The organism is Sphingobacterium sp. IITKGP-BTPF85, from assembly GCF_001006065.1.
Classification (GTDB): domain Bacteria; phylum Bacteroidota; class Bacteroidia; order Sphingobacteriales; family Sphingobacteriaceae; genus Sphingobacterium; species Sphingobacterium anhuiense.
In genome coordinates, this window is sequence record NZ_ASZT02000012.1 from 1 (window position 1) to 57,671 (window position 57,671).

General features: G+C 39.0%; 59 protein-coding genes and 3 pseudogenes (1 of these 62 running past the window's edge). 28 read left to right on the forward strand and 34 right to left on the reverse strand.

The window, feature by feature from the left end; translation table 11 throughout:
* The 4 genes from L950_RS03945 to L950_RS03960 all read right to left on the reverse strand — a co-directional run.
* Positions 1-481 (reverse strand): protein-tyrosine-phosphatase (locus tag L950_RS03945; RefSeq protein WP_031289486.1); only part of this gene is annotated, 481 nt, incomplete at its 3' end.
* A 13-nt stretch (positions 482-494) separates the two neighbouring features.
* Positions 495-944 (reverse strand): DUF6428 family protein, encoded by a 450-nt coding sequence (locus L950_RS03950; protein ID WP_021192053.1) that lies wholly within the window; start codon positions 942-944, stop codon positions 495-497.
* 92 nt (positions 945-1,036) lie between these two features.
* Entirely contained in the window at positions 1,037-1,363 is a 327-nt protein-coding gene (locus tag L950_RS03955) for an ArsR/SmtB family transcription factor (RefSeq protein WP_021192054.1), read from the reverse strand.
* Positions 1,364-1,806: 443 nt separating this feature from the next.
* Entirely contained in the window at positions 1,807-3,177 is a 1,371-nt protein-coding gene (locus L950_RS03960) for a M60 family metallopeptidase (RefSeq protein ID WP_084825358.1), read from the reverse strand.
* Positions 3,178-4,273: 1,096 nt separating this feature from the next.
* On the opposite strand from L950_RS03960, the gene L950_RS03965 reads away from it, so the two are divergent.
* From L950_RS03965 to L950_RS03990, 6 genes are all read left to right on the forward strand, one after another.
* A complete protein-coding gene (locus tag L950_RS03965; protein ID WP_021192058.1) occupies positions 4,274-4,594 on the forward strand; it encodes a MazG-like protein in 321 nt (106 codons plus the stop codon).
* A gap of 111 nt (positions 4,595-4,705) precedes the next feature.
* Positions 4,706-5,074, forward strand: coding sequence for a BlaI/MecI/CopY family transcriptional regulator (locus L950_RS03970; RefSeq protein WP_021192059.1), 369 nt, complete (start codon positions 4,706-4,708; stop codon positions 5,072-5,074).
* On the forward strand, positions 5,055-5,690 hold the full coding sequence (locus tag L950_RS03975) for a hypothetical protein (protein ID WP_031289489.1): 636 nt from the start codon (positions 5,055-5,057) through the stop codon (positions 5,688-5,690). The genes L950_RS03970 and L950_RS03975 overlap by 20 nt, the downstream gene beginning before the upstream one ends.
* A complete protein-coding gene (locus L950_RS03980) occupies positions 5,687-6,190 on the forward strand; it encodes an energy transducer TonB (RefSeq protein ID WP_084825359.1) in 504 nt (167 codons plus the stop codon). The genes L950_RS03975 and L950_RS03980 overlap by 4 nt, the downstream gene beginning before the upstream one ends.
* Positions 6,191-6,290: 100 nt before the next feature.
* Complete coding sequence (locus tag L950_RS03985; RefSeq protein ID WP_084825360.1) at positions 6,291-7,172, forward strand: TonB-dependent receptor; 882 nt, start codon at positions 6,291-6,293, stop codon at positions 7,170-7,172.
* 38 nt (positions 7,173-7,210) lie between these two features.
* Positions 7,211-8,704 carry an outer membrane beta-barrel family protein gene (locus L950_RS03990; protein ID WP_084825361.1) on the forward strand — a complete coding sequence of 498 codons (1,494 nt, stop codon included), beginning with the start codon at positions 7,211-7,213 and terminating at the stop codon, positions 8,702-8,704.
* 216 nt (positions 8,705-8,920) lie between these two features.
* Here L950_RS03990 and L950_RS03995 read toward each other — a convergent pair.
* Positions 8,921-9,687, reverse strand: a pseudogene (locus L950_RS03995) (SDR family NAD(P)-dependent oxidoreductase); the annotation flags it as partial.
* 142 nt (positions 9,688-9,829) lie between these two features.
* Positions 9,830-10,738: a helix-turn-helix domain-containing protein gene (locus tag L950_RS04000; protein ID WP_021192064.1), complete on the reverse strand. Its 909-nt coding sequence runs from the start codon at positions 10,736-10,738 to the stop codon at positions 9,830-9,832.
* Between the two features lie 249 nt (positions 10,739-10,987).
* Here L950_RS04000 and L950_RS04005 point away from each other — a divergent pair, with 249 nt between their 5' ends.
* The 8 genes from L950_RS04005 to L950_RS04040 all read left to right on the forward strand — a co-directional run bounded on the left by L950_RS04005 (position 10,988) and on the right by L950_RS04040 (position 19,716).
* Complete coding sequence (locus tag L950_RS04005) at positions 10,988-11,386, forward strand: sigma-70 family RNA polymerase sigma factor (protein ID WP_021192065.1); 399 nt, start codon at positions 10,988-10,990, stop codon at positions 11,384-11,386.
* Positions 11,387-11,594: 208 nt separating this feature from the next.
* Complete coding sequence (locus L950_RS25755) at positions 11,595-12,332, forward strand: FecR family protein (RefSeq protein WP_021192066.1); 738 nt, start codon at positions 11,595-11,597, stop codon at positions 12,330-12,332.
* Positions 12,314-12,586: a DUF4974 domain-containing protein gene (locus L950_RS04015; RefSeq protein ID WP_021192067.1), complete on the forward strand. Its 273-nt coding sequence runs from the start codon at positions 12,314-12,316 to the stop codon at positions 12,584-12,586. The genes L950_RS25755 and L950_RS04015 overlap by 19 nt, the downstream gene beginning before the upstream one ends.
* Before the next feature lies 1 nt (position 12,587).
* Positions 12,588-15,176, forward strand: coding sequence for a TonB-dependent receptor (locus tag L950_RS04020; RefSeq protein ID WP_031289492.1), 2,589 nt, complete (start codon positions 12,588-12,590; stop codon positions 15,174-15,176).
* Entirely contained in the window at positions 15,173-15,625 is a 453-nt protein-coding gene (locus L950_RS04025; RefSeq protein WP_031289494.1) for a hypothetical protein, read from the forward strand. The genes L950_RS04020 and L950_RS04025 overlap by 4 nt, the downstream gene beginning before the upstream one ends.
* Positions 15,626-15,629: 4 nt before the next feature.
* The gene (locus tag L950_RS04030) at positions 15,630-16,973 is read left to right on the forward strand and encodes a DUF4876 domain-containing protein (RefSeq protein ID WP_021192068.1); all 1,344 of its coding nucleotides are present in this window, start codon (positions 15,630-15,632) and stop codon (positions 16,971-16,973) included.
* A 32-nt stretch (positions 16,974-17,005) separates the two neighbouring features.
* Positions 17,006-18,550, forward strand: a complete 1,545-nt coding sequence (locus L950_RS04035; RefSeq protein WP_021192069.1) for a DUF6850 family outer membrane beta-barrel protein — start codon at positions 17,006-17,008, stop codon at positions 18,548-18,550.
* Positions 18,551-18,588: 38 nt separating this feature from the next.
* Positions 18,589-19,716: a cytochrome-c peroxidase gene (locus L950_RS04040; RefSeq protein ID WP_231576845.1), complete on the forward strand. Its 1,128-nt coding sequence runs from the start codon at positions 18,589-18,591 to the stop codon at positions 19,714-19,716.
* A 296-nt stretch (positions 19,717-20,012) separates the two neighbouring features.
* Here L950_RS04040 and L950_RS34935 read toward each other — a convergent pair whose 3' ends face one another.
* The 10 genes from L950_RS34935 to L950_RS04075 all read right to left on the reverse strand — a co-directional run bounded on the left by L950_RS34935 (position 20,013) and on the right by L950_RS04075 (position 27,380).
* A complete protein-coding gene (locus L950_RS34935) occupies positions 20,013-20,414 on the reverse strand; it encodes a metallophosphoesterase (RefSeq protein WP_262506986.1) in 402 nt (133 codons plus the stop codon).
* Positions 20,357-20,866, reverse strand: a complete 510-nt coding sequence (locus L950_RS34940; RefSeq protein WP_052764295.1) for a metallophosphoesterase — start codon at positions 20,864-20,866, stop codon at positions 20,357-20,359. Before L950_RS34940 ends, L950_RS34935 begins: the two co-directional genes overlap by 58 nt.
* Before the next feature lie 12 nt (positions 20,867-20,878).
* Positions 20,879-21,394 (reverse strand): RagB/SusD family nutrient uptake outer membrane protein, encoded by a 516-nt coding sequence (locus L950_RS04050; protein WP_031289497.1) that lies wholly within the window; start codon positions 21,392-21,394, stop codon positions 20,879-20,881.
* Positions 21,395-21,566: 172 nt separating this feature from the next.
* Entirely contained in the window at positions 21,567-22,115 is a 549-nt protein-coding gene (locus L950_RS25770; protein ID WP_084825363.1) for a RagB/SusD family nutrient uptake outer membrane protein, read from the reverse strand.
* Entirely contained in the window at positions 22,112-22,525 is a 414-nt protein-coding gene (locus tag L950_RS25775) for a hypothetical protein (protein ID WP_021192071.1), read from the reverse strand. Before L950_RS25775 ends, L950_RS25770 begins: the two co-directional genes overlap by 4 nt.
* A 15-nt stretch (positions 22,526-22,540) precedes the next feature.
* Positions 22,541-25,435: a SusC/RagA family TonB-linked outer membrane protein gene (locus L950_RS04060; RefSeq protein WP_084825364.1), complete on the reverse strand. Its 2,895-nt coding sequence runs from the start codon at positions 25,433-25,435 to the stop codon at positions 22,541-22,543.
* Entirely contained in the window at positions 25,411-25,566 is a 156-nt protein-coding gene (locus L950_RS28390) for a hypothetical protein (RefSeq protein WP_021192073.1), read from the reverse strand. Before L950_RS28390 ends, L950_RS04060 begins: the two co-directional genes overlap by 25 nt.
* Positions 25,567-25,595: 29 nt before the next feature.
* Positions 25,596-26,342 (reverse strand): FecR family protein, encoded by a 747-nt coding sequence (locus L950_RS04065; RefSeq protein ID WP_021192074.1) that lies wholly within the window; start codon positions 26,340-26,342, stop codon positions 25,596-25,598.
* The gene (locus L950_RS04070) at positions 26,294-26,692 is read right to left on the reverse strand and encodes a hypothetical protein (RefSeq protein WP_021192075.1); all 399 of its coding nucleotides are present in this window, start codon (positions 26,690-26,692) and stop codon (positions 26,294-26,296) included. The genes L950_RS04065 and L950_RS04070 overlap by 49 nt, the downstream gene beginning before the upstream one ends.
* A gap of 163 nt (positions 26,693-26,855) precedes the next feature.
* Positions 26,856-27,380 (reverse strand): sigma-70 family RNA polymerase sigma factor, encoded by a 525-nt coding sequence (locus tag L950_RS04075; RefSeq protein WP_021192076.1) that lies wholly within the window; start codon positions 27,378-27,380, stop codon positions 26,856-26,858.
* A 341-nt stretch (positions 27,381-27,721) separates the two neighbouring features.
* Between L950_RS04075 and L950_RS25780 the strand changes: the two genes are divergently transcribed.
* The 3 genes from L950_RS25780 to L950_RS25790 all read left to right on the forward strand — a co-directional run bounded on the left by L950_RS25780 (position 27,722) and on the right by L950_RS25790 (position 29,542).
* The gene (locus L950_RS25780) at positions 27,722-28,096 is read left to right on the forward strand and encodes a hypothetical protein (RefSeq protein ID WP_021192077.1); all 375 of its coding nucleotides are present in this window, start codon (positions 27,722-27,724) and stop codon (positions 28,094-28,096) included.
* Between the two features lie 146 nt (positions 28,097-28,242).
* Positions 28,243-28,623, forward strand: a complete 381-nt coding sequence (locus L950_RS28395) for a hypothetical protein (protein ID WP_021192078.1) — start codon at positions 28,243-28,245, stop codon at positions 28,621-28,623.
* Positions 28,624-28,654: 31 nt separating this feature from the next.
* A complete protein-coding gene (locus L950_RS25790; RefSeq protein WP_021192079.1) occupies positions 28,655-29,542 on the forward strand; it encodes an AraC family transcriptional regulator in 888 nt (295 codons plus the stop codon).
* 146 nt (positions 29,543-29,688) lie between these two features.
* On the opposite strand, the gene L950_RS04095 is transcribed toward L950_RS25790, so the two are convergent.
* The 10 genes from L950_RS04095 to L950_RS28400 all read right to left on the reverse strand — a co-directional run bounded on the left by L950_RS04095 (position 29,689) and on the right by L950_RS28400 (position 37,128).
* Positions 29,689-30,180 (reverse strand): c-type cytochrome, encoded by a 492-nt coding sequence (locus L950_RS04095; protein ID WP_231576846.1) that lies wholly within the window; start codon positions 30,178-30,180, stop codon positions 29,689-29,691.
* 57 nt (positions 30,181-30,237) lie between these two features.
* Positions 30,238-31,203 carry a transporter gene (locus L950_RS04100; RefSeq protein WP_316930527.1) on the reverse strand — a complete coding sequence of 322 codons (966 nt, stop codon included), beginning with the start codon at positions 31,201-31,203 and terminating at the stop codon, positions 30,238-30,240.
* Positions 31,204-31,265: 62 nt separating this feature from the next.
* Positions 31,266-32,330, reverse strand: coding sequence for a cytochrome-c peroxidase (locus L950_RS04105; RefSeq protein WP_021192082.1), 1,065 nt, complete (start codon positions 32,328-32,330; stop codon positions 31,266-31,268).
* A gap of 3 nt (positions 32,331-32,333) precedes the next feature.
* Positions 32,334-33,215, reverse strand: a complete 882-nt coding sequence (locus tag L950_RS04110) for an MbnP family protein (RefSeq protein ID WP_021192083.1) — start codon at positions 33,213-33,215, stop codon at positions 32,334-32,336.
* On the reverse strand, positions 33,196-34,308 hold the full coding sequence (locus L950_RS04115; RefSeq protein ID WP_021192084.1) for a cytochrome-c peroxidase: 1,113 nt from the start codon (positions 34,306-34,308) through the stop codon (positions 33,196-33,198). The genes L950_RS04110 and L950_RS04115 overlap by 20 nt, the downstream gene beginning before the upstream one ends.
* 1 nt (position 34,309) lies before the next feature.
* Positions 34,310-35,176, reverse strand: a complete 867-nt coding sequence (locus L950_RS04120; RefSeq protein ID WP_021192085.1) for an MbnP family protein — start codon at positions 35,174-35,176, stop codon at positions 34,310-34,312.
* Between the two features lie 34 nt (positions 35,177-35,210).
* Positions 35,211-35,669, reverse strand: coding sequence for a FixH family protein (locus tag L950_RS04125; protein WP_021192086.1), 459 nt, complete (start codon positions 35,667-35,669; stop codon positions 35,211-35,213).
* Between the two features lie 41 nt (positions 35,670-35,710).
* Positions 35,711-36,043, reverse strand: coding sequence for a hypothetical protein (locus L950_RS04130; protein WP_021192087.1), 333 nt, complete (start codon positions 36,041-36,043; stop codon positions 35,711-35,713).
* A 24-nt stretch (positions 36,044-36,067) separates the two neighbouring features.
* On the reverse strand, positions 36,068-36,727 hold the full coding sequence (locus tag L950_RS04135; protein ID WP_031289507.1) for an SCO family protein: 660 nt from the start codon (positions 36,725-36,727) through the stop codon (positions 36,068-36,070).
* Between the two features lie 191 nt (positions 36,728-36,918).
* Positions 36,919-37,128 carry a hypothetical protein gene (locus tag L950_RS28400; RefSeq protein WP_156169513.1) on the reverse strand — a complete coding sequence of 70 codons (210 nt, stop codon included), beginning with the start codon at positions 37,126-37,128 and terminating at the stop codon, positions 36,919-36,921.
* Between the two features lie 557 nt (positions 37,129-37,685).
* Between L950_RS28400 and L950_RS04145 the strand changes: the two genes are divergently transcribed.
* On the forward strand, positions 37,686-38,396 hold the full coding sequence (locus L950_RS04145) for a type 1 glutamine amidotransferase domain-containing protein (protein WP_021192090.1): 711 nt from the start codon (positions 37,686-37,688) through the stop codon (positions 38,394-38,396).
* 481 nt (positions 38,397-38,877) lie between these two features.
* Here the strand turns inward: L950_RS04145 and L950_RS27560 are convergent, their stop codons facing one another.
* Positions 38,878-39,069, reverse strand: coding sequence for a hypothetical protein (locus tag L950_RS27560; protein WP_084825366.1), 192 nt, complete (start codon positions 39,067-39,069; stop codon positions 38,878-38,880).
* Between the two features lie 392 nt (positions 39,070-39,461).
* Here L950_RS27560 and L950_RS04150 point away from each other — a divergent pair, with 392 nt between their 5' ends.
* Together L950_RS04150 and L950_RS04155 are read left to right on the forward strand one after the other, a co-directional pair.
* On the forward strand, positions 39,462-39,911 hold the full coding sequence (locus L950_RS04150; RefSeq protein WP_156169514.1) for a hypothetical protein: 450 nt from the start codon (positions 39,462-39,464) through the stop codon (positions 39,909-39,911).
* Positions 39,912-40,263: 352 nt separating this feature from the next.
* Entirely contained in the window at positions 40,264-42,960 is a 2,697-nt protein-coding gene (locus L950_RS04155) for an alpha-L-rhamnosidase (RefSeq protein WP_231576847.1), read from the forward strand.
* A 345-nt stretch (positions 42,961-43,305) separates the two neighbouring features.
* Here the strand turns inward: L950_RS04155 and L950_RS04160 are convergent, their stop codons facing one another.
* Positions 43,306-44,361: a serine hydrolase domain-containing protein gene (locus L950_RS04160; RefSeq protein ID WP_021192093.1), complete on the reverse strand. Its 1,056-nt coding sequence runs from the start codon at positions 44,359-44,361 to the stop codon at positions 43,306-43,308.
* 190 nt (positions 44,362-44,551) lie between these two features.
* Positions 44,552-44,881 carry a DUF6122 family protein gene (locus tag L950_RS04165; RefSeq protein WP_021192094.1) on the reverse strand — a complete coding sequence of 110 codons (330 nt, stop codon included), beginning with the start codon at positions 44,879-44,881 and terminating at the stop codon, positions 44,552-44,554.
* Positions 44,882-45,019: 138 nt separating this feature from the next.
* On the opposite strand from L950_RS04165, the gene L950_RS28405 reads away from it, so the two are divergent.
* From L950_RS28405 to L950_RS28410, 4 genes are all read left to right on the forward strand, one after another.
* Positions 45,020-45,208, forward strand: coding sequence for a hypothetical protein (locus tag L950_RS28405; protein WP_156169515.1), 189 nt, complete (start codon positions 45,020-45,022; stop codon positions 45,206-45,208).
* Between the two features lie 83 nt (positions 45,209-45,291).
* Positions 45,292-45,738 carry a nuclear transport factor 2 family protein gene (locus L950_RS04170; protein ID WP_031289513.1) on the forward strand — a complete coding sequence of 149 codons (447 nt, stop codon included), beginning with the start codon at positions 45,292-45,294 and terminating at the stop codon, positions 45,736-45,738.
* 59 nt (positions 45,739-45,797) lie between these two features.
* The gene (locus L950_RS04175) at positions 45,798-47,489 is read left to right on the forward strand and encodes a serine hydrolase domain-containing protein (RefSeq protein WP_021192096.1); all 1,692 of its coding nucleotides are present in this window, start codon (positions 45,798-45,800) and stop codon (positions 47,487-47,489) included.
* Positions 47,453-47,602 carry a hypothetical protein gene (locus L950_RS28410; RefSeq protein WP_021192097.1) on the forward strand — a complete coding sequence of 50 codons (150 nt, stop codon included), beginning with the start codon at positions 47,453-47,455 and terminating at the stop codon, positions 47,600-47,602. The genes L950_RS04175 and L950_RS28410 overlap by 37 nt, the downstream gene beginning before the upstream one ends.
* A gap of 61 nt (positions 47,603-47,663) precedes the next feature.
* On the opposite strand, the gene L950_RS04180 is transcribed toward L950_RS28410, so the two are convergent.
* The 4 genes and pseudogenes from L950_RS04180 to L950_RS29415 all read right to left on the reverse strand — a co-directional run bounded on the left by L950_RS04180 (position 47,664) and on the right by L950_RS29415 (position 50,465).
* Positions 47,664-48,203: a GNAT family N-acetyltransferase gene (locus L950_RS04180; RefSeq protein ID WP_021192098.1), complete on the reverse strand. Its 540-nt coding sequence runs from the start codon at positions 48,201-48,203 to the stop codon at positions 47,664-47,666.
* Between the two features lie 111 nt (positions 48,204-48,314).
* Positions 48,315-49,162, reverse strand: a pseudogene (locus tag L950_RS37060) (sialate O-acetylesterase).
* 224 nt (positions 49,163-49,386) lie between these two features.
* Complete coding sequence (locus L950_RS04190; RefSeq protein ID WP_197086232.1) at positions 49,387-50,280, reverse strand: hypothetical protein; 894 nt, start codon at positions 50,278-50,280, stop codon at positions 49,387-49,389.
* A gap of 8 nt (positions 50,281-50,288) precedes the next feature.
* A complete protein-coding gene (locus L950_RS29415) occupies positions 50,289-50,465 on the reverse strand; it encodes a hypothetical protein (protein WP_197086233.1) in 177 nt (58 codons plus the stop codon).
* A gap of 460 nt (positions 50,466-50,925) precedes the next feature.
* On the opposite strand from L950_RS29415, the gene L950_RS04195 reads away from it, so the two are divergent.
* Together L950_RS04195 and L950_RS04200 are read left to right on the forward strand one after the other, a co-directional pair.
* On the forward strand, positions 50,926-52,230 hold the full coding sequence (locus L950_RS04195; protein ID WP_021192099.1) for a Gfo/Idh/MocA family protein: 1,305 nt from the start codon (positions 50,926-50,928) through the stop codon (positions 52,228-52,230).
* Between the two features lie 389 nt (positions 52,231-52,619).
* Positions 52,620-52,976, forward strand: coding sequence for a response regulator (locus L950_RS04200; RefSeq protein ID WP_021192100.1), 357 nt, complete (start codon positions 52,620-52,622; stop codon positions 52,974-52,976).
* Between the two features lie 364 nt (positions 52,977-53,340).
* Here the strand turns inward: L950_RS04200 and L950_RS04205 are convergent, their stop codons facing one another.
* Positions 53,341-53,946 (reverse strand): RNA polymerase sigma factor, encoded by a 606-nt coding sequence (locus L950_RS04205; RefSeq protein ID WP_021192101.1) that lies wholly within the window; start codon positions 53,944-53,946, stop codon positions 53,341-53,343.
* Between the two features lie 205 nt (positions 53,947-54,151).
* Here L950_RS04205 and L950_RS04210 point away from each other — a divergent pair, with 205 nt between their 5' ends.
* Together L950_RS04210 and L950_RS31865 are read left to right on the forward strand one after the other, a co-directional pair.
* Positions 54,152-54,985 (forward strand): FecR family protein, encoded by an 834-nt coding sequence (locus L950_RS04210; protein ID WP_021192102.1) that lies wholly within the window; start codon positions 54,152-54,154, stop codon positions 54,983-54,985.
* Between the two features lie 362 nt (positions 54,986-55,347).
* Positions 55,348-57,671 (forward strand): annotated as a pseudogene (locus L950_RS31865) (SusC/RagA family TonB-linked outer membrane protein); it runs 831 nt beyond the window's last position.

A 57,671-nucleotide genomic window follows, 5' to 3' on the forward strand; every position in this document is an offset into this window, starting at 1 on the left:
TTTCTGCTCCTGCAATAAAAGGACATCCGCCATCTGCCTGTGAACAGGTTAGAACAGCTGCAAAATTTGATTCAGGATTGAAAGGGGAGTCGTATTTTTTAGAGAATCCAATTATCGGTAGTATATTTTTATCGTATTTGAGTGCATAAACCGGGTTCGACGTATTAGAAATGATATTGACTTCAATGCCTGCATTTTCAAATGTTTCTACAATCTTAGGAAACAGTGCGGTTTCTTCAGTACCTCCCGAATAACAAGTTACGTTTGGTATTTGGTAATGTGCAGCCGCGATCTGTGCCCACACCTGAGAAAGGTGACTTCTACGTGAATTATGCGTACAGATAAAATTGATGTTGATAGCTGAGTCAGCTGTAACTTTACCCTGGATATAGTCAATCAAGGGTTGCAAAGTAGATTTGCGCCCTTGATTAATTGCTGATTTGAGTATATCCGAAATGGTATTTACTAGTTTTGTGTTCATATCGGTCTTTTGATTAACAACAGCCAGAACCTGGTGTGCAACTGTTTGCATCGACTACCTGCAAAGGGTTTGGAATGCCACATGCATCTTGTGCTAGACAGGCTGTGGTTTTGTTCGTTAAGACGAAATTCTTACCATTGAATGCTAATCCGTATTTTCCAATTGTACCACTTTGATATTCTACTTCAATCTCATGATCTCCGATATTTAGTTTTGTTTCTGAGAGTTCGATGATGTGCGCCAGTTTTCCTGGTTTCAAACGGTGTTCATAATCATCGGCATTCCATAATTGGAAATTTACAGTATTTTCGGTGCGCGTAACGCCACCGCAATCAATAAAAGTTTTATTGATCTGACCGACTTCGGTTACGTGGAAATGTTCTGCTACAAAAGTTCCATCTTCTAATTGAAATTCAACATTTTCTAATGTTGGAAGGATTTGTTTGATTTCTGATAATTTCATAGTATTTCTATTTTATTATATCGTTATATTACGATAGTTGTGTGTAAAAAAAATTAAGTTATTTTTTAAAAGGCATTAGCCTTAAGCAGTTCTTAGCAGCATTTTTGATTGTTTACGGATAGGATTATATTACCAAAATAGGCTTTTAGGATCCCGAAAGTTTTTTCATCAATGCAGTAACAGATGGATGTTCCTTCGATATTCCCTTTTATTAATCCCGCATTTTTTAGTTCTTTCAGATGCTGTGAAATTGTGGATTGCGCAAGTGGTAATTCGTCAACAATATCGCTACAGATACAGGCATTTACTTTCAATAGGTATTCGATAATGGCAATACGAGCAGGGTGACCAAGTGCTTTCGCAATGTTAGCAATATTATTTTGCTGGTCGGTAAAGTGAATCGTTTTTGTAGCGCCCATGGTTTGATGATTTTGTATATCGCAATATTACGATTAATGAATTGAATTCTAAAATTTTTTTCTCAAAAAGATTTATACATGACAAAAATACTCGTCGGGTGATATGAAGAGTATCTTGACGAAGCCAAGACGCAATGTTTTAGGAGTACGTACTGAAAAGCTTATTTTATTGTTAGCATAAACGGCAAAATTCGGCAGAATAGAAATAGTAGAATTCATTTGTGAATGGTTCTGCTAAATATGATTTGGAAGGAAATGTTGCGATTATCACTATTTTAACACAAAAAAATTATAAAGGAGGTATCGAGGGCAATATTTACGTTCGAGTTAGTAAAGATTATGAAAAAGGGACTGATGATAATTTTTTCCATCAATCCCTTTTATGCTATTACTTTTGATCTTAATGTATGGTTGTGCATCACATTAAAATATAATTTCAGCGTTTAATAAACCGATACTTCTGCCATGGCGGCATTTTGGGTGAAATCAAATGCGGATTTGAAAACAAGTTTAAAATAACGGAAGGATTGGGTTGATGGTAAGTCAATGTTTTGTGGTACACTATTTTCCTGCAGGGTAAATGTTCCTAGACTGTTCCAGTCTGCGTTGTTCTGACTCACCTGAATTTCAATTTCTCTTACTTTACGAGAACCATTTCTTTGGGTAAGCGTAAAGCCGGAAACCGTTTTGCTGGTTTTCATATCTACTGTAATAAAATAGGGATATGTTTCGGGATTGCTGGACCAGCGTGAATGCCAGAATGTATTGGCATTGCCATCAATTATATTCGCTGCCCTTCCATTTTCTGCACCGGTTTCCTGATTGGTGTAATCGATCACGAGCCACTTATTTTCCCAATTAGGATCATCGGTCTTAGTCGTAAGATCCTCAGTAGGCGTAGGTAAATTGAGATTCTGTATTTCTGTATATACTGATTCATCGACTTTAAGTCCCCATTTGCGAAAAAAACCGCTTAGATTTTTACCTGAAATTGTACATGCTTTTAACATAAAATAGCGCATCTTCTGTGCTCTTGTCGTCACATTAGGTTGCTCTATTCTGGTTTCTTTGTGCAAAGTTTGATAGAAAGTATCTCCAAATGCTAACCAGAGTTGCTGGAACATGGCTAAGCGCGCAAATACGCTGGTACTTGATGCATTAAAATCTTTTTCAGCATAAGGAATGATGAGATAGTCCATGACCTCTGTCCATACGTTATCACGGGTCAGCCTCGAGTTTTGAGCGCCCATTTTTCGTTCCGCAGCCAAAGAATAAATGTTAACGGTGGTTTCACCTAATTCTTCCCATGTCCAGGCAGACTGCTGATGCATATGTCCCAGTTCATGCCACGGACCCCAGCCGTCATTTCTAGCACCGGTTACTGTGAGTAGTGTATTCATTGTGGAGGTGTAGTAAGCAGTCCGATACCAGGTGGCAACCATGAAATAGTCTGCATTATCGGTCTCGGTCATTAATATTTTATGGATATTCTCATCATGCTGTGCCGCTGAACCGTCTATACCACTGATCGCATATTCTGCTTTGACAATTTCATCGTATGTCTGCATGAGCTGTTCTTGATTTTCCAGTCTGTGGTCTAAGGCCTTTGCGCGGGAAGCGACTAACATGGTCTCTTCGCTTTCTAATAACACATCGGGTGCTTCGGTCCAGGTATTCAGCATGACCTGCCATTGTGCATTGGTAGTTTTTCCCAACACATAATGAGGAACAGGTTTATGTCCTGCTCTAAATTCAACCCGTGCTTTACCGCTAGGTGTGCTGTTGTCATTGGCATTATACCGTATATACAACAAACCACCGTACTGATCTGCCTGAATGGTATTGAGGCCCTGTGTCAGCGGAACAACTGTCGGATTCCATTTGTCTTTATAGCGTGAATAGGTGCCTATTAATAAGGTGGGGATACCTGTTCCGTCCTCCAGCTGGTCTACATAAATGGATAATGTACCACTTGGTGCTACGTAAAACCCGGTAGCGGTAAAATCTGATGCTGGAAATGATTGCCCAAGTCTTTTAGATTCTTTGACTCCCGAGGCAGTTCATTAAAAACCTGGATGGTATCGTAGCTGATCGCTAAACTATCAACCGGGATGGTTTCGATAGGGCCTATCGTTTTTGACAGGATGAAAAGAGGGCGATGACTGCTATCAGCCTAATTTGATTGTGTTTTTTATCATAATTAAAGTTTAAAATTTATATAATTGATCTGTAAATCTATCCTGATATCTCCCCATATCTTTCTTGCATGATCTAAAAAAGGGGCGTTTCTTTTTGAAAAACGCCCCTGATCGCCACTTATACATCACCTAATTTTTCGTTTCTTTTCACCTTATTTCAAGTAGGATGTTTTACCTACTTATATGTTGATATTTAAAATCTAATTTAATAAATATTTATGGATAAGATATTTTTTATTTTGTTTTTAATATAATTACCTTGAAAAGGCTTATCAGTTCTTTGTTATATTGTATTTATCAGAAAATGTCACCCGATATGTCGCTGAACTATATTTGAGCTTATGTTTATTGAGAGTGATTAATCAAGAAAAACAAAGAATTGGAAAAGAGATAATGGAAGATTATTTTCAGTTTTTAAACCATATTGACGATGTCGCTTTGGAACAAGTACCTGAATATCTTTAAATTGATAAAATTACAGGAAAACTATTTATTTCGCATAAGCACTCGAATGATCCTATTTTAGAAAGAGACATTTCACAAAAGAAATAGGTCTAAGGTTTGGACAATATAATAATGCGTATCTTGAAGAGCAAGATACAGAAGGTTTCCACGAATGTAGAATCGTTGAAATATTTGATTTCAAATTTAAGAATGGCCAAATACGGTATGTAATGTCCGATTTTACGCAGTAGTATAAACATATATAAGCATGGAAAAAGATAATTTTGACGAAATAATTCGTCGCTCAATAACTATCAGGAAAAAATACCACGAGTTGGAGATGACCCATCATGGCAGCGAATGGACTGTGGAAGAAGATGCTTTAGCTTATTTAACTGATGCTGGGTTGGTCGGACGGGACATTATGTCGCAACAACTACGCTGGCCAAAAGTGGGATCGGAAGCTGAGCTGGAACATAAACTAGGGGAAAATATATGGTGGTTAATCGTATTGGCAGAAAGATCGGGCATTGATATTAAAGATGCTGTTCATAATTTTCTGGACAAAACAGAAACAGTATTAAAATAAGCGGATCGAAATCTCATAGTGTCATGAGATTTCGGTCTGCTGGATAATTAGTTGTCTTTTAGTTGTGATAACTAATTATTTAGCTGATATTTGAGTATAAAAGAATCAGCAATGGAAATAGTAGAATTTACCAAAGTAGAACACCAATTGATGCAGGTGCTGTGGAAATTAGAGAAAGCATTTGTTAAAGAAATCATACAGGAATTGCCTGAACCAAAACCTGCTTATAGCACCGTGTCTACGATGATCCGTATTTTGGAGACAAAAGGTGCAGTGGCTTACGAAGCTTTTGGTAAAACTCACCGTTATTATCCGTTGATTTCAAAAGAGGAGTATATGCGTTTCGAGGCCGATAAATTTTTGGACAATTACTTCTCCAATTCTATTCAGGATATGTTCTCCTTTTTTGTTAATGAAAAGAAAATTGACTTAAAGGATGCTGAACAGTTACTTAAGATGATTGATAAAATTAAAGACTAAGTCCTGTGGAAAACCAGCTCTACTTCATTTGGTCGAGTATCGCGATGACCATTTTTATATGTTTTATCAATTGGTGCTCAAACGTGAGACTTTCTTTTTATGGAATCGAATTTATTTGTTAGCAACACTTTGTTTATCGATGATGCTCCCATTGCTGAACCTTTCGGCGCTTTTTGGCTTACCACAAATGGTGCTGATGGAAATTCCTTTATCTTTTATTGCTAAAGATAAGCTGGTTTCTGTCGCGGAGATACAAATTCACCTGTTTTCTGTTTTATACTGGACTGGCGTTAGCTGCAGTGCTATATGGCTGGTCATAAAACTTGCTGTTATAAAAAATCATTTGCATTCGCAGGAGATCGGTAGAGCATTTTCATTCTGGAGAACTAAAGTTATTGATCCAGATCTATCGGATTTTGACGCAATAAATGCGCATGAAGAGGTTCATGTTAAACAGTTACATACACTGGATATCATTTTTGTCGAATTGATTGCCGTATTTTTTTGGTTCAACCCGCTCATATATTGTTATCGAAGAGTCTTAAGTTTGTTCATGAATATCTCGCGGATGAACATGCTGTCAAATATGCCGGCAGCACTAAGCAATATGCAATGACTCTTTTTCTGAAATCTTTTAAAGTTGGACCGGTGCTGACGAATACTTTTTATAATCCTTCCTTACTGGAAGCCCGGATCAGGATGCTTCAGTGCAAGAAGTCCAGCGTTAAACACTTATGGAAATACATTGGGCTTGTGCCTATGGCCGCGCTTGTTGTGGTACTATGTTCGTGGAAGATTTCAAATTTTAGTGCGATGGATTCGGACAGTAGGGTGCAGCCTGCTATTTTTCCTGGCGGGGTTGACGCTTTTAGTAGTTTGATTCAGAATTCAAAAAAGGTCTCAAATGAAAGGGGAAAAGTAGCAGTGAGTTTCATTGTCGAAGCTAATGGTGAAGTGACCCATGAAAAAGTTGAAAATGGATTAAGTCCTATAGTGGACAGCGAGGCCCTGCGTATTATTTCTTTAAGTCCGAACTGGCAACCAGCAGTCCAAAATAGTCTTCGTGTTCGATCTCTTTATCATATGAATATAAATTTTAATCCTGATAATCAGTAGTTTATATTTATTTATTACATTATTAGTTGTGATGACTAATAAATTAGTTGTATAACTAGTTTGTTAGTTGTATGTTTGGGTATACCAATTTATACCAAACATGATCGGCAATCTGATTTTTAAATCCACTCGATTTTATAGCTATTTAGGCTTACTATTATGCAGTTTGATGTCTGCTCATGCACAGGAAAGAAAGAATAATGTGTTTGGAGCTGTTGTTAATGAAAAGAATATATTTATACCTTATGCTCAGGTTAGTTTAAAAAATAGTCTTGATTCAAACACGGTAAAGACGGTATTGGCAGATAGTTTGGGAAATTTTGGTTTTGCAATCGCATCTGGTAAATATTTGATTGAAGTGAAGAGCATGGGTTATAGGTCAGCTTATACTGTAACTTTTGAAGTTACTGCGGTATCGAGTATAAACCTAGGGAGTATTGCACTCCAAATTGAACCGACACAGTTAGGTGTTGTGACGGTTGATGCAAAGCTTCCTTTTATCGAAAGGAGGGCAGATAAAGTGATCGTCAATCTGAATGGTCTTGGTTCCGGAGCTCCATTAATGGAGGTTATGAATCAGTTGCCGGGGGTTACTGTTGATGCATCAGACCTAATTAGTCTAAACGGCAAATCGGTTCAGATTTATATTGATGGTAAAGTGAGCGCACTTTCGGCAGATGCATTGTCTGGTCTGCTGAAGGGTATTTCTTCGGCAGCAATTGAAAAAGTTGAATTGATTAGTCAACCTTCTGCTAAATATGATGCGGCCGGAAATGGTGCCATCATCAACATCATCCGAAAACGTAGTTACAAAGGCGGTCTAGATGGTAATGTTTATGCAGGAGCTGGGAAAGGGACTTATGGAAAAGCGAATGGTGGTGTCAATCTCAATTATAAAGGAAAAGGTTATAATCTGCTGCTGAATCTGGATTATAATTACAATAAGTATTTTTACAACACGGACATTGCAACCAATTTTTAGATGATGCGGGGACAGTTGTTGGGGAGTCGATATCGAAAATGAAGAGCACGAGGGCTATTGCCAACTACACACCCAACTTGGGAATGGATTTTTATTTATCCAAGCGTACTACTTTATCTGCCTCTGTTAAGCCTGGTTTTCAAACATCGTGGCGGGATGGAGTAGCGCATATTGAAGAAGTGGATGTTATTGCTAAAAGTAAGTCACTTTCTGTGTTTAGCAACGACGTTGCTGTTTATGCAGGTAACTTTTCGACCGGACTGCGTCTGCAACATCAGATCGATACTGCGGGAAGGGATCTAACAATGGATCTGGATTATTATCGCTATGCAAACTATAATGATCAAAATAATAGAACAGTTTCTTTCGATCCTTTCGATGATCAGCCGAGCGTGATTGCTCAAGATCGTATCCTTCATGTATATGCTTTTAAAACGGATTATGTACAGCCTTTGGGTAAAGGGCGTCAGTTCGAGATGGGAATGAAAACGAGTTTTGTGTTTTCCGACAATAGTAATGATTTCCGGGAAGGGGCAAGCCATCAGAACGATCTATTTGATTATCAGGAAAACATTTCGGCTCTCTACTTGACATATGGTGCTACTGGTGAAAAATTTTCATACCAACTGGGTATCAGGGGTGAGTATACGTATGGACAGGGAGAGGAGCAATCTGGAAAGAACAGCTTTAATAAAAATTACTTTAATCCTTTTCCGTCGGTTCACGTTGACTATAAGCTAACTAAAAATCATAATCTTAGTCTCGGGATCAATAAAAGGATTGAACGCCCTGGTTATGAAAGTTTAAATCCACTGATCCGGATCATTAACAGTAATAACCTGCAACAAGGAAATCCTGCATTACGACCTGTACTGGCTTATAATGCTGACTTGTGGTACGGGTACAAAAATGCGTTTTACGCAGGTGTTACTTACAGTTACAGTGTAGATGATTTTACCAATATAACTGTGCCAGTGGAAGATGTTGTAGTCACAACATTACCGGGAAATGCGGATCATGCAGGTTACTTTACGCTTCAGGCGATGTATGGCAAGCAGGTATTACCGTGGTGGTACACCAGTTCTAATGCGATCTTGTCGAAGCGCCCGTTTAAAGGAGAGTTTGATGGTATTTTGCTTCAGACTGATGGCCGTTATAGCATCTCCGCCACTTCTTATAATAGTTTTTTGCTTCATAAAAACTTCTCTTTTTTATTCCTTTTTAATTATCGAGGTAAAAGTGTGGAACGAAACATCAGCAATGAAGCTTTTGCTTATTTAACAGTAGGAGTAAGGCAACAGTTTCTAAAGAAACGTGCTTCTGTGCAACTTAATGTGATGGATGTTTTTAATTCATATAAGAATAAGTTCCAACAAAATAGTGGGCCAATACAGCAGAACTGGCGTAATCATATTGAAACGCGTATGGTGAAACTGAATCTTACTTATAGTTTTGGAGGTTCGATTAAAAATACGAAGAAAGTGAATGCTGCTGAAGATGAGAAAAACCGAAGTGTGGTACGTGAAAATTAAATGGGAGATGATGTGACAAGATGCTAACGGGGTAGCGTAAGAAAAAAGACTGATGACCATTCGGACTGATCTCAAAAAGTGTCAACCATTTTTGGGACAGTTTATTGTATCCATCAGCCTCTTTTCAAAGCACTCTTGAAGGTTAGAATCTTGCTATTATATCTGCATTATTTTGAAAAATATCCTTGAAGGTTTCATTCATTCCTTAGAACATCACTACAATGCGGTTGAGAGGGTATAACTTTTCCATTGTTCAACATCATGGGTGATGAAATCCATTTTTTTGTAGACGACGTCATAGGCATCACTACCTAAGAACAAATGCACCGGTGGATTTTCTGTTTTGCTTATCGCGATTAGTACATCGGCCGCTTTTTCGGGATCATTGGGCTGATTGCCATCAATGTCATTCAAGTGTGCTTGTTCAGATTGGCGGGCTGCTTCGTAATCTGCTATGGTATGCTGCGGTGTTTTGACCGATCCTTTAGCAAGGAAATCGGTGCGAAAATATCCCGGATAGACAACCGTTGCTTTTATTCCGAAACCTTTTACTTCTTCAGCTAAACTTTCTGTTAAACCTGCAACAGCAAATTTTGTGGCACAATAAATACCCCAACCTGCAAATCCACCTGAATAACCACCTATTGAAGCGATATTAAAAATATGTCCCGATTTATTTTGACGTAAATGGGGCATTACGTTTCGAATGATATTCAAGGTGCCAAAGACATTGATGTCAAAACTGCTTCTTGATTCCCCGTCCGTTAGTTCTTCTATGGTGCCTATCTGTCCAAAGCCCGCATTGTTGACAACAACATCCAGTTGCCCAAAATGTGCGATACTTGTTGCAATTGCTTTTTTACATCCTCGTTATCGGATAAGTTTACTTCTATCGGAAGGAATAGATTCGATATAGCGCCGATTTCTTTGATTAATGGTTGCGTGTTCCGTGATGTTGCAATTACCCGAAATCCCTCTTGTAGTAATTTTTTTACTAATGATAAGCCTAAACCTTTCGAGGCTCCTGTTACTAACCATACTTTGTGTTTCCATCGTTTTGATTTTTATGATAACACAAATGTAGGGCGACGATGAGGGAAGGGATAACGAAAAGCTAACAATACCTTACGAAATTCTAACATTTCGAAATTGAGTCGGATTAATAGCTAAGTGTTTTTTGAAAAAATTATTGAAATGGGTCACCTCGGTAAAGCCTAATGCAAATGCAATTTCAGAAACGTTCCAATCGGTTTGGATTAAAAGAACTTTAGCCTCTTGGAGCAATCGTTCGGCAATGATTTGAGTTGGCGTTTTATGTGTGATTTCTTTTACTGCTCTGCTCAAATGATTGACATGTACAGCCAATTGACCTGCAAAATCTGATGCGGAACGGAAGTGAACTCTTTGTCTTGCATCTTCAATGGGAAATTGCCTTTCCAGTAATTCTAAAAATAAAATAGCAATACGATGTGAGGCATTGATTTCCTGTTTTTCAATCTTTTTTGCGGGTTGCATTTTTAAGGTCTGATGTAAAATTTCAAATACCAGGTTCCGCAATGCATCGTACTTGTGTATATAATCGGAATCGATCTCTTCGAACATACTCAGGTAAATATGTTTTATCTTTTCGCTTTGTTCGTCGCTCAGTTCAAAAATAGGGGTTCCATTGGGCTGGAAGACTTCATAATTTCTTAGGTTACCAAAATGATGAAAAAATGAAGGTGTAAATACACAGAAAAAACCGGACTGCTCGTCATCGAGAGATTCCCAATTATAGGGAATCTGAGGATTGGCAAATAGTAGTGCCTGTTTTTTTATCTCGATTTCCTTATCGGCATAATAAATTTTGTTTTTACCAATGATCAAGCTGATTTTATAATAGTCTTTTCTGATGTATGGAACTGGTTTAGCATGGCTGCCAACAAAATCATCAAGCCTGAATACATTGAAATGGCCAATCTCTTTTCGGATATTGTCAGGTACCCAATTGAGTTTGGTTTTATAAAAATCTTCGATTGATTGTGTCTTTTCCATTTTTCAAAGTTACAAAAAACAAATATATGGTAGCGTGTTCCTTTTTGTAAATTCATCCTTATGGCTATACCCAAAGCAGTAGTTTTTAAGAATTTCCGTATGCGTGATTGTTTGTGAATATCGATCGTCAAAAGGAATAAGATTTGCAATTAAATATGAATCCATTATATCCAAGACTTGAGCTGAAGGACTATGTTGTTTTTTATTTGGAATTAATCTAAACAATATAGTATCTTAGCGACCTCGAAAATGAAAACGCACTGGGTCAATATTACAAAAGGGGATAAGAAAAGTTTCTTTGTTTTCTATGATGCTATTTATAGGTCTCTGTTCCAGTATGGTATGGTTATCGGTAAAGATAGAGAAATCGTAAAGGAATCGATCCATATTCTATTTTATGAACTTTGGGAAAAGCATGAACGCCTACCGCAGGAAATCAAAGATCCTAAATTCTATGTCTTTGTTTGGTTGAAGAGGATTATATACCGGCAACTTAAATCGCAACAGTCTTCGCTGGAGAGTATACTAAATGAACCTTTTGAGGAATCTGTGGAAGATCAAAAAATAAAGGTAGAGGAAATCATCGAGAAAGAGCAGTTGCTGCATGCTGCACTGGCTAAGCTCACCAAAAACAGCGCCACTACATAGATCTGAAATTTTTTCAGAACAAGTCCTATGAAGAGATTGCAACCGAGGAAAATGCGGCCGTTCGGACCGTATATAACGTTATTTACGAAGCCATAAAGAGCCTGAAAGGTAATTTAACGCCTATTTTGATTTTTATTTTAAATTATTATAAATAAAATAGGTAAAATTCGAAGGTTTCATGCACTACTCTTAAAATGCATGAAAAACAATGGTTAACCCTATTATAGAAAAACTCATCTGTGATCCTTCTTTTATTGACTATTGTCTGGATCCGGAATCAGAAAATTTCATTTACTGGCAAAAATGGATTGCAGAAAATCCGCAATATGAACATTTGATCCTAGAAAGTAAAACGTTGATTTTACAGCTTCAGACTATGCCGTCTGAGGAAGAGATTGCAACGGAAAGATTGCGTCTGTCTCAAGCGATTGATGAATGGCATGTGAACCGCTTATTTCAGTTTCGCAAATGGTTGCCCTATGCCGCAGCATGTCTGGTTGTTTTGGGTATTTCAATCTTTTTCTACCAGCAAAGACAGGTTCCGCTGCAATCCCCAATGGCAACAGTGGAATTTTTAGAACAAAAAGTGCCTGCAGGTAAGTTCATGAACATGCAGTTGATGGATGGAACAAAAGTACGATTAGGCCCTACTTCGACATTAAATTATCCTCAGAGATTTACTGAAGGCGAAAGGAAGGTTGCACTAAAAGGTGAAGCTTTCTTTGATGTTGCACATAATGCCGACCAACCATTTATTATCCAGGCTGGTGAATTTGATGTGAAAGTGCTAGGAACTTCATTTAATGTTCATGCTTTTGAAGAAGACAAATTAGCGAAGATTGCCTTATTTACAGGAAAGGTCGAAATCTCCAATGAGAGCATGCATCTGGTGATCGTGCCCGGACAGGCATTTGTTTATAACAAAGCTTGGGAACTTATACAATAGAACCTTTTGATCGAACCAAAGAACGCGAAACAATGGAAGGAATTCTACACTTTAAGCACGCAGGTTATTCGGAAATTGGTTCACAGCTGGCTCGTAAATATGGTGTTGTTTTTCAACCTGATGCAACTATAGAGCTTGATTTTTCTGGATCGATTGCACATGAAAGCTTGGCACAGGTGCTGGAAAAATTAACTTTAACTACCTCATATCACTTCTCTCTTGAATCTAACACCTTAATCGTCCGTAAAAAATAATATGAAAAACAATAATAAGCCCAGCGCAATCTGGGTTCGTTCTTTATTTCTTGGTGTCGCACTGACCTGTCAAGGATTTTCAGTGACTGCACAACAGCTTAAAGTAGAAAGTAAAAGTCAGTCGCTTAAATCTATTTTAGAGCAGATCGAAAACCAATCGGGCTATACTTTTCTATATGATGAAAAAACCGTCAATCTGAATCGTAAGGTTTCTTTACAGATGAGTGGTTCCCTGACACAGATTTTACAAAGTCTGGAGCAGCAGACCTACTTACAGATGAAGCTGTCGGGACGAAATATTTTAATTAATAACGGTTCTGTAGGTCTTTTAACGGGTAAAGTTACTGATGAGGAAGGACAACCGTTATCATTGGTTTCGGTGTTCTTTAGAGAATTGAACCAATATTTTTTGACTGAGCAAGATGGTTCGTTCAGATTCCAGTTTCCGGCACACCGTCTTAAATCTGCCGAAGTCCGTTTTTCGATGATCGGGAGGCAGGGGACAACCTTAAACCTATCGCTGGACAAACAGCAGACAGTTGCATCGACTGTTACCTTACCGTTATTAAGTGTGGGACTTGAGGAAATTTCAGTAACTCCGCGTACGAATCAGAATTTAGAAAGTAATACTTCGCTGTATATAAACCGCGAAGTGATTGAGCAGTCAGGAGCGCTCAGTCTTAATGATCTGTTGAGTTTGGTCCCTGGACAGAAGATTGCCGCGCCTTCTTTACAACAGGTGCAACAAGCTAATCTGCGCAGTGCTTCGATGGGGACAAATTCTCTGGGGACAAAAGATCCTTTTTCATTAAATAATTCGTTTGGTATTGCTTTGATTATGGATGGTATAGCACTTTCTAATAATGCAAATATGCAGACGCTTAATCCAGGGATTAGCGGAATGGGTAATTCTTATGTGGGCGGTGGTATATCGGGATTGATGGGGAGTGCTGATCGTGGCGACCGATATACCGGTGATTACACGTTTGGAGGAACAGATTTACGTCAGATTGCGACGGACAACATTGAGAGTGTGGAAGTGGTGGCTGGTATTTCCTCCGCAAAATATGGGGATATGACCAATGGTGCTGTTATTATCAATCGGGTAGCGGGTGGAACTCCTTTCAACTTTAATATGCAACTTCGTGATAATGCCACGGTATACGGATTGACAAAAGGGTTTAAAACAAAAAATCTGGGCGCTTTTACTTTTGGGGGTAATTTTACACGTTCGTATAATGATAACCGCGATAAATTAAAATCGTATGACCGTGTGGGGAGTAATCTGATGTGGAGTACTGCCGCTGGAAAGGACCGTGCTTTTACCAATACCTTCACAGCGGATTATGGTCGTCATCTGGATAATGTACGCCGTGATCCAGATGATCCTACGGCAACCATACTGCGCTATAAAGCTTATAACTTTTCTATAGGTAATCGCCTCAATTATAGAATTGACAATAGTTTCTTGACTAATATTGGTTTTAATGTACGCTATAGTGAGACCTATCAGAATACCTACAAAGAGCAGTATATGAATAATACCTACATCATATATACCGATGCAACTGATGTAGGAATCACCAATGGACAATATGCTTCTGGTATCTACACGGCAGTGACCAATCTGGAGGGAAAGCCTGTGGATTTTACAGCCAGATTGGATTTGAATGGTAGTTTCCATACGGGCGATATCTTGCACCAGTTTAATTTTGGATCCTCTTATAATTATTCTAAAAACAAGGGGCGGGGGCAGATCGTCGATCCGACACGTCCGCGAAATAATACCTCGGTTGCAAATGGAGACAATCGCTCGGAACGATATTATGATTTTTCACGGCTACATGCTCAAAATCAAATCGGTCTATATGCTGAAGATGTTTTTAGAACCACTATAGCGGACCGTAACCTGAATGTGCGGTTGGGTACACGATTGGATCTCTTTGAAGGTTATGTGACCTTTTCACCGCGTACAAATATCAATTATGAGCTTACCCCCGATTTGCGTATTGGTTTAGCTTATGGTTGGGGAAGTAAAGCACCGGGATTGGCGCAGTTATATCCAGGTCCCGTTTTCTATGAAATCCCCTTATACCAAAAGACTGCGGTAAAAGATAATGGTGCCGTAGATGAGGCGAATAGTGTGTACTTGCTCTATGTTGATAAATTTACACCAGACAATAGCAAGCTGAAACCTGCACTTTCTGAACAGTTGGAGTTCTCGGTAGCCTATGAGCACCGCGGATTTAGAGCTGGGGTGAATGTGTATAGTAAACGAAATTATCGGGATGTATACTCCGAAATGTCTTATACACCGATCATTTTGCCAAATTATGTAGACAATCCTGATCCAGAGGCTGAGGTACCTTATGTTACTTCAGGAACTAAACGTCATCGTTTGTCCCGCTATACTTTTGTGAATGGTAGAACCACAAAAATCAAGGTGTTGAACTCATGTTATCCACACCAAAATGGACGGCGATTGAGACATCGCTTAATCTGCGTGGCGGGATCACAAAATCAATTTATAGACCGGTTCAAAATTTTAGAAATTTCACCAATAATACCAATAACCCAAATTATGCTGTGACAGGTCTATATCCTGTATTTGAGCGTTCTACTTGGACAAGTAATGCCGCAATTACTTCGAGTACGCATATTCCAAAGGCTAAGCTCTTATTAAATTTTACGACCGAATTTAATATTTTGAATAGAACCAATACACAAGCGACTGACGGTATCCCGCTGGGTTATTTTACAGAAAATGGTGTCTACCGTGAGATTAATGAATTTGATGAAAAAAATATCGACTATAAGCATCTACTTATCCCTATTGAGGAAGTGAGAAACCAAAACCAACCGGGGGTATATACTAATTTTCACCTCAATTTATCTAAAGAAATAAGTAAACGCTTGATCTTGACATTTCATGTTTACAATGTTTTCAATTATCGTCCGCAGTATAAACGATCGGATAATACGATGGTTATTCCGAATGATAAACCGAGTTATGGTGCACAATTACGACTTAAACTTTAAGTATATGAAATTACAAAAATATTTAATGCTGCTGTTTATCTGTACGAGTTCATTCAGCAGCTGTCAAAAGGAGCTGACGCCAAATAATGGGCCGGTGGATATCACGGCAGATGTTACTTATGCAAGTCAGGAATATCAAGAAAAATTACCTGTGGACACCATCACGGTGAATATCTATTCGTTAAAGGGAAAATTGATCTATAGTGCTAAGACTGGGCAGGATGGACATATTGCTTTTCCGGATCTTGCGCCAAATACGTATAGAATCCAAGCTGTGACCACTTTTAAGGTCGATCTATTCAATCAATTGTTGAATAGGGAAGAAGACTTTGACGTAACTTTTAGTTCCGAAATAAAGGAAATAATGGTCGGTAGAGAAGTTGAAAATCATTGGGATCTGTCGTTGGTAAGCGGCAATTCTAATCCAAATGGATTGGTGATCAAGCAGATCTATTATGCGGGTTCGCATGCGACCTTGGGTGCGAGTTTTAGAGATCAATTTATTGAGATCTTTAACAATTCAAATCAGGTTCAATATGTCGATAGTTTATGTATTGCCGAAGCCTATGGAGCAAATAGTAACAATGCGCTGTACGCTTACCAGGCGAATAGTAAACAATACGATTGGAGTAAATCTTATGAAATGCCTCCAGACATGAAGGCAAATGCCGATTACGTTTATGCGCAAACGATCCTGCGATTACCTGGTAAAGGTCGGGATTATCCGATTGCACCTGGTGAAAGTATGGTGATCGCGGCTACAGCGACCAATCATAAGGCTCCTTATGAAGGAGCTGATGGCAAAGTGATTGCTGTTCAGGATCCGAGTTTAACGGTAGATCTGAGCAACGCTGACTTTGAAGCTTATTATGCTCCTTATATCGGAACGTCAAGACCATTGGCATCGGATGTTGATAATCCGAATGTTCCGAATGTTGAGGTGCTGCGCCGGGGTAGTGGGTTAGATCTGATTATGAATCAGGCAGCGCAACAGAGCTGGTTTATCTTTCGTGAAGATAAGGTATGGAATGAAAAGAAGTGGAAGGGCTATGGATTGCCTTTTGCTGATGGACGTGTCAATACCTCGGGGACTTATATTCAGGTACCGATTGATCTTATACTGGATGCTGTTGAGCTTCAGTCTTCTACTTCAACACAATATCCAAAAAAGTTTTCTGCTCAAAATGATGCGGGATGGACGGCTGTTGACGGTGGTGCGCGATCTTCGTATGCTGTGATTCGGAAAACAAAAGAGCTGGTTAATGGCAGGCGGGTGCTGCAGGATTCAAATAATTCTAAGGATGATTTTGTGTCCATTAAAGCTAACCCGAAGGGATTTGCAGACTAGTTTAGGGGCTTGATTACAAATAATACGATTCAATGAAGAAATTATATATAGTAGGACTGTTATTTTGTGTCTGGGGGACTTATCTTCCTGTATATGCGCAATATGCTGTCGAGCAGGATACCATAGCACGTCGTATACGTGCGTATACCGTGGATAACCCCATGTGGTTGGAGAAGTCTGTGGAACCTCGATACAGCCTTATTCAAATGGGGTATAGTCAGGTAAGTGGTGAATATCGCACCGCTCAGGATGCGCAGAAAATAAAAAATATCAATTTTAATTCGGAGGGTGCGGTAACGATCAAAGATATTCGCCTTTGGGGAAGATTTGCTTATAACCGTAGTACGGAAGATAGCACGAGATTTGCGCATCAAACGCGGGAAAATCCAGCATCGCCCTGGTATTTTGGTTCATATGGATATAATCATTATGAGAGAACCAATTACTTCATTCAGACAAGGGGGCAGAAGTATTTTGCAGATCGTAAATACTCGGTCTTTGGTGGGCTGGATTACCATGTAGGCAATCATTTTAGTAACAACGACCCTAGGAGCACAATCGATGCGATTCAGGTCAATGGAAGTCTTGGAGCCAGTGCCCGTATTAGCTCAGGATGGGAGCTCGGGCTAGAGGGAAAATATGGTTATGGTCAAGAACGGGTAGAAATAGCTTACCGTAATGAGCAATATGCGCTAAGTGCTGTTGAATCGCCGTATATGAACTACATCGTGAGAGGCTACGGTTGGAAAGTGAGCGACTGGCTTAGTGAGCGCAATATGTTTTACCAGAATGATATGAAGCGTTATGGTGCGAAGGGTTATTTATCTTGGGACGGTGATCTGGGTAAATTTTACGGAAATATTGGATACCTACAGGAGGTGCAGCACTATCGACAGACACTTAGAAATGATTCGCGGATCAATGAATTGAGTAAGTTTAATCTGGATCAATTGAGTTATCAGCTCATGTGGAATTTAAAACGGGGTAACAAAACCTATCTGGCTTCTTTTAATAGCTTGAACCATAGTGGTAAAGACTGGGTCACTGAAAGTGGTAATGCACAGAATTATGTGTACAGAAAGGAGCGTCAAACCATAGATCTTTCGTATTTGATTAAAAAGAATAAGTGGCAGCAATTTTATGAGGCAAATATCGGTTATACCCATGAGGTACGCCATGACGGCGGTACGGAAACTCGATTGGATTATGATCGGATGGACTATGCCTTGTCTACATTGTTGACTTATGCTACAACTCGAAATCAAGAGGTGGAGTTTGGGGTGACTGCTTTTGCCGAAACAAACATGGGTACTTCGTGGACGCTTCCTTTGATTAACGAGAATGTTTTTCACCAGTATGTGTTTTACCATGATATTCGCTATCATGAGGCAGATGTATGGGGAGGTAAGCTACGTTTAGGGTTTACGCAGCGTCTTAAAAAAGGTAATTTCATTAAGTTGGTCGGTACGTATACGTACCGAAAAGCAGATTTAGGGAGTGCGCTGGATCGCGTGAATTTGGCTCCTTTGGGTCGCACTCGTGAGGTAGGAAGGGTACGTTTAAGTTATGGTTTTTAAGTAGGGGCTCGTTGATTTTGATGAAGAGAAATAAGTTTTTGATAGCATTAACAGTTTTTTTACCGATGCTGATCAGTGCTTTTGTGGATCAGGTGGATACCGTTTTACCTCTGGCTGATCTTCGTCGCCGCTATAGCAGTGGTGATGTTGGGCAGTGGCCTGAACCGTATTTGGATGCTTCTGTTCAGCAGGGATTTGTTGATATCGGTGTTTTGCCAGCTGTTGCATATCCGGCGTCAAATCCTTTTAGTAAAGAAAAGGCCTCCCTTGGGAAACTCCTGTTCTTTGATGCGCGATTATCGGCATCGAAGCAACTTTCGTGTGCGAGTTGCCACGATGCGCAGCTCGGTTTTGGCGACGGTAAGAGTTTGGCGCATGGTCATGGTCGAAAAGAGGGGAAACGCAATGCCATGACGCTCTATAATGTGGGTTATTACAAGAGCTTTATGTGGGATGGAAGAGCTAAAACTTTGGAAGACCAGGTATTGTTGCCGGTTCAGGATCATGTGGAGATGAATACGTCTTTGGATACGATGGTGGCACATGTTCGCATAATCAAGGGGTATGGTCCTTATTTTAAAAGTGCTTTTGGAGATGATCAGGTGAATTTATTGCGCATCCAACAGGCAATAGCAACTTACGAGCGTAGTATCGTGAGTTATCCTACTAAGTTTGACCGTTTTGTTTCGGGTCAGTCCGATGCACTTAATGATCAGGAGTTAGAAGGACTTCATCTTTTTAGAACAAAAGCACGTTGTATTAATTGCCATAATACGCCATTATTTTCGGATAATCTGTTTCATAACGATGGGCAGACTTTATATGGAACGAAGCAGGAGGACTTTGGACATTACCATATAACAGGCGACCAGAAAGATATTGGGGCATTTCGGACACCTTCATTGCGTAATGTGGGTTTGACCGGACCTTGGATGCATCACGGAAACTTTCCCACGCTTAGGGATGTGGTAGAACTATATAATCTGGGTAATCCGGCTCCTATACAGCGTAGGGTGCAGGTGGATGAAAAGACAAGACCAATCCATTCACCGTTATTAAAGAAACTTGATCTTTCTAAAGCAGAAGTAGATGCGGTACTCGCATTCTTGCAGGCTTTGAGTAATCCGACACAACGTCGGATAGCGATGCCTGATTTTCCGGAATAGGAAGGGCATTTTGCTTTTTTTGCATAAATACCGTATGTGGCTATACCTAAATACGATAAGTACTTGGCCATGTTGAAATTTAAATGTGAGCTCATAGATAAACTCCCGAGGTATGCAGTACCTCGGGAGTTTTATTTGATATACCTATGGGGTTAAGGGTATAATGGTACTGTAGATCATCTTTCCTTCGTGATCGATGCACTGCGCCTGTAATTGTTGTTGATTTAGAGCGAAGTACATGAACCCATAAGTTGAAGCTTCAAACTGGCTATAACTTAAACCTTTTTTGACAGGGGTTACTTCAGATCCGCTTCCGGAGATGACTGATGAAAACAATTGTCCTGTACTTTTAAGTGTTGCATGGAATGTTCATGTCCAGACAAATACAACGGAATACGATGTTTTTCTAACAGGGGTTTCAAGACCTTTCTCACGGCTAATGTGTCATAATTTTCTGTGCGGGGGCCTGCTGTATAGAGCGGATGATGACCAACGACGATCTTCCATTTTGCTTTAGAAGATTGAAGTAGATGGTCTAACCACTGCAGTTGTTTTTCTGGTTGCTGCCCCGCGACATGTGGCCCATATTCGCTATTCTGATAGAATTCTGGTATCAAGGGATTTGTATCTATAAAAGCGATCAGAACTTCATCGTTATCCTTAATTTTAAATGTTTTGCTGTAATAGCGTGCTGGCATCTTCCATCGACGGCTGATATTGCTGTAGCGTACTTGGCATCGGGATCGGATTTGTAATCATGGTTGCCCAATATGGGATACCAGTCCCACTGTAAGGCGAAATCGGTGTAAATATTTTCAAATGAATAATGCCATAAGGGGTCGTGTTCGCTGACAACTCCTGATGGGTAAAAATTATCACCTGTTGAGATAATAAAATCATTTGGATGTTCGGATGCCCATTTCCCCATCTGCTGTGCCACCTGGACTTGATGATCGGCACCATTACGCCCCCAGTCACCGATCGCTAAAAAATGCAGCTCGTACTCGTCCTTTAGTGAAGATCGGCTGTTGATATCTTCACTTTCTATTCTTCGATTTGCGCCAGTGGCTAAAGTCGCTAAAGGTCCGACAGAAAGCCCCGTAGCCACAGCTGTTCCTAATGTACTTTTTACAAATTCTCTTCTTTTCATACTCAACTGTGCTTAATATCCGCTATTCTGTTTCCATTTTGTGTTGACTTCCATGATCGGTCTGGGGATCGGAAATATCCGGCGAAAGCGTTCGGATAATCCTGCGCTGTATAAGGATTTGAATCCCCAGTCTTCTTCAAATTTTCCATAACGGATCAGGTCATTTCTTCGCCATGATTCATCTGAAAATTCTCGTGCGCGTTCGTCCAATATCGCTGCTAACGTTGGTTGGGCTGTTAAAGCAGGTGCGTTGACATAAGCACGTATCTGATTCATCAGCGACATCGGTGTTTCGCCATTTGTAGGTGCCGCTCCTCGGAGGATGGCTTCGGCTTTCATTAACAAAATGTCGGCATAACGGAAGATGGGTACATCATTGCTTTGGTTTCTATTGTTTGCCGCTGTCACGTTTACATCCATGTAAAATTTAACCGATCGGTAACCCATTGATCGGCCTTTTTGATCATTTCCTGCATTGAGGGTCGGACCTCCATCGGGACGAAGTTTGATTTCTTTTGTTGTTTCCATATGCCAGTCAAACGTTACGTTTGCATCGCTGCCTGTGTAGTCCTGGTCGATGCCTTTTTAGAGGTTTTGATTAATAACGGACGATTTAAATCTGGTGCATAGTCCGACCAATAGTACTGTAGTCCACCCATGTAAGCCGCATTTCTGTCGTCACCTTGGAGGTTGAATTTGGCTAAGAAGTAGGTAATACCCGAAATGTGCCGCCTACACTTTGTGGCAGTTTGGCAAATTGATTTTGTCCGCTGCGGTGTATCCAAAAACGTGCATATGTCATGCCTTGCTGTTTTTCGCGGTCGAAAGGCATGGCAAAGATGAAATCTTTGACCTGAGGACCATTGTCGGGGCGGAATTTTTCCATGAACTTGTGGCTGCTCAGGTTAAATTGACCTGAAGTAATAATATCATCACACATTGCAACGACTTGTGCTAGTTTTTCATTGGGCATATTGGGGGTGTAGGAAGCTACATCGGTAGCGGTATAAACCGACCAATTGAGGTATAGTTTAGCGAGTAGCGCATCGGCCATATAACGCGTTGCTTTGCCATATGTGGCGGGAGAAACTTCTTTGGGTAAACGATCTCTGACGGCTAGTAATTCGCTGGAGATGAAGTTGGCGATTTCGGCTCTTGAGGAGCGATCCGGAATCTGGTCAATCTTTCCTGTGATCAGTGGTGCTCCTCCAAAATTATCCATCAGGATAAAGTAAAAATAAGCTCTCATGCGCGCATAGGCGCAGCCTTATCGCTTTCATTATCTCCAAAAATAGCCAATACATTATTGGATAGATTGATGCCTGACATGGCGGCATTCCAAACATCTGGAAGAATGGCGTTGTCGGGAGTCCAGTTGTGAACATGAAGTTCGCGGAATCTACCGCCGTCATAGTAATCTGTGCCTAATGCAAGACTGACTGCTTCGTCTGATGATAAAGTTTGTGTCATCCAATGGTTGTAGCCCAGTGCACTTCGGTATGCGGCATAAACGTCAGCTGAAATGGCCTCAGCCGCTTTATCCGTGGTTGGAAATTCAGTGTACTGTGATTTGATATCCACATCAAGATCGGTGCAAGCAACTAATGTTGCCGCAAATGTAGTTAAGGTAAATAGGCGGATATATTGTTTTGATTTCATGATTTATTTTGCTGATTATAGGTTGAAGTTTAGACCGAATAAAATGGTACGGGTACGTGGATAAGTCTGCCTGTTGTCAACACCAGGTGTAAGGCCACCAAGATCTACCTCGGGGTCTACTCCCTTGTAATTCGTGAGCACAAAGACATTGTTCATCGAAGCGTATAGCTTTACATTTTTCAACTGACCACCGATATTGCGGATGTTGTAAGAAAGGCCCAAATTGGCTAAACGCAGATAATTCCCACTTTCCAAGTAACGGTCTGATAAATAATGTGCGTTGATATCTGTTGCTTTCTCCGTGTCGATTACACTGGCCAATAGATTTTTCTGTCCGGCATTGCCTACGACATTGGAGTGTCGGGCGCGGGTCGCATTCATGACCTTATGTCCAAATACACCCTGGAACATACCGGTTAAAGCGAAGTTTTTGTAGGTTACGGTATTGTTCCAGCCTAAAGTCAGTTTTGGCTGTGCGCTTCCCGTTACGGTGCGGTCTTTATTGGTCGGGGTAATGGTGGTTTCACCTGTACGTTCCTTCGTTTGCGCATCGCGTACATAAAAAGTCGAGATACCGGCATCATTATAACCTGCCCATTCCCAGGTATAAAACTGACCAATAGGCGCACCTTCTTGTAGGCGTTGCTGAAAAGCATTACTTTGACCGGCGCCACCCAAGTCTGCTAAATCCACGTAGTCGGTTGAAAATTCCTGATTCGTAATTCGGGTGACCACATTTTTATTGTGCGAGGCCACAATCCCTGTGTTCCAGCTGAAATGTGTCGTTTTTACGGGGACAGCATTTAGGGTCAGTTCAATTCCTTTGTTGTTGATCTCACCGACATTGGCTGTTAGTGAGCGGTACAGATATTTGGTTGTGGACACGGCATAGTCGTAGATAAGATCGGTGGTATTTTTATCGTAATATTCCAAGGTTCCGCTTAATCTATTTTTCAGGAATGCGAAGTCGATACCCAGATTAAGCATCCCTGTGCGTTCCCAGCGTAGATTGGGATTTGAATTACGAAGTGCAGCAAGTGTACGGAGATCGTTTCCGAAAGCATCGGTGTAGAAACTCGAGGTGGCACCATAGACCTGTCTAGCGGTAAACACATCGAAACCTAATGAATTGCCACTGACGCCATATCCGGCACGCAGTTTTAGATCATCAAAGAAATTCATATCGCGAATAAATGGTTCTTCCGATAGTCTCCATGCTCCTGAAATAGAAGGGAAGGTGGCCCATCGGTTGTTTGCACCAAATGCCGAAGATCCATCACGCCTTACTGTCGCCTGAAAAAGGTATTTATTGTTGTAAGCATAATTTACACGTCCGTAAACAGAGATCATGCGCAATGTTGAAAGGTAATAATTGCCAAATCCCAAAATATCGACAACATTGGCCATGCCGGGATTATAATAACTTAAACCATCATCGTAATAGTCTGAAGTTGTCAGTTGAAACCCATCGTCATTATTGTTTTCTTCCCACGAATAACCGGCAAGAGCTGAAAACTTATGGACATTTCCAAATGTTCGATCGAAGCTTAGATTCATTTCCATGATCTTTCTTTCGTCTTCTACTGCTGCGCGTATCGATTTTCCATTTTGATTACGTGCTGCCATGGATAAACTCGAGTAGTACTGTGCGTTGTTATACTGGCGGTTTTGCAGGGACAGGTCTATGTTGTAGGTTAGGCTCGGTAATATTTTATAACCAAGTTTGGCATGTCCCTGTATCATTTTGGTTTTGGTATAATTGGTATTCTCTTCTATTAATGATAGCGGATTCACATATTGCGAACGGTCTGTTTTTTCAAACCAAGCGCCAGATTCTGTCCGGACAGGGGATACTGGCAAGTAGTAATACATCGCGTCGTATACACTTAAACCATCGCCAAGGGCAAGGACATCATTTTGTTTGGTAATACTGGTATTGATATTAAAAGAAGCTGTAAGCCGTTTATCCAGCGCGCTTGTTTGTACAAATCCACGTGCGATCTGACGGCCCAGGTCTGTTCCTTTGATAATACCGTTGTTTTTAAACGTATTGAGACTGGCACTGTATTGTGTTGTTTCGGTTCCACCGATCAAAGAGACATTGTGATTATTGGAAATACCCGTTCGTTCTACCTCTCGTTGCCAATCGGTATCTGCTCCTAGGTCATCGGTCGGTTCCATCGCGAATTTGTTAGCCGCAATATAATTTCGGTACTGTTCACCGTTCATCATTTCATAGCGTTTTGCGATCTTGTCTATCGCTAAATAACCGTTGTAGCTAATGCTTGCCTGTCCTGCTTTACCGCGTTTGGTTGTAACGATAATGACCCCGTTTGCGGCTTTTGAACCGTATATCGCTGTTGCTGATGCATCGCGTAACACATCGATCGATTGGATATCGTCTGGTGCTACTAGTGCGAGTGATGCTCCGGGTACGCCATCGATCACATAGTAGGGTTCCATCGCTTCGCCACTTCTCAAAGTAGAAGCACCTCTTAGACTGACGGATGGGGTTGCATTGGGATTACTGTTGTTGGTTGATATGGTCAGGCCCGGGACCTTTCCCTGAAGCATCTGAGCAGGGGAGGTCATAACACCGACATTCATGTCTTCAGCTTTGACTGTTGTGATGGAGCTGGTGAGGTCTTTTCGAGCGATACGTCCATATCCGATAACGACTTCATCGAGTGTTGTGGACATGGGAATAAGTTTGACGCTTAAGGCTAATGGCCTGCCGGGTTGCACACTGTAGCCCGAGAGTGTATCTGACTGATAACCTACCGAAGAAAATATAAACTGATAAGGACCTCCTTCTGGCAGGTTGTGAAAAGAGAAAAGTCCTTTTTCGGAAGAGCTCGTCGTGAATGTTTTCCCCGATTCCCGATTTAGGCTTTGACGCTGACGCCAGATAAAAACTTTCCATTTTCATCTTGTGTTGCTCCTTTTACTTGATCCTGTTGCGCCTGTGCGTAGGATAGCCCCGTCGCAAATAGTGCAAAGAATAACACGCTTTTTCTGAATTGGTTCTGTTTGTTAAACATGATTTTAAATAGTGATTGATTTTATGGATTTATAGTTGATCGTTGCTGTATTCATTTTGACGATAGATGGTGTAAGAACCATCCGTTTCTTGTACATAACGCAGGTTATTAATAAGACAGATGACTGCAAGTACGTCTTGTAACTGTTCAAGTTGCGGGTTTATACTGCCAGTGTATTGGATTTTGGAAATGTCCTGTTTGCCTATTTTTATAGGCGTGTTATAAGTCGTGCTGAGGGCAGCAAAAACCTCCGACAAAGGTATATTGTTTAGTTCAAGCAAGCCGTTGGGCTTGTTCTGACTCGGGGACTTGCTCGTACTTGCTTCTTTTTTTACAGTACCGCTGTGATGCGCTACGAGATGCATGTTTGCATCAAAAGACAGGGACTCACCTGCATTTTTTAGGAAAATATTTTTAAATGTAGGAATGGCCATTATAGATGCAACAACAATCTTTCCGGTGTGTAATTGCACAGCTATATATTTTGAGCTGCTGCGCGAATCAATGGTAAAGGATGTACCTAAGGCAGTCGTTTTTGTTGCACTGGCGTATACGCTAAATGGGCGGGAACCATCTTTGTATACCGAGAAATAAGCTTTTCCTTTTAAATAGATCTCCCGGCTGTGATCTGTGAAGTACTGCGGGTAACGTATGGTACTCTGCGCAAATAGTTTGACCGTAGATCGGTCGGGCAGGGTATACGTTTGGATTGAGTTTTGGTTATTGGTTACTGAAACCCAGCTCGTATCTTTTTGAGATCTGTTTTTTCCTGCCACTCAACTAAAGTTGGACTGTTGTTATCAAAAGCTGGTTTTATCCATAGCCACATGCCCAACGATACGAGTAGCAATGCTGCAGCCGCCGCGTAATAGCTAAATCGCTTGAGGTAAATGTTGTTATTCTTCTTTTCCTGTTTTTGTTTACTTTCCGTGCTAATTTCGTCATGTATATGATGCGCCATTTTAGTCGATGGGATAAACTGGTCAGCATCTCCCAGATGTGATTCCCATTCTTGATCGGGAAATATATCATCAATTATGGATGGATCTTTCCATAGTTGCTTCCGTATGTATTGCTTGTGAAGACGATTTTGCTGCTTGCCTGTTTTGTTTTTTCTGAACCTCATAATAGCATTACGTGGTTCAAGGGGATATCCCTAGCGAGTTAACAATTATTTAATTTAGGAATTAGCAGGGGGAAGAGCTTTTTGATAGCTATGTGTCTTGTTGTCAGCGTGATGCGTTGTAAGGGGGCGAATTTATTTTTTAATCGATCGCTGGGACATTATTTTATAGCATAATCGAATAAAGATGCTGCTTGAGTTGCATCAAGGCTTTACCAATATGGTGTTCGACCGTTTTTGGAGAAATGGAGTAGAGTTGTGCGATTTCTTTATGTGTTAACCCTTGTTTCCGACTCAGTTCAAATACCAGGCGGCGCATTTTAGGCATATTTTCGATATCCTGCTCCATGATCTTCAAGAGATCTTTACTTTCAATCGCAGTAATTAAGCTGTCCGTGAATGGGGTATTTGCCGATTCGCCTTCATATTTAAAACGGTTGGACTCTTTTCGGAGCAGATCGATCATGACTTGTCTGGCCATTCCAAAAATTTGGAAATGAATTTCTAGATGCTCATTTAATTGCTTACGTTGCTTCCATAGTTTGATGAACGTGAGTTGGGTTACTTCTTCAGAAATGTATTCAGAACGCGTTTTCAGTATAATAAAGCTATAAATCTGCTGGTGATATTGTTCATAGATCTGATTAAAAACTTTATGGTTATCTTCTTTTATCGCTTTAATATGTTCCATACTTGAACAAAGTTAAAATGTCCGAGCTGATTAATGATTAAGCGAATATTATGATTATGTAAACAATCTATCCATTTAATCTTGAGCTATAAGAGTAATCCGTGGTTTTGTGAAATGTCTTGTTGTATACCATAATGGAAGTGAGGTTTTTTTTGCTGATCAACTGTATGTTTCAAAATATGTTTATCGCTATTTGCGTATTCTTCTAATTAGATATGAAAAGCGGCTTCATCCTAATATGATATTACGGCAGGTACATGCCTATTATTGGGATGAGCGAAGTTATTATTTAGCTCTAAAACTTTTTTAAGTTCCTTATTAATGTATTATCTTTGAACTTTATGAAAAGAGTACTTTTATATTTCTTATCTACGCTCATGCTTATTCAGGCATGCTGGGGTATAATGATTATAAGTGCTTTTTATATCAATCGTGATTATATAGCGCAATATCTTTGTGAAAATAGAGATGCTCCTCAATTGCATTGTCAGGGTACCTGTGTCTTGATGAAGAAAATGAAAAAAGCACGTGAGGATGAAAGGAAAAATACGGAAAATAAAATAAAGGAATCGCATGTATTTGTTGTAGCACCGGTTGCTGTGCTCGCTTTCCCTTCGTATCAAAGCAATGCTGTTGTAAAAGCAAATTTTGATATGCGAAAATCACACTATACTTTTGATCGTGTTCATCGTATTTTGCGTCCACCTAGTTGTTAATACCCTCATCGAGTCTTTCTGACTAATAATCTCGCTATCTCTGTTTGAAATAAACCGATAGCTAGGCCCCCTTATTTATTTTGCATTTCTCGTGTTTGATAGTCAATATTCATGACTGCAGCATGCTATTATTTATACCGTTTTTAATGCGCGTTAAATTATCGATACTCCTTGTCTTAGCCATTTTCATACAAGCGACTAGCTGTACCTGGATCTGTGTTGGTTTTGAGCTCAATCGCGAATATATTACAACAGCATTGTGTATAAACAGATTTACTCCTGCAGTGACCTGTAGTGGATTCTGTTATATCGATAAGCAGGTGGAAAAGGAAAGGGAACAACAAGATCCTGCTCCTAAAGCGAAGCAGATCGATCTGAGTGTTTATCTTCCGCTGACCTGTTTTTTAGTGAAGTCTGACGATGATTTTACTGATTTGCGATGCTCCGACGTGTTTTTTCGACGCTATCTCATTTTGGAGGGAACGGATAGCCTTATTTTCAAGCCACCCATTTTGTTTTTTGTTTAGTCGGTTATCTCACTTTACAATTACATTATTTATGGTTATTAAAACAGAAAATATCAATACATTCACATTAAACACTATTGATCCCGATCATATTGGGTTAGTTGTCTTCGATCTTAAAGACGACTACAGCTGTTTACAGCATTTGCATTTGACAAATCGAAGATCATTTTATACGGTCATCTATTTGATATCTGGAACTATGCAGCTCTCTATCGACGGTTATTTGAGTAAACTGGAATGTCAGCAGGTTATCTCTTTCGGTCCTGGTACAGAACTGCAGTTTCCAATTGAAAAAGAGCAAAAAGAAGGTTGGATCGTTCTATTTGAAAAACCTTTTGTCACAGCACGTTACAATGATCATGTCCTGCATCATTTTAACTTTTTAAAGAAGCAAAAGGTGGAGCCGCAGCATGTTCCATTTTCGGAAGGGCTGGGCTTGTCTATGATTTTGGAAACGATGCAACGAGAATATGCGTATAAGCATCCGGATGCGAAGGATATATTGCGTTCATATCTCCATATATTTTTAGGAACACTGGGTAGAAGTATCTTTCCTGAAGCTATTGTCGGTGTTAAAAACGAAAAGGAAGAGAAGGTTCTGTCTTTTGAGCGCCTTATTAGCGAGCAATATGCGAAGGAGCGTCTACCTTCTTTTTATGCTGATCGGTTATTTATTACGACCAATTATCTCAATCGCTTATGTCAGGAAAGACGCGGTAAATCTGCGGGTCAATTAATCCGTCAATATGTGTTGCTGGAAGCAGAAAACCTACTGATTCATTCCGGCAAGAATATTTCGGAGATATCTTTTGAGCTGGGATTTGAAAATGTATCTTATTTTATCACATTTTTCAAAAAGAAATTTGGCATTAGTCCAGATGGATTTAGAAAAAAGAATAGTAAGATGTCAAGATCGTAAGATCCTATTTGATCGCTTACAATTCCTCAATACACGCTGAAGTTGTATTGAGGAATATTTTGCGCTATCGTGATAAAGGTTGCTGCTTCCTTTATTGATGCTATTGTTTACAGTTCATTTTTCCTTGATAGAGGAGCTGTAAATGACTATTTGGAATCTTCCTGTCTGAGGTATTCCAGAATTGCTATTGCTTCTTGGGTTTGTAGTCCTAACGCTGTCATTGTTCCGACGTAAGATTTACTGAGTAATTGCGCATCAGGGTCCTCCGCTAACATCTTATCGGGATTCAAGATCATGTTCATCATCCATTCTGGCGTTCTTTTTTTGGTGACGCCATAAAGTGCTGGACCTATTTTATCTTCCTTGATTTCATGACACATGGTGCACTTAACAATAAATAATTTATTGCCTTCATCGGCTAATTTTTGATCGAATGGTTTGTGCTCAAAACTTGTGATGCTCCCAATACCTTTGTTTCCTTGTTTTAGAAAGTCTGTTATCGGTGTTACAGTTGTTTTTTCTTCCGTTTCAGATTCTCCAATTTTAGTCTTGGAGTCGTTGGTGTTGTTGTTCTGACAGGCGATCATACCCAATGTGCAGCAGGATAGGAGCATGAAAAGTGTACTGATAAATTTCATAAGTTATTGGTTTTAGTGATTGCTACATTTTTTTTAGTAATATTTTCATATTTTGTGTTAAAAGCTAAAGGACAAATGAGTTAAAAACCGATTGCCAGCTTCAACACGCCCTCCTGCAAGATTTTGATTTAAGGGAGATTGATAATTTCCACCAAATGATATTTTCCCCATATTGACTTCTACACCCACTATACCGGTCGTGGAATTTCCTCCAGATTGTGCGACATCATATTTGCCGAATACGACATCCTGTGGCTGCGTTTCATAAGTGATGCCGGCGTTTGGCGCTATGCGTACTTTATTCTTCACATTAAATTTATAGTACGCGAGTGCATTGGCTGTAAATTTATTAGCATACCTGTAATCGTATTTGTTTTCCGTATTCAGTTTATAGGTTGTATTGACATTCACGCCCAGATCCATGAGCCTTACATCATAGGCGAGATTGAACATAAAATCTGTACTGGCGGTTCCTAGTTGGAAATTGTTGGGCGAGTCCTGTGCTGCATTACTGCGTTCACCGGCATCATACCTTCCAGTAGGGGCTTTGACACCAGCACCTAGCCATAGGGAGTGGACGAGCATTTTATTGGATGCGGTGCCTTTTGCCTCTTCAAATATTTTGTAATAGCCCATCGCTACGACATCACCCATTCCATTTTTTTTCCCTTGTTCTCCACTGCCCTTTATGTTGCGCGTATTGAAGTTATAGGGCAAAATTGCCATGACTCGCCAACGCTGACCAATATTCCATGCTCCCCACATTTCCATGCTTTGATAAGTTTCATCGGCGGTAATTGGAGTCCGGTTGCCGGTAGGACCTAAGTGCGAAAGCAGTGATTTATGCTGATATCTTAGTCCTATAAACCGCTTGTTGAAATCGGGGAGGATACCGATGTAATAACTGCCTACACCACATCCACAGATGTCACAGGCTTTTGATAAGGGGATCATTAGGCCACATGCCATGACGGTTAATAAGGTGTAAATTATTGCTTTAGTTTTTCGATTATCGTTATTCATTTGTGTCTTATTTTATGATATTATTCATTAAAATGTATGGTTTAAAGGACGAAGGGACTTTCCTAATTCACAACAAATCCTGATTTTATTTCTGGTTCTGCCAGTAGTTTATTGGTGAGAAAATCACGGTCATCCAATGTTTTTAGAAAAGCGATAAGATTATCCTTTTGCTCTTCTGTCATTTTTATGCCCAGTGAGCCGTCAGCCTGTCTAAAAATAGGATCGAGGGTCGGAGAGTCGACCATGCCTGTACGATAATGTTCAATGACCCTGTTTAAGGTCAGGAAACGCCCATCGTGCATATAAGGGGCGGTATAGGAAATGTTGCGAAGGCTAGGCACTTTGAATTTATATCGGTCAGCGGCATTTAACGTGACGGAATCACGACCCGTGTCATTTACTCTATTGGGTGCAAGCCCATTATTACGGTAGCTTCTGTCGGTGAATAAAGGTTCGCTGTGGCATGAGGAACAATTTTTCTGATAGAACAGATAGCCTTTTTCTTCCTGTTCGGTAAAGGCATAACCTGCTTCTTTGCGCATCACATGATCGTATTTACTGTTACTGCTTACAGCCATGAGCATGTATTGCGATAGGGCTTTGAAAAAACGTGCATCTGTTATTTCATCTGTTCCAAATGCTTTTTTAAACAGTGTTGGGTAGTCGGGATGTGCTCTTAATTTTTTGAGCACGTTGGGCACTGTTTCATCCATTTCAACAGGGTTTGTGATCGCGTTTACTGCTGCAAGATCTAAATCAAACACGCCTCCGTCCCAAAAGAATTCTTTTTGCCAGGCCATGTTCATAATAGGCATGGGATTGCGTATGCCTAGCCGATCGTCAATACCATGGCTCACATCGTGACCATGATGGGTGAATGCTGCAGATTGGATGTGGCAACTGCCACAGGCGATGGTATTATTACGGGATAAGCGCGGTTCGAAAAAGAGGCGTTTACCTAGTTCAAATCCATCTTTTGTGATCGCGTTTCTAGTAAAATTATAAACTGGCTCCGGAAAATTATTTGGTTTTACAAAGCCTGTGAAGAGTTCCGGTAGGGCATCTTCACCTTTCTTGCATGCCCATACGAGGACTACAATTCCAATTAGTACGAATATTTTTTTCATCTTTTATAATTCGTCTTCACTCTTTACAAAATTTTCAGTGTGATCGTGTGTGAAAAAATGTGGGAAGTTATTGGCAATATTGACACTGTATTCGCTGAACATGACATTGGGATGCTCGACGATGCTGAATGTATGGGGGCCATTGAATATTTTCATGATATCAACAAACAGGTGGACATTACTGCGCAAGCCTGCTCTCACCTGCGCTATGCCCGCAGTTTTAAGATCTACGGTAATTGTCTTGATATTGTTCAAGGTAGGGGCATTGTATCCTCCAAACCCACCGATATGGTATTTGAACTGTTTATTTCCAGTGGGATCTCCCTGTTGATTGTCGGAGATCAAATCGCAGTAACCTTCCATTTTAAAGAAGATATAACCGCTGTTCCATCCCCAGTACATACCTCCACCTTCGTGTCCTTCTTCTGGATTAAAGGACAATACACCAGTCCGCTTTTCGACTGGCATTGTATTTCGTAAACTGTCCACTCCAATGATAAATTCGACTTTTTCATAGTTTCCTTCGGGCACTTTTACTTTCGTAAATCGTGTGGTACGATCTGCTGCATTTACTAAAAAATAACTGTCATCCTGAGGTACTGTATAGCTGCTGCCATCTGCTTTATAGAGTTTGATGTTGCTGATGAAGTATTGTAGTAATTTAATTCTAAAGGATTCTCCCTTTGCATTTTTATAAACCCGGGGTTCGAAGCCTAAAGTTTCTTCACCTACAATGTTGTCAAATTCGATGGAAAACTGCCCGGTCTTTTCGGCATCAGGAGCTGGTGCATCTTTTTTACTGCAGGCAGTTATAAGGGCGATGATGAGTAACATCATCGCTGTAAGTACGATTTTATTGTTTATGTTATTTTTTTCTGTTTTCATTTTTATGCGGATTAGAAAAATTGGTTTCATTTAAAAATATCTCATCTGTAAGTGCCTCCAAGAAGGATTTTATATCGTTCATTTCCCCATCGCTCATTGCTATGCCAGGATTTTCATTTTGATCGTAAAGAAGTCGGTCTGTGACCGGGCTATGCTTAATACCGGATCTGTAGTGTTGCAACACCTGATCAAGCGATGTAAATCTTCCATCGTGCATATATGGGGCAGAGCGTGTTATGTTTCTCAGTGTTGGTGTCTTAAAGGCTCCGAGATCTCCTGGATTAAAAGATATGCGATAACGTCCGCGATGTATCCATTCGTTCGAGTCATCGGTAAAGTCATCGTCAATACCATTATTATGGAAAGCATTGTCTGTGAACAGTTCACCACGATGGCATCCACCACATTTTTGTATGACGAGATGCATGCCACGTTGTTCACTTGCTGTGAGCGCCTGCATATCTTGTCCACTTCGATAACTGTCATACCGTGAACTAGCCGATATCAAGGTTCGCTGGAATTGCGCCAATGCTTTTGCGGCACCCTGTGCTGATGGTTTTTCATTAAAAGCTTGCTGAAATAAGTTGACGTAAAGTTCACTAGCCATCAGACGGTTGGCCAAAGTGACTAAGGACATTCCCATTTCATCGGCATGTGTAAGCGGTCCAAAGGCCTGGGATTCCAAATTTTTGGCTCCACCGTCCCAGAAAAATCCTTGATCTGCCCATGCCAAGTTGATTAAAGTCGGGGAGTGTCTCTCCAGCTTCTTTCCAGATACACCAGCCGCAGTAAGGGCCACTCCATCTGCAAATGCTCGTTCTTGATGATGACAGCTTGCACAACTGATCTGCATATTTGCAGATAACAAAGGGTCATAAAACAGCTGACGACCTAAATGTACTCCTTCGACTGTGAGTGGATTATCAGGCATTTCGATTGGTCTGGGGAAATGTGGCGGAATTTTTAATAACAAAGGGGTAGGAGCTTGGTCATTTTCCAGGGTGCCCTGTTGCTCTTTTTGACACGATAGCATCAATACACTCACTACAAAGCAAATGATGGCTCCTATTTGTGATCCTTTGTTTTTATTCATCTTATTTCTTGGTTGCGGTAGCAGTTGTGCTTTTTAAAGTGATAGCCTTTGTCAGCAAATTGTTTTTTAGCTGTGTCATCAGCTCTTTTTGGGAAGCACTGATCAACCTGTTGGACCAAGGGTTTTCAATGTCGATTACTTTTTTAACATCCATTTCTATGTTGATATTGGTCGTCATTTGAGCATTAATCGTGATTGCTTTGTCTAGCTTGATCTCTTTTTCAGCATAGAGATCATTGGAAGCGAAGTCCCAAAAGAATGTTTGTAAAGCCGGAGCTTCTGGAGATGCTTTTACCCAGGTCATTTTTCCATTTAAGACAAAGAATTTGTAACTGGTGAGCCACATCCAGCTTTCAAAAGCCATACCATTGAGAGCGGATAATTCTCCAGCGCGCAAGGTCAGATTGTCGTTGTATTTTGAATCAACTCCGATAGCAAATTTTACTGCCGTATATTCACCGGCGGGTATCGCTGCGATTTTAATCTGCTCTCTTTTATTTGCAGGATATTTCTTACCGAAGGATCCGTCCTGTACTGGAATTTCAACATTTTCCTCGATGAGATAGTAGGATTCGGGCACTTTAAATTCTTCACCAGCAGCATTGACTAAACGAACGTTGCTCACCCAATAGCGCAGTTGATTAAATTCATATTTAAAGTCGAATTGTCCTGTGGTATTGGTGAATTTATAATCATATGCTTTGTTCAATTCGAAGTCAGCATCACCATATCGGGCATCAAATATTAAAGTTGTACTACCTGATGCTGCATCAATGTTAGGTTGAACGACTGTTTCTTTTTCACAAGCTGTTAATAAAAAGATGCACGAGAGGCTGCTGCATACTCCTTGTTTTAAATAGTTTTTCATTTTCTTTGATTATTTTTTTGAATAGGATTGCTCTTTATTTTATCTTGATCGGGTAAACTAGGCTATCCTGAGCTACGGATTCTCCATTTTTAAGGAGCTTTACTTTTACGATCCATTCGCCAGGCATCGTGAAATTGACTATTCCAGAATAGCGTCCGTTACCTTTATTTACCGCATTTTCATTCTCTGAAGAACCGTGTTTCATTGCGGGCATAAATGTTTCTACGGCTATGGTATAGTCATTAAGCTCTGTGAAGTTTTCCTTGTCCATTTTATGTAAGGCAAATTCGATCTTGTGTTTTCCTGCCGGCAGTTCAGGAGGAAGTAAACAGGATACAAATACACGATCATCTATTGCTGTACCAGTAGGTATTGTGCGTGGTATAGTAGTTTGTTGGACAGGTAGCGCAAAAGTTAGTGTATCCGTTTTATCTTTGCCTTTGAGAAAGGTTTTAAATAACCAGCCTTTGCCCATATCTTTCATGTTGGCCATGATAAATACCACATCCGCTTGATAGATACCTCTACCCTTGTTTACGAGAGGGGAATAAGGACGCTATGTGCCATCATACCCATATCCATCTTAATTTCATAGTCCACTGCTAGATCCGATACCGGATTTCCTTTTCCATCTTCAAACTTCAGGTATAGGCTTTCAAATTTATTGGTCAGACTATCCGGGGTCCAGAGCGATACCTGATGTCCTTCAAAGGTTGTATCTGCTAGCATGATCATCTTAGATAGATCGGAAGTATCAGTAACACTCTGATTTTCTATCTGAGATGGATTGGGTTTTGTGGCGTTATTACAGCTGTATACGGTTGTCAGTCCCAGAAATATGAGTGTGTTTAGTTTTATTGTATGCATATTTATTGATGTTATTTTAATCGGTTAACGTTTGTCTAATAATAGCTGAATGTCTTGTATTGCAACTTTGACTGAGTCCATTTCAATACCACTGTATACACCTCGCACATGACCTTTTCCATCTACGAGTGTAAATATTCCGCTATGGTCAAAGCCACCTGGCGATTCAGGGCTTTCTGTTGCGAATGAAAAATAACCTGCAGCTCCCGCGATGTCATATACTTTTGATTTTGGGCCATTAACAAATTTCCACAAGTCTGGTGCACCCAATTTTTGTGCATAAGTTTTCAGAACCGACGGTGTATCATGATCGGGATCGATGGTATGAGATATAATAGCGAAGCGTGGTTCATGCTGAAAATGCTTAGCCACCTCCAGCATGTTTTTTGACATGATCGGACAAATGGTCGGACAGCGGGTGAAAAAGAAATCGGCAAGGTATATTTTACCAGTTAAATCTTCGTTGCTGATCCAGTTACTATCTTGATCGACAAAGCGAAATTCAGGTATATGATGGTATAGGGTATCCATTTGTGTAATACCATCTTTTGAAGTGGAAATAATTTCTTGCTCTCCTAAAGTAGGCAGTTCTCTATTTTGGTTAGCTGATGTGCATCCTAGCACACCCATGAACAGCGCAATTGATACACAGCCAAGAACTGTATGTTTATATTTTGATAACATTTATCTTCGTGTTATGACTAATGATTTTGTATATGGCTAATCTGTGCAAGAGCTATTGCTCAAAATGAATACGATACAGCGTATCTATTCAAAATCATGAATAGCGTGTACTGGATAGCCTATATAGGTATCAATTAATGTGAAAAATGAAAAGACTCAAATGACAGATGATGTCACTTGTTTTTTTGCAACTAGATGGAAAAGAGGGGTGGGTGGAAGATTGTTTCTGCAAAAAGGAAAGTATAGCTCATATCTTGTGGATAGTGCTTGGTAATACGTCGTGCGATGCGATTATTTTTCGGAAATTCGAAGGTGTCAAGATGATGAATAGAAGCTAACTGTTCTAAGTTAACGGTTGCCTGTTTTGCTTCTTTTTCAGCCTGCTTCTTCAGCTTTTTCATGAGTACGCATTGCCCGTTGCAGTGTAGAAGCGGTTTATCAATGTTCTGACAGGATTTAAGGTATTCGATCCTGTTTAATTTGTAATCAACGAGCATACCTATTTTGCTAAACGTCTGGAATAAGAACGTCATCAAGAGTATGGATATGGTCAATTGTTTCAAATCTGTAAATTTTAAACAAATATACCGGCCTTTTACAGATTGTAATTATGTTTTTCGTGCACATTGTATTGTGTTTCGGGACATCGTTCGGTTGTGGTAATCGTTATTCTGTAAAACTATTTTGAAATCGACCGTAAGTGCTATGTGATTTGTTAAGTCTTCTGTGAAGTTTGACATATTATCAAATACACCTTAATGTGGCTTGCACCGTGTTGGGTGATCTTTGACTAAAGAATACTGGGATTGAATGAAAATCCTACTGTTGTGCAGATGTTCATTAAGTGACATTTGAGGTATTTATTGTCCTAGATCAGGTAGTATGCCTGCAAACTTTGCTTTGTTCGAATTGTTATCTCTGTCTATTGTCATCCATGTTTACTTAAAGGATTTTTAAAATGGAAAATAAACGGAATATACTCATGATATTGAGCTCCCATGATAGAATGGATGGGACAGATAGTAAAACTGGGGTATGGTTAGGTGAAATGACAGACCCTTATTATAAATTTGAAGAGGCCGGATATCAAGTTCTTTTGGCCAGTCCATTGGGAGGTGAACCACCTCTTGATCCGATGAGTAAGTTAACCGAACACTTGACTAGTGATAACCGTAAGTTTCTGGATGATGAAAATGCACAGCAAAGATTTAAGAATACCGTTGAATTGGAAAGCGTTCAATCTTCTGCCTTTGATGGTGTTTTTATTCCAGGGGGGCACGGTCCTTTATGGGATCTGGCTCGACATCCTGAGGTGTCACGTTTACTGGCGAACTTTATCAAAGAGCATAAACCGATCGGGGCTGTGTGTCATGGTCCTGCGGCTTTAGTCGCCCTTGCACAAACAGATCCTGATTTCTTGGTTGGTAGGCACGTGACTGCTTTTACCAATATGGAGGAAAATCTCGTAATGCGAAGTGATTATATCCCTTTTAAATTAGAATCCAGATTAAAAGAATTGGGAGCTTCATTCAGTTCGGCTCCGGTACCTTTTGTACCGCATGTGGTGCGCGATGGAAACTTGGTTACCGGGCAGAACCCACTATCCGCTGGTCCAACAGCGACGAAATTGATTGAAGTGCTTCAAGAGATAAGTCCTAAAGATATTTAATCGTAAAGAAATGATAAGATTAGGGATGAAAGGGATGCTGTGTCAGTTAGAACGTTATTATCCTGTAGTTTTTTTCAATGCAGTAATTGTATCATGGGTAATATAGAAACTGCTTTTACTTAAACAATTACTTGAAGAAAAATATTCCGCAGTCGCTGAAGCCAAAGATATTTTTATTATCTAAATTTTGGGAGCTTTTATTTTTCTAATACTTAAAGTTCTAAAGGTTCAATCGAGGTGATTGAACCTTTTTTATGAAAATAATAGCGAACATTGTTTCATATATTTATTCGTTCCCCTAACTTTTTTTACATAAAGCTTCGTTAATTTTATTAAAATTATCAATGTTGTCCCCGCAGTTTTAATGAAAATTCCGTCGTAAATCAATATAATAACTTTCATTCAAGCTTTTCTAGAGCATTTTAATCGCATCTTATTGTTTTGGAAAGTGCTTATGCTCTTAATTGATATTTTAAAATAGTTAGCTTCTGAAAATTAGGTAAAGAAGTGCTACAGCAGGGAAGATGAATATGCCCAATATGACAGAACTGATGGGTTTTGCAAAATTCAATGTATATCCGTGTATACTCGAGCGTGTTTTAGGTACTAATAGACGAGGGTCTGAAGGGTTATAATAGAATACACCGAACTTATAATTTTTTAAATTATCCATTGTTTGTAATTAATGATTTATAATTATGCGTGATAAAGCCTTTAAGTACAGCCCTAAACCCGCTTTTGGTTTCATACTAAAGGTAATATATTTCAAGGTTAATTTCAAATTTTGCTGCATTTTAATTGATTATGGTCATTGCAGAAGTAGACTTTTGTGCAAAACGGCAGAAGATATACTTTCATAAATACTCTTTTAAAATGAGGTGATAATGTAAGGGAATTTTCATAGTATGAATATGGGTCATTGATTAGATTGTTCGATTGTGAACAGGTATTGTCCGATTATGGTTAACCTATTGTTCTTATTATTTATCAATAACTTGTTAATGAGTGAATTATGTTTTTGGTAGAATAGTTGGCATTGAGATTCATGAAAAATATAAATTAAAAATGATTATTCAATTTATTGACTCTACTCTTGGAAAAATCGCTAATCATGCATTGATTATTTTATTCAGTTTGTTGTTCATGCTAGCATATGATCAGCAGGAGAAAACGATAGCGAGCACAAAACTTGATGAAGGAGTTGAAATACTTAATTTTTTCTTGAGGGGCACTTATGGATCTGATCCCAGTTCTGAAGCTTCTCGAAATATTGATCGAATTGTTGAGGATGATGCATCTTATGAGAATCACAAACTGATAAGCTTTTTTACGAAAATAAGGGCCGGAAATAGCATTGACTATAATGCCGTGATGAGCCTAAAAATATATTATGATTATGATTTAAATCTAAAAATAATTTATAACGATGGATCGTCTGAAGCACAATGGAATAATTATAACGCGATCAAGTATTTAAAGTTATTGCAGTATTTCGTGGTAGGTGCGTTTTACTGAAAGTGATATAGTTGTGGCGTTATTGTGATATATTGAATATGTTACGATCAACGATGCGTTACTTTTTGTAGATATTGTTGAATTCAAGTTAGTAATAATTGATCATCTATCGATTGTGTGTTTTTTGGATCTATAAGATCCAAAATCAAATATTTGTGTTGTTAACGGGCAGGAGCAGGTTGGTACGGGACAGTTATTGTATCAATAATGGTTATATTTGGTCTGTTTGCATACTATTTGGAACCCGGGTTATCTACGTCTAATTATAATTTGCTAGCATAATCTTTTTGAGGTTGATGTCATGGAATGCGCGTTCCTATAACTAATATGAAAAATTGATAAACCTAAGCCAATGATGCATACAAGTCATACGCATATTGAAAAGATGAATAACAATAAATCAAGAATGAAAAATATACTATTGCTGGTGGGCTTATGTGCTTCCTGCAATCTTTATGGTCATAAAAAGGGAGCTGACTTTGAACCTATCGCACTTCAATGCGAGCATCTGGTCAATCCATTCGCTATTGATGTGGAGCAACCCAGATTTACCTGGATGCTGAAAGACGATCGGCAGGGGGCTAGGCAAGTGGCCTATCAAGTTATAGTGGGAACTGACTCATTGTCAATCGTCAATAATAAAGGAAATATCTGGGATACTGGCAAACTGATGAAAGACAATATTCTTGTCCGTTATGCGGGTAAAGATCTTCATGCACTGACACGATATTTCTGGAAAGTTACAGTATGGGATAAAGATGGAAGACCAAGTAGTTCGGGCGTTGCTTCTTTTGAAACGGGCATGATGTCAAGGTTCAACTGGAAAGGTGCATGGATTAGTGATCATGCCAACGAAAATGATAAACCCGCACCATATTTTCGTAAAAAGTTTACAACGAAGAAAACGGTTAAGTATGCTCGGGCTTACATTGCGGCAGCAGGTCTTTATGAGCTTTCCTTAAATGGAGCTAAAGTTGGGAAAAACATCCTCGATCCTATGTATACGCGCTTTGATAAAAGGCTGTTGTATGTTGTCCATGATGTGACTGCGCAGATTAAAAGTGGAAATAATGCAATCGGAGTGATACTTGGAAATGGTTGGTACAACCATCAGTCACTTGCTGTATGGGATTTCAACAATGCGCCGTGGCGCAACCGTCCTACATTTTGCATGGATTTACGTATTGTATATACCGATGGCACGGAAGAGACAATCTCATCAGAGCGCGATTGGAAAACTTCTTCAGGACCGATTATATTCAATAGCATCTACACCGGTGAACATTATGATGCGAGATTGGAGCAGAAAGGATGGGATGAAGCGGATTTTGATGATTCAAAATGGAAAGGTGTGCGGTATCGCAGTGCACCTGCTGATTTGATTGTGGCGCAACAGACGGTTCCAATCCGTATGGTAAATACTTTTACCCCAAAAAGCGTTAAAAGAATAGATGATAAAACCTACGTTTTTGACCTGGGGCAGAATATGTCAGGCATCACTAAAGTGAAAGCCAGTGGGACAGCAGGAACGGTATTAAAGATTAAACACGGGGAACGATTACATCAAGATGGGCGCCTGGATCAGTCTAATATTGATGTTTATTTTAGAGGTGACAAAGAGACTGATCCTTTTCAAACGGATATTTTAATACTGAGTGGCAAAAAGCAGGATGAGTTCATGCCAAAGTTTAACTATAAGGGGTTCCGTTATGTAGAGGTGTCCAGTAGTGAACCATTGGACTTAAAAGATCTGCATATTACATCATATTTTGTCCATAGTGATGTGGCTGCAAAAGGTGAGGTTAAGACGTCGTCAAAGTTGGTCAATGATCTTTGGAAGGTTACTAATAATGCGTATTTATCCAATCTGATGGGGTATCCTACGGATTGTCCGCAAAGGGAAAAGAATGGCTGGACAGGTGATGGCCATCTGGCAATCGAAACAGCATTTTATAATTTTGATGGAATTACTGTCTATGAAAAATGGATTGCCGATCACCGTGACGAACAACAGCCCAATGGTGTTTTACCAGATATTATTCCAACAGGTGGCTGGGGATATGGTGATGCAAACGGGCTGGACTGGACCAGTACAATCGCAATTATTCCATGGCAGGTATATATGTTTTATGGCGATAACAGGCTTTTGGAAGATTCCTACCAGAATATTAAGAATTATGTCGATTATGTGGACCGTATCAGTCCGGAAGCATTGACTACTTTTGGGCGTGGAGACTGGGTACCTGTTAAGTCTACCTCAAATTTAGAATTGACATCGTCCATCTATTTCTATGTGGATGCGACAATTCTAAGTGCTGCCGCGAAAATGTTTGGAAAACAGGATGACTATGAGAAATATGATCGCTTAAGTAAGAAAATCAAAAAGGCGATCAATGAAAAGTTTCTGAATATTTCTACAGGAATTTATGGAAGTGGAACGCAGACTGAATTGAGCATGGCTCTGCACTGGGATGTTGTTCCTGAAGATGTGAAAACAAAGGTCGCTTTTAATCTGAATAAAAAAGTTGAGGAATCCGGTTTTCATCTAGATGTTGGTGTATTAGGAGCAAAGGCATTGTTGAATGCGCTCAAAAACAATGGTTATGAGGAGTCCGCTTATAAAGTAGCTGTTCAAGATTCTTATCCATCTTGGGGATGGTGGGTCGTTAACGGAGCTACTACGTTACTGGAGAATTGGGATCTTGATGCTAAGCGAGATATATCGGATAACCATATGATGTTTGGGGAAATAGGGGGCTGGTTTTTTAAATCTTTGGGTGGGATTTTACCAGATCCTGAGCAACCTGGATTTAAACATATTCTGCTGAAGCCCATATTTCCGAAAACATTGGATCATTCCGAGATTACACATGCTTCGCCGTATGGTGATATTGTATCTAAATGGAAAAAGAATAAGAATATTGTTACTTATGATGTAACAGTTCCGGCCAATGCAACAGCGACCTTTTTTCCTCCTAGTAATGCTAAAGAAAAGCAATCTATGGCGCTTGAGGCAGGTAAACACCGCATAAAAGTACAGTTATTATAGACAGAGATGCACCGGATGTTACTTTTTTGCCTTTAATCTATATCCGGATACTTGTACTGTTACTAGCAATTATGACCGTTTTGATTATTCCAAACGTTATTGAAGTTATGAGCACAGTATGGCGGAGTTGTTGTCGAAAGGTATGTGATTACTTATCGTTTTGGAAGTTCTAAACTGTTCTGTCATTCAGAATAAATACGCTTATCTATGATTGGGTAAGCGTATTTATTCTAGTAGTTTTAAATTTGCGGAGCTATTTAAAAAATGTGTAGTTAACAGGTTTGAAAATGAATACTTCATTGCCCACATTTCCGCTTGAATAGCCATGAAGTGTAGGTGTCATCTTCATTTCAAAAGATTGCTTTCTTTAATGATTCTTCTGATTTCCTGTTCAAAATGATAGGCAATATCAAAATTTTCATTCCCTACATTTTCCATTATGATAACACTGGTTTTTGTTTTTGGATAGTATAAATTAACCGCCGTAAAACCTTCTGATGGGTGAAATCCTGTATGGCCAATTTCAGCAATACTGTCTTTATCATTTATTCGCAAACCATAGCCGTAACCAATAGGATTTTTACTGAAAAGCTGATGTGTGTTGGTTATAACATAACTTGTCATCACTTTGTAGGTGGTAGGTTTTAGAACTTTTCCCTGATGTAAACATGCGTTCCATTTTGCAAGATCGGGTGCAGTAACAATTAAGTGACTGCCAAAAGTATGGCTAGCATCAAAACTTAATTGTTCGTTGCGTCTAAAAGTTCTGTCTTGTAGCACGGTATGTCCTTTTGTTAGTAATTGGCTATTGATTTCATTTGGATAATAGCTATCGTTCATGTGACAATTTTTAAATAGTGCTGTCACTAAAGCTTCAAAACTTTTCCCACTTTGCTTTTCAAGAACAAGTCCCGCAACATAATAACCCACATTAGAATAATTGAATGAAGATCCTGGTTTAAATTTCAATGGTTTGTCTATATCGTCGCTGTATAATCCTGAAGTGTTGTTGAGCAGTTGATGGACGGTTACGGTATCCGCCCAAGTATATTTCAAATCAGGCAAATATTTACGAATAGGTTTTTTCAAATCAATTTTCCCCTTTTCTACTTGCTGTAAAATAAGTGCTGCGGTAAATTGTTTGGCTATGGACATGGTAGAAAACTTGTCGTCCATTTTTAAGGGGATCTCTTTGCTGTAATCAGCTCGTCCATATGCTTTTGCATATTTTGTTATTCCATTTTGTTCAATGTAAACTGCTCCATTAAAATCTCGTGGACTTTTAGTTAGCAGTAAACTATCAATTTTTGTTGAATAGTTGTCTTTTAATTGTGCTGATGAATGGCAACTTGTCAATAGAACTGTTGTTGCAAGAAATATTAGTTTTAAAATTGGCTTCATTTAGCTTCGGGATATAAATATCAAAGTCTAGTTTTTAATGTCGGTCGATAATAGTTACTGAACGCGAATCAGTTCTAAAAAAATGGTTTTAGTATGCTTTTGATGTTATGATTAATAGTTGCGCTCTTTGTTTTGCTTGTGATCATCAATGGTGTAATTGTCTAATAATTACCTTTTAAGATCTTGTTGATCAATGCCATTGACAGTCTTGCCAGTCTGTTAACATATGAAAGAGTAAACCAACCGCAATAATTCGAGTTTTAGGAAAAAAGAGTAAGATAAAGTATACTGCAATTGCATAATAGGAGTGAAGTGGATGAAAGCCTATACTGCAACGATTTGGTGCGAATATTGGAGTCGCTAACAAATGATCGAGATCAACCAGCATTGTAGCAATCATGATTAACCAGGCACGTTTCCATTGTTTTCTAAAAAACACATACGAAAGTAATCCTGGAGCTAAAAAATGTAAGGTATAATGAATGAATGTCTGTAGGTAATGTAATGTCTCAATATTCATTTAATAAACAAAATAAAGTGATAGATGTAGTTTTTCGGCCTCTCTAATTTCTGCAAATATAAGGATCAAAAAGTAAAATATGGAAGGAAATCACATCCTGATTAACGGTCTTTTTTACTGGAAGAAAGACTGCCAAAGATGACGTTTGATCCTTCATCTTGTCGGATTTTTATTGAAGTGATCAGTGGAATTGTCGTCCTCATTGATCGTTTCTTGTATAAATTTTGGAAAGTATCGCTATTTGGCGCAATTGCAATTCAGGTTGATGTCCATATTTTCACCTATAAATTCCCTGTATTCACCGAGTTTTTCCTGAGCTTAGTCTAAATGTCATCGTGTTCGATTGATTTACAAACTATTTTTGAATCAATAAAAGAACGACTAACCATCAATATAAAAATAAAGACATTATGAAAACTTTAGCAAACACATTCGTAGCAGTAGCCTTGATCGTAGTATCGACTTTCACTATGGCAACCGCAAAACCAAAAGTACCGAATAAAAAAACAGTTGTCAATCTATCGACAGCAGCGCTAGCTATCGACCATTACGTAGCGATTATGACTGCGGGTGAATCAGCAGGGCTGGAAAAACTTTTTACTTCAGATTTCACCCAAAAGATAAACGCAAAAGAAGGGCGGACCAATAGTCGTTCAGAAGTCGTCTCATTCTTAAAAAAACAAAAAGGAGATCAACTGAACTGTAAAACGAGTACCATAATCGTAGAAAATTCCGCTGATTATAAAGTAGCGAGAATAACAATGCAATTTGAAGGATTTACGAAGACTGATCTTGTAACTTTGGTCAATGACGGCGGTAACTGGAAAGTCTCCCAATCGATTACTACATATCAGTAATTCATTTGCAAATCATAAAGGAATTCAGTGTTCAATTTTTACTTTTAGCCAAGATAAATATGATGATTATAAAACCGCTCTCCCTTACAATTATTCTCGGAATGTTGGTAGGAACTGCTTCTGCACAGACCCACATGACGATTCAGGAAGGTATTTCCAAGGTCGAAGCTGGATTAATCCCACCAGTCCGTTTTGAGGGCGAAGCTTCTTGGGATATCGTTTCCCGGATGCAGTTTTATAACGTTCCTGGGGTGAGTATAGCTGTTATCAAAGATTCAAAAGTTATCTGGAGTAAAACGTATGGCTATGCAGATCTTGATTCTAAAACGCCAGTAACTTCAAAAACACTTTTCCAAGTAGCGTCGATGAGTAAGCCTGTAAGCGCTTATGCGGCTTTGAAAGCCGTGGAAGAGGGAAAGTTAGACCCTAATAGTAATGTTAATCTATATCTGAAGTCATGGAAAGTTTTTGAAAATGAATGGACTAAATCGAAAAAAGTGACATTAAAAAATATTGTGAGCCATACTGCTGGTTTTACAGTAAGTGGATTTCCTGGTTATCAGGTAAGTGATCCTCTTCCTACTGCTGTTCAAGTGTTGAATGGCGTAAAACCGTCCAATACCCCTGCAGTTTTTGTTGATAAGCTTCCGGGGGCTAATTTTCGATATTCAGGTGGTGGATATACGGTGATGCAGCAAATGCTTTCGGACCTCGAGGGGAAAGATTTTACGACTATTATGCGTGAAAAAGTGCTCCTCCCTCTTGCTATGCACAACAGCAGTTTTGCACAGCCACTTCCAGCAGCACAAGCACAGTTCACAGCTACAGCCTATGGTGTCGATGGACGTAAAGTGGAGGGACGATACCATATTTATCCGGAGCAGGCTGCTGCGGGTCTGTGGTCTACAGCCGAAGATTATGCTAAGTTTGTCATCGATATTCAAAATACACTTAGTGGCAAAAGAAGTAGGGTAATTTCCAAAAAAACGGCAGAAGAATTTACGAGTCCGTTTATTGAACCTTTTATAGGTTTGGGCATTTTTCTAGAAAATTACAACGGAGAGGTTTATGTGACCCACGGTGGTTGGAATGAGGGGTTTAGTAGTAGCTTTATTGGAAGTAAAACAAGTGGTGACGGAGTTGTGATTCTTACAAACACCAACAAACCACTGTTTATCAATGAGCTCGTGAGATCCGTTGCATTAGTCTACCATTGGCCCAACTATATTGCAGCAACTAATCAAATTCTGCCGTTAAGTCAGCAAGATTTAAATGCTCATTTAGGGAGCTACAAGTTTGAAAAATATGGTTTTATCAAAGTCTATAAAGAAAATGGTAAACTGATGACAGTTCGCAATGTGGATGCTCCGGTGGAACTTATCAAAGTTGGGGAAAATAAATTTGCTATGCGAGACTGGGATTTCAAGGTGAGTTTTGATATGGATTCAAGTTCTGGTAAAAAAGAACTTGTACAGACTTTAGCTGATAAAACTGTTCGATCTAAAAGTCCTCAGATCGGCAGCGATGAAATTATACCCTTAGCATTAATTTTAGAAGGTCATTTTGAAAAAGGTGTAAAGGCATATCAAAAGGCAAAACAAGAGGATAGCCAACATGAGCAGCTTTCAGAAGGCTTTCTGAATGGTACAGGATATGAACTGCTCCATCAGAAAAAAATGCTCAGGCTATTGCTGTTTTTAGCATCAACACGATCTTGTATCCAGAGAGTGAAAATGTCTACGATAGTTTAGCTGAGGCTTATCTCAAAGACGGACAGAAAGGAAAAGCAAAGCAGAACTACCGAAAAGTACTTGAAATCAATACTAAAAATGAAAAAGCCCGTAAAATCTTAGAAACGTTATAATCTTGAATGCCATAGTCAGGAAATTAAATTTAAGACTATGCATTTAAACCTGTTTTTATGATTATGGTCTTAACGTGTAAGTAACTATATTTTCTATGTTTACGTGTTTGTTGTTATAAGCCTGGTTTTCAAATACAAAATTTAGCTTTTTCAATATTGCTACAGAACTGCTATTATCTGATGAAGGAAATGCAGTAATTACTGCTGCCTTCAAATTATTGAAAGTGAATCTAATAACGGCCTGTAAAGCCTCTTTCATATAGCCTTTTCCCTGAAATTCTGGTAACATTTCATAACCAATCTCGACCATATTAGATTCATGATCAAAGTTCCAGCAACAGACCGAACCGATTAAAGTATCATTGTTACTTAAAGTGATCACCCAGTACAGACACTCTTTCTTTTTTACCATTCCATTGATTCTTTCAATGTAATTGACTGCCTGTTTTAAAGTCGTCGCATTGTCCCGGCCAACAAAATTGTTTGTAACTGGATCGGAATGTAGTTTATGAATGAAGTTATAATTCTTCCTGAGTATTTTTTTTAATGTTAACCGTTCTGTATGCAGCGTTGGAAAATCTGTAAAATTTAAGTTCAGCATATGTTCTGTTGAAATGATTGAAAAGGGCTTTTTAGAATTTCTTATTTAATACATGTATTGGAAAACTTATTTTGTTATGATAAAATCAAACGTTATTATTTTTTGTGCTACTTATGAAATACCAAGAGCTTTCATTTTTATTAAAAATTCTTCTTGAGAAATCTCTCCAGAACCAAATCTGTGTTGCAAGAGCAGCTTATTTTCATTTTCAGTCATAGGTCTTGTATATAGATCTTCTACTCGTGCTTTTTCATTTAATAATGGTGTAGTTATGTGCTGTAATTTGGCAAAAGCCTCATAATATCGAACCCCTAATATTCTTTGAGATTTTGCATCGAAATGAAGCTGATCTTCATTTGCAGTCAAATTTTTGGCTGTTACATAATAACAATGTGCGTGTGATTGTGCATACTTTAACAATTCTTCATTGACTTTGGGGTAGCTTGTAAAATATTGGCCATAAAGCCCGTTTGTTAAGAAGTTTCCAATCTCACCAATAATCAAAGGCAGATGCGGAGCGTCCAATTGTGAGCCTAATTCAGTTATTATTTTTTCAAATTTATCACTATAATGTGCCGCAGTATGGGCAAAACTATCGTTCTCGCCTGATGCCATAGTATGCCTGCTAATTGGCTGCTGCGCATCGCTAACTTGGCCTGCGCAACTGCATGATCAAAAAGTGCACCCCCAATAGACCAGTCATCTAGGCTTGTGCCACCATCTGCACAGGGAATGAGTCCAATTTCAAGTTCTTTGTTGTGTGCTTGCCATGAGGCTGCGAATGAAGAACTAAGGCCAACCCCTGCGGTAGAGCGGTCATTATGGATAGGTTCAAACATGATCTGCCACCTGCCATTCCGTAAAACTTTAATATTTTCATTTAATATCTGAGGTACATCATTTAAGTAACCTCGGCCTGCCATATTTGATTGGCCAATGAGTAAAAAAGACTGTATCATTTGACTGTATTCAATTATTCCTTATTATAATATCAAACCTATAGGAAAAATACGATATAAATGTAATAGCGATGAATTTTTTAATCGCTAAAGATGTTAAAGTCATTGCAAGGAACTGAACTGATGCATGTATTGGAAAAGGTTTTGAAAGTAAAATAAAAGGTGCGGAATATATTATCCCGCACCTCGTTAATTGTTTACATCGTATTAATAGTTCTCACTTATTAATACCTGACTTGCAATGCGATCTCACCTAAATCAACTAGGTCGGTCTGAGTTGTAAATACAACGCGACCTTTTTTAGACAGTACTTCCCAAGCGATATTGCTAACAATATCATCTATGGCATCTTCTTGGTTCGCATCGTCAACGAGATCAAATGTTCTTTCGTCTGTCATGACTACAGGCTGCGAAAAATCATTATTAATAATTAGAAGTTCCCCGCGACCATCCAGGGAAGCTTGATAGATTTCTTGCAAATCCGTCAGTACTTTACCTGTTCCTACGGCTTCTTTCATCTGACTGATGGCGTCGGTACGTTGCTGCTTTTGTAATGTTTCAATAATCTCCCAAGATTGCTTTACAATTTCATGAGGAGCAACGTGATTATAATTTATTGGAGCATGTCCAATATAGGCCGCTGGTATATCAGCTACTTCTTGTAATTTGACATAATTATCTTCTGTACTGATGACCACACAAGCCAATCCGGTATCGTGATGCAGTTTTACGAATGCCTTATCGACGGTATTTAAATATTCACGCACCATATTATCTACTTTCCGGGCATTACTGGCTTGATCTGCGTTGGCCACCTGAAGCGTATTCTCCGGAAAGGGAAAGTCATCATTCTTTATTTCAGTAACTATGCTATCATTTACGGCTTCATAAATTTGTACACCACTTTGTGATAGTAACATCAGCAAATAGTTTGTACTTCTATTATAGGATTTGATAAGTGAGCGAACAGCGAATCTTTCGGAGATATGTACGCCTTCACGACTTGTTTCCCATGCTGATTTTATTATTTCTTCGGTATCATTAGAGAGAAAAATATGGAGACTGTCCAGATTATAATTGAGATCGATCTGCGTCGTTATCGTTTGTATTTTTTCCAATAGGGGGGCTATTGTTTTTTATCAAACGTTGTTGTTAATCTATCTTCGGCTTCTTTAAGTAAATTCTTCAAGGAAACTGCATCTGTGAGGTTATCCGGGTGAGTACGATGCGTATTCAGCGAGATGGTTACACAAGGATTACTTTTTACATTGGCGATTTTCTGTAATTGTTCTTTTAATATCATAACTTTTACATTTTATTTATCAGAAATTTAATTTGAAACTGATAATTGTTGAGTGTTTTGTTAAGATAGTTAAAAAATGTTTAATATCAAAGAAATCAGGGTACAATAATCACATTTCAAAGCTTGAAATTCTATTATCAAGCTATCTGAAAATAGCATTTTTATGTGCTCCAGGCCAATTACATCATGGACTATAGAGCTTCATACAGCCATGCATGCAGGATATGGATTCTGTGTGGTTGGTCTTATTGATGTAGCAACTGATAAAGCATTGTTTTTGAGGGTGTAGGAAATGTGGGAAATACAATTGATATATTTCAATTTGCTATTTTTTTGCTTTTTTGGAATAAAATATGGTTCTTTATGTATTAAATGTCTTTAAGACAAATAAACTAGAATGATGCACACCCTTTGTATTATCGCTCGATCAACCAAATTAACCAACAAATTTTAAACAATTATGACTAACACATCAAGAAGAAAATTTATTAAGAACTCGACAGCTGTCGTTACAATAGCTGGTCTAACTTCTATGTTTCCTAAGCTATATGCTTCAGTGGGTACAACGCAAAAAATTCGTGTTGGTGCCATTGGTATTAACGGTATGGGATGGTCCGATTTGAATGCGATCCTCAAACATCCAGATGTTGTCTGTACAGCACTTTGTGATGTGGACAACAATGTTTTACAGAAGCGGATAAAAGAGCTTGAAGAAAGAGGTATTTCGGTAAAAGGTTTTAACAACTACCGTGATTTATTAAAAAGTAAAGATGTGGATGTCGTGGTTATCGGTACGCCTGATCATTGGCATTGTTTACAGATGATAGAAGCTTGCCAGGCGGGGAAAGATGTTTATGTTGAGAAACCATTGGGTAATTCGATCGCTGAATGCAGGGCGATGGTGGATGCAGTAAAGAAAAGTAAATCCATTGTTCAGGTAGGGAAGTGGCAACGCAGTCAACAACATTTTCGAGATGCAGTAGCATTTGTGCATTCCGGAAAGCTGGGTAAGATCCGCCTGGTAAAAGCTTGGGCATACCAAGGTTGGATGAAAAGTATTCCTGTTAAACCTGATGGGCCGGTTCCAGCAGGTGTGAATTATGACTTGTGGTTGGGTCCTGCAAAGAAACATCCTTTTAATCCGAATAGATTTCATTTTGATTTTAGGTGGTATTGGGATTATGCTGGTGGCTTAATGACAGATTGGGGTGTTCATATGCTTGATTATGCACTGCTAGGAATGAAGGCGACTAAACCGATTTCAATTATGGCATCTGGAGGGAAGTTTGCTTATCCTCAAGATGCAGCCGAAACTCCAGATACGTTAACCACGGTATATGAGTTTGAGGGTTTTAATGTGCAATGGGAGCATGCTACAGGTATTGACGGTGGTCCTTATGGAAAGGATCATGGCGTAGCTTTTATTGGAAACAATGGTACTTTAGTGCTTAACCGAAGCGGTTGGGAGGTCATTCCTGAAAAGGGTCGCATGGATGGCATTGCTTTTCAGCGTTCAGTTGATGACGGTTTGAATCTGCATGCGGTTAATTTTATTGAAGCAGTGAAAAGCAGAGATTCATCGACTTTGAACTGTCCTGTGGAGGATGGGGCTGCAATCGCGATATTTTCGCAAATGGGCAACATTGCCTATCGTACGGGAAAGAAGATTTATTGGAACCAAGAAACCTGGTCTTTTGGTACTGAAGATGCAGATAAATTAATATCGGCATCTTACCATAATGGTTATAAGCTACCTACAATTTAAAATAGTATGATCAATATATTTTTGTAATGCCAGCATACAGTGCTGATAACAGTAAGATGTTGTATGCATTTGAATCTATTAAATGGGGCGCATTGAACATGAAATTAGGGAACAGGTATTTCCGGCTTTAACTAACCCATATTTTTCGATGTGGTAAATAGATTAGAATGTTTATAATTGTTACTTGGCAATAGAACGCGAGATGTTGATGGCTCTATAAAAAAAGTTTTCTAATTATCCTACTAGTGTGTTTATGTTAAACTTTTGTGACATAAATTTAACTATACATTTTATTGATTGTCAATTTGTTATCATGTTTAAAAGGTGTTGATTAGGTCTTTAGAATATTAATTTTATATCTATATATTTGTGTCAAAATTGTTGGAAATATGAAAAAAAAGGTTGTGCTTATTCAGGATGATGAAGATATCCTTGAAATCATGGATGAAGTTTTGACGGATGAAGGCTTTGATGTTACTTCATCATTAACAACCGAACCCATTGAAAATATCGACAAGATCGAACCCGACGTTGTGATAGTAGATGAGCATATTCGGGGAGGGAAGAAAGGTACGAAAGTGATAGAAGAGTTGAAAAGTGATCCAGAAACAGAGGATTTATCGGCCGTGCTTACTTCAACATCATATGATTTGCCTCAAACAGCAAAAGATTGTAAAGCTGATGACTATATCGAAAAACCGTTTGATTTGGATCACATGGTTGATGTTGTCAAAAATAATTCTTAACGGCGTAAAATTTAAAGTTTGTTCCTGACATCATTTTATATATAGCTGGTTTGAGCGTTTTTTATTGTAAACATATTAATCTGTTGAGATTTAAATAAGTTCAAATGGCTTATGATAGAAGAAGGAGATACAAATAGTATCTCCTTCTTCTATTTCAGGGGTATACTTCAAACTGAAAGGTTTTTATCATTTTTCGATCAAAATAACTTTCTTTATTCTTATTTCTTTAATCGTGTTTTGTTACTAAGTTTGTGGACGTTAGGTAAAATTGTACTGCTAATAAATGGGCAAGGGATGCGATTTTAAAATCTGTATAAACCTTTTACGTTTATTTAATACTATAAGTTCATCGAATTTTAGTAAATCATTTTACGATCTGAAAGTACAATACAATAAGGGAAAAAAGGGAATTTCCTATCTGACCAAGTTGTGCTCTTAATGATTGTATTGCTCTTTGGTGTAGCTTATAAGTACCTTTTATTGAAATTTCCAAAATTTCGGCAATTTCTTCAAATGAAAGCTGTTTCACATATTTTAGGTACAGCATTTCCTTTTGTTTTGAGGTAAGATGACGGAAAGCGTCTTTCAACTGTTTATGAATTTCCAATCGTTCTTCTTCACGAATAATGGTAGATTCTATAGGTAAATCCAATTGAAATGAATAATGCTCTTCGTCAATAGGCTCATGTAGGTACTGTTTGGAGTCGCGCTGACTATTTAGGAGAAGGTTACGCAAGGCCCGGTGCAGATAACTGCGTGGTTGCTTAATATCCTGAAGTGACTTTCTGTTTTCCCATAATTTAAAAAACAGGTTCTGGATGATATCTTTAATAACCTCATGATTGTCTGTAAAGCGTAAACCATACAGAAATAAACTGTTGAAATAATTCTCATAGATCACTTTAAATGATGTACGGTTTCCCGCACAGAAATTATTCCACTCATGATTATCGTGTTCTAGTAGTTTCATTAAAAATAGATGCTTAAGCTTCTTTTATCAGCCAACCAAATATAAGAATTTATATGATTTCGATCTGTTATCTGATGTGTTGAATTATTTTTGCTTGATAATCAGTGTGATATGTTTTTTTAATGATTGGGTGGGGTAAAGTTTGAGATCTTGTGTCTTTTAATAGTACGATGTACAAATAGTGAGAAGAACCTAAATGACTTAAATGAAACTACCTGAAGAAGATGAGCTTTTGCATGATTTGTATGAAAATCAGGAATTCTGTAAACTATTAGCACGTTCCGAATTTGTCGAACAAGATGAATGGGAGCAATGGTTTGCCGAACGGCTAACGTATAGACCTGTTTCTTACTTAGCTAGAACTTTGTATGAGCTGCAGTATTTTGAGCAATCCGTGTTTAATGGCGATGCGTATGCATCAGAGGTTTGGTCGGCCGTTGATGACTTTGTTGAATATTCGGATTCACCCGTATCTCGAACTTCATTCTTGAAGCGGATGGTTAGCAGTTGGATTCCATATGCAGCAATGATCTTCGCTATATTATCGCTTTCGCTATGGTTCAATATGCCTTTGGATTATAAATCTGTTGATACTATTGCAATCGTTTCTGCAATTGACCAACGTTCTGTATCACTTCCGGATGGCAGTCGGATCATCTTAAATAAGGGGAGTCAGATTAAATATCGCGAAGATGAACAAGGTAGACATCTTGACCTTGATGGAGAAGCTTATCTACATGTTGCAAAAAAATTAAAAGATAAAGTTCGGGTACCGTTTACAGTTAAAGGAGATGGATTTGAGGTGAAAGTTCTTGGAACGCGTTTCAACATGATCAATAATAAACATGTCAAGTTAATTGCTCTGGATGAAGGTCGTGTATCAGTTAATCAGTTTGATAAAAAGGTCATCATGGCACCTGGACAAGTGGTCAAAAGTGAAGGAAATGAATTGAAATTGGTGCCGATTAAAGCGGTTCTCATGAATGCTTGGCATACGGGCGTGTTGCAATTGAATAATACGAGCTGCATGAAATTGTAACCTGGTTAGAAATCACACAAGGCGTAGATATTGTAAATAATCTACCAAAGGAAATACAGGGCTTCACGATGAGCGGCGAGATTGATGTTCGGGACCAGGAAAATCTTTACCGCTCTATAAGCAGTATTTATAACATTGAAATTGTTAAGGAAAATGACCAAATAATCTTTAAAAAAAATAATCAATAAAACCATAAATCTCAAAATCAAATTATGAACCGCAACTGGACCAAACAATTCGTCTTGATGTGGCCTGGCCTTCTTGTGCTTAGTCCGCATACAGCCCGTGCTGCAGGCATGTTTAGTGAAACGAATATAATCGTCATCAGTGAACAGCTTAATAATAGCGGCAAAGTCAGTACGATGAAGTTAGATGAGCTTTTATCCCTGATTTCAAAACGGGAAAAAATCTATTTTGTATATGCTGATCAGGTGCTTAAAAATCAATCAATAGAAAATTTTGACAGTGCTTCGATAAGATTGAAAGATCTTCATATTTTATTAGCTCGCATAAATCTGAAAGCTGAAAAAATTTCTAGCAATCAGTATATAATAGCGTCAAAAGCAACATCAAAACGGCATATTGTCAATAAAGAGGTTGAGTTGCTTAAAACGTCACAAGAGAAGAAGGTAAAGGGCGTGGTGAAAGATGGTCAAGGAGGCACACTTGCTGGTGTAACGATTAAGAAAATGGATAGTGAAGTTGCGACGCATTCGGATGAATCGGGGACATTCGAAATTAATGCTGCTGAAGGGGATAAATTACAGATTAGTTTCATCGGTTATGAAACACAGGTGGTGACGATTCCTCAGAGTGGAAATCTGACGATTACATTACAGAGTGTTGTTAATAATCTGGACGAAGTTGTTGTTGTGGGATATGGTACACAGAAGAAATCGGATCTTACTGGATCGGTTGGTGTGGTAAATGTTGGAAAAGCATTAAAATCTAAACCCGTCACGAATGTACAGGAGTTGTTGGCTGGAACTGTCCCGGGGCTCAATATAAGTAAAGGAAGTGGAGCAGTCGGTAGTGGTGCTACCATTAATATTCGGGGGACATCCACTATTGGAGGAAGTTCTGGCGCATTGATTTTGATTGATGGTGTGCCAGGAAATATCAATACGCTCAATCCTAATGATATCGAAAGTGTTTCTGTATTGAAAGACGCCGCTTCGGCATCGATATATGGCTCTCGTGCCGCGAATGGGGTGATCCTGATTACGACCAAAAGTGGTCAGGAGTTGGATAAATTAAGGATAGAACTGAATAGTTCAGTAGGTATACAATCGCCACAATTTCAGATTGATTTTGTAGGCTCTGAAGATTTTATGAGGCTGTGGGATCAAGCTTTGGCTAATGATGGTAAGACACCTCTTTATGGCCAGAAAGGATTGGAAGATCTTAAAAATGGAAAATATGCAGATGTAAAATGGTACGAAGAGATTTATAAACGTAATACTTTGATCACCAATAACTATCTGGCTTTTTCCGGGAATACAGAAAAAATGAAATATAGATTTTCGGCATCGCACGATTATCAGAATGGGACGCTACCGAATAATAATTACAACCGTGTGATCCTTAAGCCCGATATGACATTTAAACTTTCGGATAAATTAACTGCGCGAGCTAATATTCAATATACAGAAACTTTTATCAATACACCCCAGGGAGGGGTTGAATCCTGGCAGAGTCAAGCTACGCGTATAGCACCGATTAATTTTATCAAAAATTCATTTGGTCAGTATGGAACAGGTTCTGCTATTGCGAATAATCCAATTGCGGGTGTACAGGAAGCTGGTTATAATAAACAAAAGTATAAGGAGCTGATGGGCATTTTTGAGGTGGTATTTAGACCGATTCAAGATCTTGAGTTTAAAGGGAATTTTTCACGTTATACCTATGATAATTGGAGTAAAGATCGGGTCTTGACATATAATCTTTACAATGATAAGGGGGAGGTCGCTTCTGTGCAGAATAGAACAACAGGCTTGACGGAAGGAGTGAGTAATAACTACCGAAATATGCTCCAATTTACAGTTGATTATAACAAGAAGTTGGTGATCATTCCATCAAATTGTTAGGTGGATTCTCACAGGAATATTTTAATACATCAGAATTTTCCGCATTTAGAGAGAATCTCCCTTTTGGAGAAGTCGATGTGCTTAACAGTGGTAGTCAAATAAATATGAGATCTGCTGGACAGGCTAAAGATGTAGCCATTCAATCGTTATTTGGACGTTTAAATTATGATTATAAAGGTCGCTATCTTTTGCAGGCAAATATAAGAGGTGATGGTTCATCACGATTTGCAAAAGGTTATCGTTGGGGTATTTTTCCCTCTTTTTCAGCCGGATGGAATATCCATCAGGAAGATTTTTTTCATTGGGATTTAATTTCCTCTTTAAAATTAAGAGGTTCTTGGGGAATATTGGGTGATGCAGAAAAGGTGGGTAACTATGCAACTGCTGCTGTGTTGGCCTATGAGCCTGCGATGTACGGGTTTAATGGTTTGGTTGTCCCGGGGGCATGGAACAATGTGTCGATCAATCCCAATATCAGTTGGGAAGAATCGAAACAGACTAATTTTGGTCTGGATCTGGGAATCGCCAAGACAATCAATTTCAGTGTTGATTATTTTATAAATAATAGGGATAAGATCTTGTATGCTCCTCCAGTACCT

Coding starts and splice junctions, on each gene's coding strand:
- L950_RS04000 (WP_021192064.1), bottom strand. CDS start 10,738: ATGGAAAAGACACAATCAATCGAAGATTTTTATAAAACCAAACTCAAT.
- L950_RS04175 (WP_021192096.1), top strand. CDS start 45,798: ATGATGATTATAAAACCGCTCTCCCTTACAATTATTCTCGGAATGTTG.
- L950_RS04180 (WP_021192098.1), bottom strand. CDS start 48,203: ATGCTGAACTTAAATTTTACAGATTTTCCAACGCTGCATACAGAACGG.
- L950_RS04155 (WP_231576847.1), top strand. CDS start 40,264: ATGATGCATACAAGTCATACGCATATTGAAAAGATGAATAACAATAAA.
- L950_RS04105 (WP_021192082.1), bottom strand. CDS start 32,330: ATGAAAAAAATATTCGTACTAATTGGAATTGTAGTCCTCGTATGGGCA.
- L950_RS04115 (WP_021192084.1), bottom strand. CDS start 34,308: ATGAATAAAAACAAAGGATCACAAATAGGAGCCATCATTTGCTTTGTA.
- L950_RS03970 (WP_021192059.1), top strand. CDS start 4,706: ATGGAAATAGTAGAATTTACCAAAGTAGAACACCAATTGATGCAGGTG.
- L950_RS28390 (WP_021192073.1), bottom strand. CDS start 25,566: ATGTTTAACAAACAGAACCAATTCAGAAAAAGCGTGTTATTCTTTGCA.
- L950_RS04205 (WP_021192101.1), bottom strand. CDS start 53,946: ATGAAACTACTAGAACACGATAATCATGAGTGGAATAATTTCTGTGCG.
- L950_RS28400 (WP_156169513.1), bottom strand. CDS start 37,128: ATGAAAAAGCTGAAGAAGCAGGCTGAAAAAGAAGCAAAACAGGCAACC.
- L950_RS04110 (WP_021192083.1), bottom strand. CDS start 33,215: ATGAAAACAGAAAAAAATAACATAAACAATAAAATCGTACTTACAGCG.
- L950_RS25770 (WP_084825363.1), bottom strand. CDS start 22,115: ATGAGAGCTTATTTTTACTTTATCCTGATGGATAATTTTGGAGGAGCA.
- L950_RS04165 (WP_021192094.1), bottom strand. CDS start 44,881: ATGAATATTGAGACATTACATTACCTACAGACATTCATTCATTATACC.
- L950_RS27560 (WP_084825366.1), bottom strand. CDS start 39,069: ATGGATAATTTAAAAAATTATAAGTTCGGTGTATTCTATTATAACCCT.
- L950_RS04050 (WP_031289497.1), bottom strand. CDS start 21,394: ATGGAAACAACAAAAGAAATCAAACTTCGTCCCGATGGAGGTCCGACC.
- L950_RS04150 (WP_156169514.1), top strand. CDS start 39,462: ATGATTATTCAATTTATTGACTCTACTCTTGGAAAAATCGCTAATCAT.
- L950_RS28395 (WP_021192078.1), top strand. CDS start 28,243: ATGCGCGTTAAATTATCGATACTCCTTGTCTTAGCCATTTTCATACAA.
- L950_RS04035 (WP_021192069.1), top strand. CDS start 17,006: ATGAAGAAATTATATATAGTAGGACTGTTATTTTGTGTCTGGGGGACT.
- L950_RS04195 (WP_021192099.1), top strand. CDS start 50,926: ATGACTAACACATCAAGAAGAAAATTTATTAAGAACTCGACAGCTGTC.
- L950_RS04120 (WP_021192085.1), bottom strand. CDS start 35,176: ATGAAAAACTATTTAAAACAAGGAGTATGCAGCAGCCTCTCGTGCATC.
- L950_RS25790 (WP_021192079.1), top strand. CDS start 28,655: ATGGTTATTAAAACAGAAAATATCAATACATTCACATTAAACACTATT.
- L950_RS04170 (WP_031289513.1), top strand. CDS start 45,292: ATGAAAACTTTAGCAAACACATTCGTAGCAGTAGCCTTGATCGTAGTA.
- L950_RS04095 (WP_231576846.1), bottom strand. CDS start 30,180: ATGAAATTTATCAGTACACTTTTCATGCTCCTATCCTGCTGCACATTG.
- L950_RS04130 (WP_021192087.1), bottom strand. CDS start 36,043: ATGCATACAATAAAACTAAACACACTCATATTTCTGGGACTGACAACC.
- L950_RS03955 (WP_021192054.1), bottom strand. CDS start 1,363: ATGGGCGCTACAAAAACGATTCACTTTACCGACCAGCAAAATAATATT.
- L950_RS25775 (WP_021192071.1), bottom strand. CDS start 22,525: ATGAAATCAAAACAATATATCCGCCTATTTACCTTAACTACATTTGCG.
- L950_RS03950 (WP_021192053.1), bottom strand. CDS start 944: ATGAAATTATCAGAAATCAAACAAATCCTTCCAACATTAGAAAATGTT.
- L950_RS04160 (WP_021192093.1), bottom strand. CDS start 44,361: ATGAAGCCAATTTTAAAACTAATATTTCTTGCAACAACAGTTCTATTG.
- L950_RS03980 (WP_084825359.1), top strand. CDS start 5,687: ATGACTCTTTTTCTGAAATCTTTTAAAGTTGGACCGGTGCTGACGAAT.
- L950_RS04005 (WP_021192065.1), top strand. CDS start 10,988: ATGAAAACGCACTGGGTCAATATTACAAAAGGGGATAAGAAAAGTTTC.
- L950_RS03965 (WP_021192058.1), top strand. CDS start 4,274: ATGGAAAAAGATAATTTTGACGAAATAATTCGTCGCTCAATAACTATC.
- L950_RS34940 (WP_052764295.1), bottom strand. CDS start 20,866: ATGAAAAGAAGAGAATTTGTAAAAAGTACATTAGGAACAGCTGTGGCT.
- L950_RS25755 (WP_021192066.1), top strand. CDS start 11,595: ATGGTTAACCCTATTATAGAAAAACTCATCTGTGATCCTTCTTTTATT.
- L950_RS04020 (WP_031289492.1), top strand. CDS start 12,588: ATGAAAAACAATAATAAGCCCAGCGCAATCTGGGTTCGTTCTTTATTT.
- L950_RS03985 (WP_084825360.1), top strand. CDS start 6,291: ATGATCGGCAATCTGATTTTTAAATCCACTCGATTTTATAGCTATTTA.
- L950_RS04030 (WP_021192068.1), top strand. CDS start 15,630: ATGAAATTACAAAAATATTTAATGCTGCTGTTTATCTGTACGAGTTCA.
- L950_RS28405 (WP_156169515.1), top strand. CDS start 45,020: ATGACGTTTGATCCTTCATCTTGTCGGATTTTTATTGAAGTGATCAGT.
- L950_RS25780 (WP_021192077.1), top strand. CDS start 27,722: ATGAAAAGAGTACTTTTATATTTCTTATCTACGCTCATGCTTATTCAG.
- L950_RS34935 (WP_262506986.1), bottom strand. CDS start 20,414: ATGCCAGCACGCTATTACAGCAAAACATTTAAAATTAAGGATAACGAT.
- L950_RS03990 (WP_084825361.1), top strand. CDS start 7,211: ATGAAGAGCACGAGGGCTATTGCCAACTACACACCCAACTTGGGAATG.
- L950_RS04125 (WP_021192086.1), bottom strand. CDS start 35,669: ATGGCCAACATGAAAGATATGGGCAAAGGCTGGTTATTTAAAACCTTT.
- L950_RS04145 (WP_021192090.1), top strand. CDS start 37,686: ATGGAAAATAAACGGAATATACTCATGATATTGAGCTCCCATGATAGA.
- L950_RS04200 (WP_021192100.1), top strand. CDS start 52,620: ATGAAAAAAAAGGTTGTGCTTATTCAGGATGATGAAGATATCCTTGAA.
- L950_RS04070 (WP_021192075.1), bottom strand. CDS start 26,692: ATGAGGTTCAGAAAAAACAAAACAGGCAAGCAGCAAAATCGTCTTCAC.
- L950_RS04075 (WP_021192076.1), bottom strand. CDS start 27,380: ATGGAACATATTAAAGCGATAAAAGAAGATAACCATAAAGTTTTTAAT.
- L950_RS29415 (WP_197086233.1), bottom strand. CDS start 50,465: ATGATATTAAAAGAACAATTACAGAAAATCGCCAATGTAAAAAGTAAT.
- L950_RS04210 (WP_021192102.1), top strand. CDS start 54,152: ATGAAACTACCTGAAGAAGATGAGCTTTTGCATGATTTGTATGAAAAT.
- L950_RS04135 (WP_031289507.1), bottom strand. CDS start 36,727: ATGTTATCAAAATATAAACATACAGTTCTTGGCTGTGTATCAATTGCG.
- L950_RS04100 (WP_316930527.1), bottom strand. CDS start 31,203: ATGAATAACGATAATCGAAAAACTAAAGCAATAATTTACACCTTATTA.